Origin of the sequence: Pseudomonas sichuanensis, assembly GCF_003231305.1 — a bacterium.
In the GTDB taxonomy this organism is placed as follows: domain Bacteria; phylum Pseudomonadota; class Gammaproteobacteria; order Pseudomonadales; family Pseudomonadaceae; genus Aquipseudomonas; species Aquipseudomonas sichuanensis.
On the sequence record NZ_QKVM01000042.1, the window covers coordinates 1 to 57671 of the forward strand.

Here is a 57671-nt window from a genome sequence, read left to right on the forward strand (position 1 = left end):
CTACTACCTGGAGCTATACCCATGCTGGGTTGCCAAGCGAGCGTGTCGATGCAGCGGGGTACACGTTGCGCTACCACTGGGACAAGCTAGGTCGATTGGTATGCCTGGACAACCAGAACGGAAGTAGAGCGACATTCTGCTATGACCTGGTCGGACGCTTGTCGCAGGAAACCGGTTTCGACGGTTTGGCAAAGCACTATCGGTATGACGTGCATACCGGGCGGCTGGCGTTCACGCAGGTTGGCCAGCGTCGCGTAACCATGCGTTTCGATCGCATGGGGCGACTGATCGAACGTACTGCCAGCCTGGGTGAACAGGTGGAATCGGAGCATTATGCCTACAACGGCAATGGCCAACTGCTCCAGGCCCGCAATGCCGTCAGCATGTTGCAATGGTTCCATGACGAAGCCGGCAACATGGTCTGCGAGCACCAGCACTATCTGGGTATCGGCACACCCATGGTTGCCGTCTGGCAGCATGAATACGATGCGTTGAACCAGCGTGTGGCAACCATCCGGCCCGATGGCCATAAGGTCAGTTGGTTGACTTACGGCAGCGGCCATGTTGGCGGCATGACGCTCGATCATCACGAAATGCTCGCCTTCGAGCGTGACGACTTGCACCGCGAAATTGTCCGTCACCAAGGCAACAAACTTATGCACAAGCAGCAGTGGACTCCGCGGGGAAGGCCGCAAGAGCAATTGATTGGCGGAGTCGATGGCGAATCTGTCCTGCTCAAACGGGAGTATCAATACGACCCGGTCGGCCAACTGACCGGTATTCGCGATACGCGTCGTGGGCAATTGGCTTATCAATACGACCCGCTTGGCCGGCTGCTGCAGGCCACCAGCTGTCTAGGCGTTGAAACTTTCGCGTTCGATCCCGCGGGTAACCTCATTGACGAAGCCCAACAACTCAATCGCCCCCTGGAAGAAAAGGCCAGGCATGGGAAGCTGATGGACAACCGCTTGCGCGAATACGGCGGTGTCCATTTCAAATACGACGAGCGCGGCAACCTGATTCACCGGCTGCAAGAGGGCAAGCATGCTCATCTGACCTGGGACTTGTTCGATCGCCTGACGCATTACAACGATGACAAGCTCAAGGTCGACTACAGCTATGACGCGCTGGGGCGCAGGTTGCACAAGCATTCCGTTGCCCATTACTGGGATAGGCCTGAAGCCGGTACTGGCTGGAACCAGATGCAGCGAGCCAAACGACAGCGCGAGTTGAAATGCGGCTTCACGCTGTTCGGCTGGGATGGCAACGCGCTTGCCTGGGAGAGTTCCCCGCCACGTGACGACAGTGATACCGGCAGGACGGTGCACTACCTATATCTGCCAGGCAGTTTTGTGCCGGTGGCCCAAGCGGTGCGCAATGGTCCGGTTCGCCTGCACAAGCAACCAGACTGGAATGGACGTGAATATGATTTTGACCAAGATCCCCTGTGGCACACCGAGGTGAAGCCTCAAACGTTCGACAGCATCTACTGGTACCAATGTGATCATTTGGGCACACCGATGGAGCTGACGGATGAGGAAGGCCGTGTGGTGTGGGCGGCACGCTACACGGCTTGGGGAGATCTTATCGATTTGCAAGATGCTCTAGATGCTATTGGCGCAGTGAGGAACTCGATACGCTTCCAGGGGCAATATCAAGATCACGAGACAGGGCTGCATTACAACCGGTTCCGCTATTACGATCCGAGGAGTGCTCGTTACGTATCGGAGGATCCGATCGGATTTGTTGGCGGGCTCAACGCATATTCGTACGTGAATGGCAACCCTTTGGCTGCGACTGACGCTATGGGCTTAAAGCCATGGGATTGGAATGGCAAAGGAGATACGAGTGCTTGTATGTATTACGATATTCGGGCCTGCGAAACGAAAGGCAATTTGAGTAGTTACTATGAAACTGCCGGCAATATCTGTCGCGGTGAGCGCTTGGATGTTAATGTTGTGCTATGGGGCGGCATGATAAATGCCTGGACTTGGGGGTATACTGCTTCGTCCGAGGCCGAGATATCAAATAATATAAGGAGTGGCTTGATAAAAAGTGATCAGATTGAAGTTGCGATCCATGGAGCAAATGGTGTTACTGGGAATGCAATTGATGCTTATCATGATAAAGCCTTTAGTGAGGCAGGACTGCTCACTCGGTTTTATGGGGGGAATATATGGTTTCAAGGTATATATCCCAATCCTGTTCCTTATGATTCTGACGGTAAGTTCAAGTATGATCCGCGACGATTGATGTCTGATGCTAGTGATTCAGAGTCGCCAGGCTGTGCTAAGAAATAATTTTTTAGGGATCTTTGCCAAGGTGGTTTGTTGTGTTGAAGGTGTTAAGGTTTTTTCTTGCGATTCCGCCGATTCTGGTTTATGTGCTTTTCTGTTATTTAGCGACACGGGGAGGAGAGCTCACTCTGCTTCAGATATTAAGGCATGTGATTCTCGTTTCCGGGCTCGTGCCTCTCTGCTCGTGGCTACTGGTGATTTTCAAGAGCACTTCAGCTACGATTGTAAAATCGTTTATTTTTGCCGTTTTGATAACGATTTATCATATTTTTCTTTTTGCGGTCTCCGCGCATCGCGATGGACTTCATTATTGGGGGGTGCAGTTTTTTGAGTTTGCAGGGTTTTATGCCTTGATTAGAGTTGTTAATGGGGTGAGGGTTTTTAGTGGTAGTAGATCCGAAGGTAGTTGAACGCTCCGAAAAGGCAGGCGGGTGGCTACGAAACTACATCTTTTATCTAGTATTTGTACGAAAAGTTTTGTGGGAACGGGCTTGCCCCGCGATGGAGTGCGAATAAGGATGATTGATCAGGGGCGCAATTGTTAGAGCACACCACATGGCAGTTCGAGCAAGTCACTCCCACTCCGATCGCATCGACCTCAAACCATGCGCAATCCCTGCTTTGCCAGCAATCCCCCTCACTTGCTCACCAGCAACTCCGGCCCCAGGTAATCGTTGATCTGGTCGATATCGTCATCCCCCAGGCTACCCACCGACGAGGCCAGGCGCAGGCGCGACATCAAGTAGCGCAACTTGGCCTCGAACAGGTCGTGCCTGGCCACGAACAGCAGCTCCTCGGCATTGAGCACATCCGAGTTGGTGCTGATGCCCCCCTCCTTGAAGCCCTTGCGGGTCGACAGCAACGAGCGCTCGTTGGATACCACGGCCTTCTCCAGCGCGCGGATGCGCAGGGCGCCGCTCTGCACGCCGCGAAACTCGCGGGTGGTGCCGGTGATGACTTCCTGGCGGGTGGCGTCGAGTTCGTCCTGGGCCTTGGCGCTGTTGGCGCTGGCCTGGCGGCTGAGGGCGCTGACACCGCCGCCGCTGTACAACGGGATGTTGATTTCCAGGCCGATCGAGCTGTAGTGGTTGCGCTGGTTAAGCTCCGACAGCGACTGGCTTTCGCCGGCGGTATAGCCTGCGACGAAGTCCAGGGTCGGCCAATGGCCGGCCTTGGCCCGTTTCACTTCTTCTTCGGCGATCGCCTGGCTGTGGCGGCGTGCATGGATCAGCGGGCTGTCGGCCTGGGCCTTGACCAGCCAATCCTGCAAGTTGCCGGGCAGCAGCGGTGGGGTGGCGAAGCCCGGTTGCAGGGTGGTCAGCGATTCAGGGGTTTCACCGATGTACTCGGCGAGCTGGCGGCGGGCGTTGACCAGGTTGTCCTGTGCCTCGATCAGCTCGGCCTCTGCAAGGTCGCGGCGCGCGGCCGACTCGTCGATGTCGGTGATGGTGCCGTCGCCCAGTTCCATGCGCCGTTTCGCCGAGGCCAGTTGCTCGTCGAAGGCGCTCAGCTTGGCGTGGGCCAGGGTGATGGTCTCGCTGGCCAGCAGCACGTTGAAGTAACTCTCGGCCAGGCGTACCGCAGCGTCCTGGCTCTTGGCATCGAACACCGCCACGCTGTAGTCGGCACGTTGCTGGCCCTGGCGGTACTCGGCCATCTTCTGCTTGTTGAACAGCGGCTGGCGCAAGCGCAGGTTGGCGCCGGTGGAGTCGTAGTCGAGGTCGTTGTTGATGCCGTTCTGGCGCTGGTTGCCGTTGACCTTGCTGGTGTAGGCCGAGGCGTTGATCTGCGGCAGCAGGCCTGCTCGGCCGATGGCACGGTTTTCCATGCCTGCCTCTTGTTCATGCACGGCGGCGCGGTACACCGGGCCCTGGTACTGCAGCAGGTCCCAGGCTTGCTTGAGGTCCATGGCGCCGGCGGGCAGGGCCAGGCCCAGCAGGCACAGGCACAGGCAATGACGGTTCATATCATTGCTCCTTGAAGGCGCTGTCGACGCGTTCGATCATCGGCTTGAGCAGGTAGCTCAGCAGGTTGCGTTCGCCAGTCTTGATGGTGACGCTGGCCGGCATGCCGGGGCGGATATGGTTGCTGCCCAGCAGGGCCATGCCGGCCTGGGTCACCTCCACCTGGGCCAGGTAGAACGGCTGCTTGCTTTCTTCGTCCAGCAGCCGGTCGGCCGAGACGGTCTTGACCCGCCCGGGGATGTTGGGGGTCTGGGCGTGGTTGAACGCCGGGAAGGACAGGTCCACCGCAAGCCCCGGGACCATCTTGTCGATGGCCTGCACCGGGATCATCGCGTCCACCTGCAGCGGCTCGTCGAGCGGTACCACCTCCATGATCTTGGCGCCGGGCTGGATGATCCCGCCGACCGTGGCGATGCTCAGGGCCTGGACCATGCCGTCGATCGGCGAGCGGATCACCGTGTGCGCCACTTCATAATCCAGCGCGCGCAGGCGGTCGGCCAGGGTGGTGCTTTCCTTGGCGGTGTCGGTCAGCTGCGATTGCACCTCTTTGCGGTAGTCGTGCTGGCGCTGCAGGATGCGCAGGCGGATTTCGCTGGTCTGGCTGCGCACCCGGGCGATGTTGTTGAGGTTCTCGGCCTGGCCGGCGGACAGGTCGGCATGGCTGCGTTCCAGTTCCAGCAGGCGGTTGCGCGGCACGAAGCCTTCGGCGGCGAGGGTGCGGGTACCGTGCAGTTCCTGGTCGAGGAAGCCGATCTGCGAGGCGCGCGCGCCATACACCTGCTGCAGGCCCTTGAGCTGCACCGCCGAGGCCGAGAGGTTTTCTTCGAGGATGTCGATCTCGCCGGCCAGGCCCGCGCGGCGGGTATCGAGCAGGTGTTCCTGCAAGTCCATCGCGGCCAGCAGGCGGTGGTCGCCGGCGAAGCGGGCCAGCAGGTCGGGGTCGTAGGTCACTGTGTCCTCGCCGTCACGCTCGGCCTCCAGGCGGTTCTCCACGGTCTTGCTGACGATGTACTGGGCGCTGACCGCGCCTTGTTCGGCCACGGCGCGCAAGGCATCCAGGCGCACCACTTCCTGGCCTTTCTTCACCAGGTCGCCTTCGCGCACCAGAATCGCTTCGACGGTGCCGCCGGTCAGGTGCTGTACCGCCTTGCGGTTGCTGGTGACCTTGACCGTGCCGGTGGCCACCACGCCGGCATCCAGCGGCGCCAACCACGACCACATCAAGAAGCCGCCGAAGCCGGCGAGCATCAGCCACAGGCCGCAGCGGGCAGGGCGAGTGACGTTCAGGTCGATGCCGTGGTCGGTGGCGTTAGCGGTGGTTTCTGTGGGCATGTTCATCTGCATGATCTGTCACTCCCGAGCCTTGACCGCGGCCAGTGGGGTGGGTGCCGCCGTGCCCGCCGGCATCACGCTGGCCTTGCGCAGCGCGGCGAACACTTCGTCGCGGCTGCCGAGCATCTGCACGGTGCCGTCGCGCAGCATCAGCACCTTGTCGACGGCGCACAGCACATTGGGCCGGTGCGAAACCAGGATCACCGTCGCACCCCGGGCCTTGAGCTCGGCCATGGCGTCCACCAGGGCCTTTTCGCCGAGGTCGTCGAGGTTGGCGTTGGGCTCGTCCAGCACGATCAGGCTGGGTTCGCCATACAGCGCGCGGGCCAGGGCGATGCGTTGCTTCTGGCCACCGGACAGCGGGCTGCCGTCGTTGCCCAGGCGGGTGTCGTAGCCCTGGGGCAGGCGCAGGATCATCTCGTGCACGCCGCTGATTTTGGCGGCGCGGATCACCGCATCACTGTCCACCTCGCCAAACCGCGCGATGTTGTCGGCGATGCTGCCTTCGAACAGCTCCACGTCCTGGGGCAGGTAGCCGAGCCAGGGGCCCAGCTCGGCCTTGTTCCAGGTGAACAGGTCGGCGCCGTCCAGGCGCACCTTGCCAGCCTGGGTAGGCCATACGCCGACCAGCAGGCGGGCGAGGGTGGACTTACCCGAGGCGGACGGGCCGATGATGCCGAGGCTTTCGCCCGGCGCAAGGCTGAAGCTCACCCCGCGCAGGATGGTGTTGCCGGTGCCGGGGGCGCCGGCAAACACGTTCTCCACCGCGAGCATGCCCTGCGGGCGCTGCAGCGACATGCTCGGCGGCCGCCGTGGGTAGTCGTGCAACAGCGCGTTGAGCCGGCCCCAGGCCAGGCGGCAAGCGAGCAGTTGCTTCCACGAGGCAATCACCTGTTCCACCGGGGCCAGGGCGCGGCCGGTGAGGATCGAGCAGGCGATCATCATCCCCGGGGTGATCTTGCCTTCGATCGCCAGCAACGCGCCGCTGCCGAGGATCAGCGACTGCAGGGTGATGCGTACGAAGCGCCCGGTGCTGCTGATCAGCGCGGCGCGGTCGGAGGCCAGGGTCTGCATCTGCAGGATGCGCAGGTGGCCCTTGAACCAGCGCTGGCTGATGGCCGGCAGCATGCCCATGGCCTCGATCACCTCGGCGTTGCGCAGGTTGTTGTTGGCGTAGTTGGCCGACGACAGCGCCGCCTGGTTGGCTTCGGCCAGCGGCTGGTGGGTGGCCTTTTCGGTGAGCCAGGCCAGGCCTACCAGGATCATCGAGCCGATCAGCGTGACCAGCCCCAGCAGCGGGTGGATCAGGTAGGCGACCAGCAGGTAGATCGGCGTCCAGGGGGCATCGAAGAAGGCGAACAGGCCATTGCCGGTGAGGAACTGACGCAGTTGCGCCAGGTCCTGCAGGGCCTGGCCGGGGCTGCCGCCGGCGCGGCTGAGGTTGCGCTCGAAGGCGGCGCTGAAGGTGCGCCGGTTGAGGGCCATGTCCAGGCAGTTGCCCACCCGGATCAGCACCCGGGTGCGCAGCATCTCCAGGGTGGACATCAGCAGGAACAGGCCCACCACCAGCACCGTCAGCATGGCCAGGGTGGTGACGTTGCGGCTCACCAGTGCGCGGTCGTAGACCTGCAGCATGTACACGGCAGGTGTCAACATCATGACGTTTATCACCCCGCTGAACCCTGCGAGCGAATAGAAACTGCGTCGCATTTGAAACAGTGCCTCGGCGAGCTCGGAGCGGGTGGATGTGTGCTTGGGCATGAGGCCTCCCTCCAGAAAACCGGGTGCTCTTGCGGCAGCCCAGGTAGCAGTAGGTGTGGAAGCTGATTGGCACGCAGGCTGGTCGCTCTTTTGGCGGGTAATCCGAACACGCTGCAGTGCCCCACAAGCAGGAGCGTAGGTTGTGAGAAATATTTTGTAATACGTTTTTGCTCTATAGATTCCTCACAAATCTCATTAAAAACAGCCAGTTGAGAACGATTAGCGGGATCAAATCTTTTTTATCGACGTAATATTGACAATTTTTTTGCCTACAACTTTAGTCTTAGTCAGTTCGTCGGAACTTTGCCCGAGGCCCTGTTGTCGCCTCGGCCCCGCGAGCCCCCGCTGACATTCCTGTGGGAGCAGAACATGACCAGCCCTCTGTTCTTGTACCGAGTGAATGGGCTCTACAGGACGTTATCCCCCACCTCTCGTAGTCACGGCCCACCCAGGGCCTGGGGCCGTCGCGCCTGAGTGCCCGACGAACCTGAACCTGCGCGAACTCCAGGCACGTAGCCCGCCCGGCGGGTAACGGTTTTGCGCGCCCCGTATCGCGAAAAGAAAACGCTGCAAACCGTGCACGCCTACGAATGGGCGCGACGGGCGCCTGCGCCCCGCGTTCGCCCCCCATACCGATCGAGGTCAACCGAAAATGGCCAATTTCAGCAAGTCCGACCTGGAGTTCATCCTCAAGCAAATCTTCATCGCCGAAGCCCATGCCAACGGCGCCAGCCTTATCGAGCTGCTGCCCAACAGCCAGGTGCCGTTCGGCCTGCGCACCGTCGACGGCAGCTACAACAACCTGGTGGCCGGGCAGAGCGAGTTCGGCGCCGCCGACAATTCGTTCCTGCGCCTGCTCGATGCCCAGTACCGCGCGGCCTACGCCGCCAGCGGCACGGTGGTCGACTCGCAGCCGCGCACCATCAGCAACCTGATCGTCGACCAGACCGCGCACAACCCGGCGGCGGTCGAGGCCAATGGCGGCGCCGCACCGGTGATCAGCCCCGGCGTGGACGGCGTGTTCGGCACCGCCGACGACAAAGAAGTGTTCTTCATCCCCAACGAGTCGCCGGATGCCGGCCTGACCGCCGGCTTCAACTCCTGGATGACGTTCTTCGGCCAGTTCTTCGACCACGGCCTGGACCTGGTTACCAAGACCAGCAGCGCCATCGTGTTCATTCCGCTGCAGCCGGACGACCCGTTGTATGTGCCGGGCGGGCAGACCAACTTCATGGTGCTGCCGCGCGCGGTGCACACCGCCGGCGCCGATGGCGTGCTTGGCACCGCCGACGATGGCCAGCTCAACACCACCTCGCCGTTCGTCGACCAGAGCCAGACCTACAGCTCGCACCCCTCGCACCAGGTGTTCCTGCGCGAATACACCCTCGATGCCGGCGGCGACCCGGTGGCCACCGGCCGCTTGATCACCAACCGCGCCCTGGGCGCCGACGGCAAGTTCGGCACCGCCGACGATGGCAGTGGCGAGAACGGCGGCATGGCCACCTGGGCGGTGGTCAAGGCCCAGGCCCGCGACATCCTCGGCATCGACCTGACCGACGCCAACGTGCACAACGTGCCGCTGTTGGCCACCGATGCCTATGGCAACTTCATCAAGGGCCCCAACGGCATGCCGCAGGTGGTGATCCGTATCGGCAATGGTGCCGACGGCATCGCGGGGACCGCCGATGACCTGACCCAACTGGTCGAGGGCAACCGCGCCGCGCCGATCAGCCTGGCCAACGCGGTGAGCACCGGCCATGGCTTCCTCGATGACATCGCCCACAATGCCGAGCCGGTCTCGGTCGGTGGCGTGCTGCAGGCCGACGCCGACAACAGCATCGGCAACTCCCAGCCCCCAGGCCCGGGCGGCAGCAACCTGACCTACGACAACGAACTGCTCGACGCCCACTACATCGCCGGCGATGGCCGTGCCAACGAGAACATCGGCCTGACCGCCGTGCACCATGTGTTCCACTCTGAGCACAACCGCCTGGTGCAGCAGTCGAAGGACACCATCCTCGCCTCGGGTGACCTGGCCTTCCTCAACCAATGGCTGGTGGACGATGTGGCCGCACTGCCGACCACACCCGCCCAGGTCGCCGCCCTGGTATGGGATGGCGAGCGGTTGTTCCAGGCCGCCAAGTTCGGCACCGAGATGCAGTACCAGCACCTGGTGTTCGAGGAGTTCGCCCGCACCATCCAGCCGCAGGTGGACGAGTTCCTCGCCCCCAACGGTTACGACACCTCGATCAACCCGGCGATCCTCGCCGAGTTCGCCCACGTGGTGTACCGCTTCGGCCACTCGATGCTGACCGAGACCGTTGACCGCTTCGACCCCGCGTTCAACCCGGTGCTCAGCGACCCGAACAACCCCGACCAGCAACTGGGCCTGATTGCCGCCTTCCTCAATCCGCTGGCCTTCGCCGGCAGCGGCGCTACCGCCGACGAAGCGGCCGGGGCGATCATCCGCGGCGTGACCCGCCAGTTGGGCAACGAGATCGACGAATTCGTCACCGAGGCACTGCGCAACAACCTCCTGGGCTTGCCGCTGGACCTGCCGGCGCTGAACCTGGCCCGTGGCCGTGACACCGGCATCCCCAGCCTCAACCAGGCGCGCCGCGAGTTCTACCATTCCACCGGCGACAGCCAGCTCAAGCCGTACATCAGCTGGGTCGACTTCGCCGAGCACCTCAAACATCCGGCCTCGCTGGTCAACTTCATCGCCGCCTACGGCAGCCACAGCAGCATCACCTCGGCGACCACGCTGGAAGACAAACGCGCCGCTGCCCTGGCGCTGGTGTTCGGCGGCAGTGGGGCACCGGGCGACCGCCTGGACTTCCTCAACGGCACCGGGGCCTGGGCCAATGTCACCCTGGCCGGCAAGGACGGCGTGATGAACACCGCCGACGACGTCAGTGGCGTGACCATCACCGGCGTCGACAGCATCGACTTCTGGGTCGGCGGCCTGGCCGAGCAGAAAATGCCCTTCGGCGGCATGCTCGGCTCAAGCTTCAACTTCGTCTTCGAAACCCAGCTCGAAGCGCTGCAGAACGGCGACCGCTTCTATTACCTGTCGCGCACCGCGGGCCTCAACTTCGGCACTGAGCTTGAGAACAACTCGTTCGCCAAGTTGATCATGCTCAACACCGATGTCACCCACCTGTCCAACACGGTGTTCCTAACCCCGACCTTCACCCTTGAGGTCAACCAGGCCAACCAGTACACAGGCCTGGGCGCAGACGGCCGTGCCGACCCCACCGGCGGGCTGATGATCAATGGCGTCGAGATCGTGCCGCTGGTGATCCGCGACAACCCCGACACCGTGGGCGGCGACAGCAACTTCCTGCACTACACCGGTGAGGACCATGTGGTGCTCGGCGGCACCGCGGGCGACGACATCATCATTTCCGGCGACGGCGATGACACTCTGTATGGCGACGGCGGCAACGACCGCCTCGAAGGCGGTGCCGGCAACGATGCGGTGCTGGGTGGCGCGGGCGACGACATCATCACCGACTCGTTCGGCGACAACCGCCTGGAAGGCAATGCCGGCAACGACGTGATCATCGCCGGCAGCATGCTGGCCGCCGGCAACCTGATACTCGGCGGCGACGGCCAGGACTTCATCGTCACCACCGAAGACATCACCACCACCTTCGGCGGCCAGGGCGACGACTTCATCCTCGGTGCCAAGACCAACCTGCCGCCCACCGGCAACGAAGGCGACGACTGGATCGAGAAGGGCACCCAGGACGGCGCGCCGGGCGACAACTTCGCACCGCTGCTCACCGATGACGTGGTCGGCAACGACATCTTCGTCGGCGGTGGCGGCTTCGATGAAATGATCGGCGAGGGCGGCGACGACATCTTCGTCGGCAGCGATGCCCAGGACAAGATGGACGGCATGTCCGGTTTCGACTGGATCACCTACAAGAACGACCAGGTGGGCGTCACCGCCGACCTGAGCCTGGCCGCGCTGGCCCAGCCCCATGGCAACGCGCCGAACCAGAACGCCGGGGTGTTCAACCCGGTCGGCGCCTCGCCGGCCTCGATCCTCGACCGCTTCGCCGAAGTGGAGGGGTTGTCCGGCTCGAAGTTCGCCGACGTGCTCAAGGGCGACGACGTGGATGCGGTGACCATCCTCAACCACGGCGGCGCCACCGGCAGTGCATTGACCAACGTCCAGCTGATCCGCGGGCTGCAGCAGTTCCTGGCCGATGCCGGGCTGCCGACCACAGGCTTTGCCACCGGCAACATCATCCTTGGCGGTAACGGCAGCGACCTGATCGAAGGCCGTGGCGGCGATGACCTGATCGACGGCGACAAGTGGATCAACGTGCGCATCGCAGTGTATGCCCCGGGCGACGTCAACCACACCGGCCCCGAGATCGCCAGCTTCGACAGCATGGTCGGCATGATCCCGTTCATGCTCGACCGTACCTACAACCCCGGCCAGCTCAAGGCGGTGCGCGAGATCCTGCCCGGCACCTCCACCGATGGCGCGGCCTTCGACACGGCGATCTTCTCCGGGCTGCAGAGCGAGTACCAGGTCACCCGGAACGACCGTGGCACCGCCGACACGGCGGATGACGTGTGGACCGTGGCCGACAGCGTGGCCGGCCGCGACGGCACCGACACCCTGCTGCACATCGAGCGCCTGCAGTTCGCCGACGGCCAGCGCGTGCTGGTGCCGGGGGCGAATGCGCAACCGACCGGCAGCCCGACCATCAGCGACGGCAACGGCGGCGCGATCACCGTGGGCGACACCCTCACCGTGAGCGTGGCCGGGGTGCGCGATGCCAACAACGTCGGCGCCGGCAACCCGCTGGGCACTCTGGCCAACAGCTCGGTCTCGTACTACTGGCAGTTCGAGGCCGACCCGGGCAGTGGCGTGTTCCAGGACATCATCCTGCTGCCGGCCGGCGACCTGGCGTTCCAGAGCGCCGACGGCACGGCGTTCAAGGTCTCGCCGGACCTTGCCGGCCTATCGCTGCGGGTCAAGGCGATCTACCAGGATGGCCACGGCACCACCGAAATCCTGTTCTCCCAGCCCACCACCGTGGTGGAGCCCGGCGCGCCGGTGGTGCCCACGGCGCCAACCCCGGTGGTGGATGCCACCGACGGCGGCGCCGGCCTGCACATGGTGCGCTCGGACCTCAACTTCATCCTCGCGCAGATCAAGATCGCCGAAGCCGACGCGGCCGGGCAGGACATCCTCTCGCTGATCCCCAACATCCGCGCGCCGCTGGGCCTGCGTGCGGTCGATGGCTCGAACAACAACCTGATGAACCTCAACGGCAACAACCACACCGAATACGGTGCCGCCGACAACGTGTTCCCACGCCTGAGCGACCCGGTGTTCAATTCGGCCGAAGGCGCCCCGGCCGGCTTCTTCGGCCCAGGTTCGCCGGCCAGCCCGGCGACCTCGTACCAGCAGACCAGCGGCAACGTGTTCGACTCGCAGCCGCGCACCATCAGCAACCTGATCGTCGACCAGACCTCGAATAACCCGGCCGCCTATGCCACCGCCTATGACCCCGGTGCCAACGGCCACCTCGACTTCGGCGCGCCAGGCAGTGATGACGTGCTCAAGGATGGCGTGCGCATCGTTGCCAGCCCTGGCATGGACGGCCAGTTCGGCACCGTTGATGACCACGACGTGTATCTGTTCGAGAACACCGCGCCGGATGCCGGCTTGTCCGCGCCGTTCAACGCCTGGATGACCTTCTTCGGGCAGTTCTTCGACCACGGCCTGGACCTGGTGACCAAGGGCGGCTCGGGCACCATCTTCATCCCCCTGCAAGCGGACGACCCGCTGTACGTGCCGGGCGGGCATTCCAACTTCATGGTGCTGACCCGCGCCACCAACCTGCCCGGCGCCGACGGCGTGCTGGGCACCGCCGACGATGTCCACGAGCACACCAACACTACCACGCCGTTCGTCGACCAGAACCAGACCTACAGCTCGCACCCGTCGCATCAGGTATTCCTGCGCGGCTACCAGCTGACCGATGATGGCCCGATCGCCACCGGCCGCTTGATCACCAACCGTGACCTGGGCGCCGACGGCAAGTACGGCACCGGCGACGACAGCGAGATCGGCGGCATGGCCACCTGGAAAGTGGTCAAGGCCCAGGCCAACGATGTGTTGGGCATCCACCTCACCGACGCCGACGTGGACAACGTGCCGCTGCTGGCCACCGACGCCTACGGCAACTTCATCAAGGGGCCCAACGGCTACCCGATGGTGGTGATGAAGGGGGCTGACGGCCTGGGCGGCACCGCCGATGACGTGCTGGTCGAAGGCAACCCGCTGGCGCCGATCGACCTGAGCAATGCCGTGCGCACCGGCCATCAGTTCCTTGCCGACATCGCCCACAACGCCGTGCCGGTGTTCAGCGGCGGCGTGCTGGCGCCGGATGCCGGCGATGCGATTGGCAACGCCGTGCCGTTCAACCCGCAGACCGGTGCCAACACCGCCTACGACAACGAGCTGCTCGACGCCCACTACATCGCCGGTGACGGCCGGGTAAACGAGAACATCGGCCTGACCGCCGTGCATGCGATCTTCCATGCCGAGCACAACCGGCTGGTGGCGCAGACCAAGGACACGGTGCTCGACTCCCACGATGTGGCCTTCCTCAACGAGTGGCTGCTCGACCCGGTGGCGGCGTTGCCGGTCACCCAGGCCGAGATCGACGCGCTGGTGTGGAACGGCGAGCGGCTGTTCCAGGCCGCCAAGTTCGGCACCGAGATGCAGTACCAGCACCTGGTGTTCGAGGAGTTCGCCCGCACCATCCAGCCGCGGGTCGACCTGTTCTTCGCCCCGACCCAGGTGTATGACGTCGACCTCGATGCCTCGATCGTCGCCGAGTTCGCGCACACCGTATACCGCTTCGGCCACTCGATGCTGACCGAAACGGTCGACCGCTTCGACATCGACTTCAAGGTGATCGGCGACCCGGCCAGCGCCAACCCCGACCAGCAGATGGGCCTGATCGCGGCGTTCCTCAACCCGTTGGCCTATGCCGCCAGTGGCGTGACCCCCGAGGAGGCGACCAGCGCCATCGTGCGCGGGGTGACCCGCCAGGCCGGCAACGAGATCGACGAGTTCGTCACCGAGGCGCTGCGCAACAACCTGCTGGGCCTGCCGCTGGACCTGCCGGCGATCAACATCGCCCGCGGCCGCGATGTCGGTATCCCGTCGCTCAACGCCCTGCGCCGCGACATCTATGGCCAGACCGGTGACACCCAGCTCAAGCCATACACCAGTTGGGTCGACCTGGTGCAGCACCTCAAGCACCCGGAATCGCTGATCAACTTCATCGCCGCCTACGGCACCCACTCCAGCATCACCGCAGCGACCACCCTCGAGGGCAAGCGTGACGCCGCCCTGGCCCTGGTGTTCGGTGGCAGCGGTGCGCCCAGCGACCGCCTGGACTTCCTCAACGGCAGTGGTGCCTGGGCCAACGTGACCAAGGCCGGCAAGGATGGCGTGCTGGGCACCGCCGACGACCTCAAGGGGGTGACGATCACCGGGGTGGATGCCATCGACCTGTGGATCGGCGGCCTGGCCGAAGCGAAGACACCGTTCGGTGGCATGCTCGGCAGCACCTTCAACTTCGTGTTCGAGAACCAGCTGGAGAAACTGCAGGACGGTGACCGCTTCTATTACCTGGAGCGCACCGCCGGCCTGTCGATGAACGCGGAGCTGGAAAGCAACTCGTTCGCCAAGCTGATCATGGCCAACACCTCGGCCACCCACCTGCCGGGCCTGGTGTTCTCCGACCCTGGCTTCTACCTGGAAGTGGACCGCTCCAAGCAGTACAACGACGGCCTGGGCAACGCCGACCCGCTGGACGACAACGGCCATCAGGTGGTGTTCCGTGACAACCCGCTGACCGCTGGCCCCGACGGCAACTACATCCGCTACACCGGTGACGAGCACATCGTGCTCGGTGGCACCAACGGCGATGACATCCTCATCGCCAGCGAGGACGACGACACGGTGTGGGGCGATGCCGGCAACGACCGGATCGACGGTGGCGACGGCAACGACCAACTGCGCGGTGGCGCCGGCGACGACATCATCAGCGACACCGGCGGCGACGATAACATCCAGGGCGGCGACGGCAACGATGTGCTGCACGGCGGCAACGGCATCAACCTGATCATCGGCGGCTTCGGCAGCGACTTCATCGTCACCGGCGAGGATGCCAGCGAAGCCATCGGCGGCCAGGGCAACGACTTCATCCTGGGCAGCAAGGCCAACGAGCAGGACATGGGCAACGAAGGCGACGACTGGATCGAGAAGGGCACCTCGGACGGTGCGCCCGGCGACAACTTCGACCCGCTCGGCAACGACCCGATCATCGGCAACGACGTGTTTATCGGCGGCAACGAGAACGACAAGTTCAACGGTGAAGGCGGCGACGACATCATGGTCGGCAGCCTCGGCTTCGGTGACCGCTACATCGGCGGTTCGGGTTATGACTGGGCGACCTTCAAGGACCTGGCCCAGGGCGTTTCCATCGACTACAGCGACCGCTTCTTCGATGTGCCGCTGGTGCCGGGCTCGGGCGCTTCGGCGCTGGTGCGCTTCGACATCATGGAAGGCCTGTCGGGCTCGGCCCATGGCGACTTCCTGCGCGGCGACAACGAGGATGCCACCTCGCTGCCCACCGCCGGGGCCACCGGCAGCGTGCTGACCAACATCGGCCTGATCAACGGCCTGGTCGACCTGCTGGCGGCCGGCGCGACCTTCTTCGATGGCGGCAACATCATCCTCGGCGGCAGCGGCAGTGACCTGATCGAAGGGCGCGGCGGCGACGACATCCTCGACGGGGACAAGTGGCTGAACGTACGCATCAGCGTGCGCGCCAACCACGACGGAACCGGCCCGGAAATCGCCACCTTCGACAGCATGGAGCCGATGGTGCCGCTGATGCTCAACGGCACCTACAACCCCGGGCAGCTGGTGATCGTGCGGGAGATCCTCAGTGGCGACAACAGCTACGACACCGCGGTGTTCAGCGGCATCGCCACCGACTACCGCATCAGCATCGAGGGCGACACGGTCATCATCACCGATACCGTAGTGGGCCGTGATGGCGTGGACCGCCTGACCGGCATCGAACGCCTGCAGTTTGCCGACCGCGCCCAGGCCTCGGGCGTGGGGACCGCCGTCAACAATGGCCCTGCGGGCCACCTGGCGATCCTCGACGACGCCAGCGGCGCGCGGGCCGATGCCCCGGTGGCCGGCCAGTTGCTGCGGGTGAGCAACCGTGGCGTGCACGACGCCGACAACGTCGGCGCAGGCAACGCCAGCGGCGCGGTGACCGGGCCTGTGGCCTACTACTGGCAGGTCGAGACCATCCCTGGCACCGGCGTCTATGAAGACATCACCTTTGTCGCCGCCGGTGAAGTGTCGCGGGCGACCGGCAGCACCTACCGGGTGGCGGACGATGTGGCGGGGCTGAACATCCGCGTGCGGGCGGTGTACCAGGACGCCAAGGGCACGCTGGAAATCGTCGACTCCTCGGCCAACAGCGCCCCCAGCGCAGGGCCGAGCGTGACCGGGCTGGCGGCGCAGAACCAGGTGCTCACCGCAAACCTTGCGGCCATCGTCGACGCCGATGGCCTGAGCAACCCGCAGTTCAGCGTGCAGTGGCAGTCGAACGTGGGCGTGGGCTGGGTGAACATCGCCGGTGCCATCGGCACCAGCTTCACCCTTGGCCAGGCCCAGGTCGGCCAGCAGATACGCGTGCTGGTGCACTACATCGATGACTTCGGCGTGGCCGAGGTGGCCACCTCCGACCCGACGCTGCCGGTGCTCAACGTCAACGACGCGCCAACCGGCGCGGTGCTGATCAGCGACACCACACCGGACCAGGGCCAGACCCTGACCGCGCTGACCGGCAGCATCGCCGACCTCGACGGCCTGGGCGCCTTCAGCTTCCAGTGGCAGCAGGGGCTGGGCGGCAACTTCAACGACATCGCCGGCGCCACGACGGCCAGCTTCACCCCGGGCCTGGCCCAGGGCAATCAGCAACTGCGGGTGATCGTGCGCTACACCGACGGCTTCGGCAAACAGGAGGTGGTGACCTCGGCGGCCACGGCGGCGGTGGCGGTGATACCGGGTATCGTGCTGCAAGGCACCAACGCGGCCAACACCCTCAATGGCACGGTGGGCAACGATGTGCTGCTGGGCCTGGGCGGTAACGACACGCTCAATGGCTTGGCCGGGTTCGACCAGCTGTTCGGCGGCGTCGGTAACGACACGCTCAACGGCGGCGACGGTGACGACGTGCTCAACGGCGAGGACGGCAACGATGTCCTCAACGGCGGGCTGGGCGCCGACACCCTGAACGGCGGTGCCGGCAATGACACCTTCGTGGTCGACAACCTCGGCGACACGGTCATCGAAGCGGCCGGCGGCGGTGTCGACCTGGTGCAGACCAGCCTGGCCAGCTACGTGCTCGGCAACGAGGTCGAGAACCTGACCTACACCGGCAGCGCCAACTTCTCCGGTACCGGCAACGGGCTGGCCAACACCATCACCGGCGGGAGCGGCAACGACACGCTCAATGGCGGTGCGGGTGATGACCGGCTGGTGGGCGGCGCCGGCAACGATACCTACGTGATCGATGCCGGCAACGATGTGGTGGTCGAGGCCGCAGGCGGTGGTATCGATACCGTGCGCACCTCGCTGGCCAGCTATGCGCTGACCGCCAACGTCGAGAACCTGACCTACACCGGTGTGGGCAACTTCACAGGCTTGGGCAACGACCTCGGCAACGTCATCACCGGCGGTGCCGGCAACGACACCCTCAATGGTGCCGGTGGCGACGATACTCTCAACGGCAATGCCGGCAACGACACGCTCAATGGCGACGCCGGCAACGACCAGTTGTTCGGTGGCCTTGGCAACGACACCCTCGACGGCGGTGGCAACAATGACACCCTCGATGGCGGTGCCGGCGACGATGTGCTAAACGGCGGCAATGGCGATGACACCTTGCTGGGCGGGGTGGGCAACGACAACCTCGATGGCGGCATGGGTGTCGACCGGCTGGAGGGCGGTGACGGCAACGACACCGTGCTCGGTGGTGGCGGCAACGACACCTTGCTGGGCGGGGCCGGCGATGACTTCATCGATGGCGGCGCGGGCAACGACACGGTCACCGGCGGGGCCGGCAACGACTCGCTGGTGGCGCTCGACGGCAACGATGTCTTCGTGTTCGCCGCAGGCTTCGGCACCGACCAGGTGTTCGGCTTCGATGCTGCCCCGGCAGGCGGCCAGGACCGGCTGGACATCTCGGCGATGAACATCACGGCGGCGACTTTTGCCGCCAACGTGACCATCGCCGATGTGGGGGCCGATACCCTGGTCAGCTTCGCCGGTGCCACCGACACCATTCGCCTGGTGGGGGTAGGGGATGCGACCAGCGTGACGGCGGCGGATTTTCTGCTGACCTGAGGCGTGACGCAGGCTCGAGGTAAAGTATGTGAAACGTGAAGGGGGGCAGGGATGCCCGCCCTTTTGTTTTGATCGGCGGGAAATCCACCGCTTTGTGTGCCCGGTGCTTCTCCCCCGTGCCTTGAAGGACTAGTACCCTGTCTTGGAAATACGTTCCCCTTTGGCGAGTGGCAACGCCGGCCGGGCGCCCAGGCCGCCACCAAAAGTGATGCGAGGCAGGGCACTAGCGCTCAGTAGAGCGACGCAGCACTCCGGAGAGTGTGAGAATCAGCATCGAGGTCATATAGGCGCCACCTATTGCGTACAGTGCTCGGAAGACACGCCAGAAGAGCGGCCCCATGCCATCGGCCGAACTGATGGTGCACTTGGACGCCTGGTTCAGATCAACCAGTGGCAGCATGACGTCCAGCGCGTACAGGCTGGGTTCTACCTGATCGGCACAGGGCACTTCGTCAGTCATGGCAGCTGACGTAGGCATCTTGAAGGTCATCGGCTTGTCACCTGTTGCAGTACTTACCACTGACATCGTCACGGGCTGACTATCGACTACCAATACTGGGTGGATCGGGAGCGGCAATTGACCAACGAGCAGCGCGGAACCCCCAGCGCCAACGGGGGGCAGGCGCAATGCGCCGTAGTTGGCCACATCGAATGCCATGGTACCGACCAACCAATACAAGATTACGGCACAGATACCTCGCTTGCTGAACAGCCCGTAGCGAAAGGGTATCTGCACGCTGATCAGGGTGCACCAGCGGGGCAACCAGTGCTGGCGTGCGTTCTCACAATGCAGGCGTCGCTCCAAGACCGTCCGTGCCGCTTCGGGGTCACCGCTGCGAGCCAGCACATGAACCAGTTGCTCATAGGGAGTCACACTGAAGTCCACGTCTCTTGTGACTCGTTCCAACCATTCAAAACGCTGGATGCCATGGCCGGCACCAACCGTAGCACTGCGCACTTTATCGTTGGCAGCGAACAGTCGATTGGTCCTACCCAGCAATCCACTGCTGCCTTCGGCGAGATTCTGATAGGCGAAGCCGCGCAGGTCTACCGTAAGCCCTGGACCCCAGCCTTTCCCACGATTGTCATCCAAAGAGCCACAACGGCATCCACGAAGGTCTATCTCTACGCGAACTTCATCGAGCACCGCGACCTGCTCCTTGCGGTTCTCGGTCAACTCAGCACGGATGCGATCTACTATCGCAGTGCGCGCATCGGTATCGCTCTCGGGCTGCCAGTTCGTGTCACACACTACTTTGTGCGGGGTATGGTGCACGGGGAGGGTACCAGTTGGCTGCTCTGAAGGGGCTTCCTCCATGCGTGCCAGCCAATAGCGTCGGTAAGGTCTGACGTACTGCACACCCTCAGGTTCCAGGCGTGCAACCGATACTTCGCTGTCCATCTCCACCATGCCGGAGCTGGCGATCCTGAAGACGGCAATAAACAGTTGGTCGCCGTACATCACGACAGCCTGACAGACCCAGAAGTCCCCTTCTCGTTGCGCCTGAGGCCGAACTGGAGCAGTGGCAAGCAGATTGTCGTCGCGCTCTAGATAATGAAGCCAATCGGAGTCTTGCACTGAGTCGACGATGATGAAAGCACCTTCCTCTCCCCATACGTATCCGCAGAAGAAACGAAGGTAGTCGAGTGCCTGTTCGCCAGTGTCCAGGCGTAGTACCGGTTTGTCTGCCTTCGTTGCATTCACCATGTGTATGGGTTGTGACTGACCGTTCAGATAGACGGTACGGCCATCCGCCAGCAGCAGGAAGGCATGGCAGTCGACCTCGATCGGGGATTCGATTCCCGCCAATTGGTCGTCACTGGGTACATGGAGTTCGACGACCTGCGCACCTTCATAAAAACTCGTTGCATGACGCAGTATCAGGTTTCTTCCTGGGACATCGAGCGTATCGAGGACTGTGTTGAGCCAGGGAGGCGTCGCGCCTACTTCCTCCAGTACGCCGGTCTCAGGCACGCGTACGAGCTCTTCGACCTTCAGGTCGCCTTCGATCTGTGTATCGTTGAAATCAATGCTCGGTTTAGTCTGTCCTGTGGGGCGTCGGCGCACGTGAAGCCGGATTTCTTTAAGCAGAACGGCGCCTTCCACACGCCCTCCCACCAGCGAGAGCGGGCCAAAAATATGTTTTGGCAGCGCTACGTCGCCTCGTACACGGGTGCCATCTAGTTTTGCCGAGCTGACGGAGCATTCCTTGGCTTGCAGGTGGCCGGCAATGACGGCCATCGTCATGCTGATATCCCGAATCTTGCCTTCGATGATGAGATCTTGATCCACGCACAGGCTCATGGCGTAAACCTGTATGCCCGGCACCTCGCCGATAGATACGATCTTCGCATTGGCCACCAGTTTTGCGGCCGAAATGTTGATGCTGTGAGCAGCCCGAAAAAAGGAAAGCCCCTGAATCCGAATTTCTGGGGCGACTATGCGAATGGCGCTGTACTCATCGCCGCCAAACTGCCCCTTCACGTTGCAACTCCACGCGAAAATCTCTTCGAAATCGCCCTTCAGCCAAAGGTTGCCATCCACCTGCAAGTCTCTCAGATCTACCGACGGCCTGGCATCTTTGGTCGTGGTTGTCGAGAGCTGCAGATCACTGCCGATATGCATCGTTTTCAGAGAACAGTTCATGCTCGACTGCTCGACGAACAACTCTCCGCGCACGCAGCCCCCATCACACAGCAGTGGCGCTGTATTCGGCCCAGCGTGCAACTGTATGTACAGGCTATTGCCGATCTGGATGCTTCTGAAATCGACATTGTTGCCCTGCATGATTGTTGGCCACGGCGCTCCTGACGACGGCAGGTTTGTGCGGGAAGTCCACTCAATCATGAACACCGAGCCGGCTACTTGGGCCAGGCAGGCACGGATCACCGAAGTCGAGTCTCCGTCGGTGGGGCCGAAGAATCGGCCACCACTGAGGTCGAGTGATCCGCCAATCTTCATTCCATACAAATCGATTGTGCCTTCGCAAACAAAAGGCAAGATGTCGCGCTCCCGCTGGTGCGGTTGCAGTAGCATATTGCCATTTATTTCGCTGGATTGTGCCCACAGTGCCAGGCCATTGGCGTTGGTGTTCTGACCACACATCAGTGAGGCGCCGCGCAGATCTACGCGGCCATGAAGCTGACGTGGCAAGCTCATACCGCCAAACACGCTCAGGCCATCGTTGCCAATCAGATCGCCCTGGACAACCATGCCGCGCAAGTCGCAGGCGAACTCCACTTGTGCTGAAGGTGGCTGTTCGTTGGCTCGTTCAAGCCGCAGGGTGGCGCTTGCCAGCTTGATTGACCCCTCTACACGTGCGCCGCAGGCACGCAACCAACAGGCTTGACCTTCACCGCCACTCGAGTGCAGCCCGCTGAGATCCAGGTCGCCACTTATGAGTGCATTGTCCAGTGCCAACATCGTCAGCTGGCAGTCGATAAAGGCCACGCGGGCAAAACGGGCATGTCTCAAATCAACCGAAGGTTCTGCTTGCGAGTCAGGCGTAAGGCAAGACTCACCAAAATCAAAGAAGCAGTTTTCGAAAACCAGGGCGGCAGGCATACCGTTGTCGCGGCTGGCACTGGCATCCGCCAGTTGCAACTGACCAAGGATCCTGGCACCGCGCACGTGCAAGCCAAGCAGCAGCGTCTCGGACAGGGCATTACCATCCGCGTCGGCCTGTCCCAGGATCAATCGACGGATCAACGCGGCGCGGATTTGCGGTGGCGTATCCCCAGGGTTCTGGCGCGTGCTGAAATCGGCCTTGATGCCTGCTTTGCAGCAGTCCAGCAACCACTGCTCGTCGTTAGTCAACACTTGGCTATTCAAGAAGGGCATCCTTCCTGACCGCCAGGCCATGACAGCTGAAAATAGCCTTGGTCAGGGTGGTATTTGCGGTATACCTCCAGCGCATTCAGCACTCTTTGGAGGGCATAGGCCTGCATACCACGCGGACTATTAATGGTGACTATAGTCAAAACGCGCGGCTACCGGAGCCTCGCATTTCTCTACTAGCTGGTGCAGGTGTCGAGCATGTCAGCGGTATAGGTGCCGCCGTGAACCGCATCCAGCTGCACTTCAGGCAAACGCTGCCTCGATGAATGCCTCCAACGCCTGCGCCTCGATGATCTCGATGGAAAAATGCCCAAAGCGCTTGGGCAGCCAGATGATTCGCGCCCCGGCCGGCGATTGCAGGTCGCTGCGTGCCAGCGGCTGGCCATTTTCGTTCTCTGGCTGCACGCCGTTGGCCAGTAACTGGTCATAGGCCACTTCGATGTCCGGCGTCGAGTAGCAATGGCGGTAGATCATGCCTTCGCCGTGCTCGTCCAGCAGCACCTTGAGGTTGCCCGCCAGCGGTTGCACCAGCATGAACCGCTCCTGGCCCATGCGGGCGATGGCGTAGCGTACGTGCAGGCCGCCGCGTTCCCACACCTGGGTGGTGGAGATCTCGGCGCCGAGGATCTGCTGGTAGTAGGCGCAGGCCGGCTCGAGCTGGTTGACCAGTACATCCACGTGGCTGAACGTGAGTTGCATCGTGACACTCCCCTGGCTGAGGGGGTGGAGCATAACCCAGCCTGTGCGCTCAATGGCGGACCAGATACGCGCCCATTGGCACGCGGCCTTTGAGCTTCTTGCATTTCACCGGCGCGGGTTGATGGCCTGGCGGCCGGTCGGGAAACCAGATGCGGCATTTGCCGGGTGGTGGGCGTAAACCTCGCGGTATCTCGTTCGGCTCGCTACCCAGAGCGGCAACGGGCTGCAGCGGTGGCGCGGATGGCCTCGCGGCGATGGCGTCCTGCACGGGAACCGACACCGCCCTGGTTGGCACCACGCCTGTGCGCTGGGCGGTCTGTGCCGCTGCGATCAATTGCAGGTTGCGGTTGCGCAACGCCTGGTTGGCGCCTACCCGCAGGTTGGAGCGGGCCGCCAGGGTTTCGGCCTGCTGGAACTGGCCCTGTTGAAGACGCAATACCCCGAGGTAGTGCAGGGTGGCAGGATTGTTCGGCTGGATGTGCAGGGCACGCTCCAGGGTTGCTGCCGCCTGATCCGGATGGCCATCGGCGTACTGCTGCGAGGCGGTTTCGATCAGTTGGGTTGAGGCGTTGTTGCTTCTGGCGGTGGCGGAGCGGTCGCTGGCCAGGGGGTAGGGCGATGTTGTTGCACTGAGCAATAGCAGCAAGGTCGACAGCGTGCGGGGGCTTGGCATCAGGGATGGTCTAAACAAGGGGCAGGCTGCCGGTTGGGGTAGGGACTGGGCAGGCAGACTGGGCTGTCTGACCGGTTGGATACAGAGACGTTATCGACAGTGCGGGAAGGATGAAGTTCGGGTTTGCAAGGGTCGTTCAGGTGGGTTTGCGATTGGCTGCTTTCGACTGTGAATGGGCGATAGCACAGGCTTAATCGAGAGCATTGTTCCTGTGAGCCAATCAGCGTCTTTCGGTCCGAAATGAGGTAGGGTGCTTGAGTCAGCAGGCTTAAACCCCACCCATTAGGACGTGGATCAAATAAATGTCAGTAGACCCTTTCCGTATACCTACAGACGCCGATATCGCAGAAGCTGAACGCGTACTCAAGTTTCGCTTTCCAGATCAATATGTCCGCTTCTTGAAGGAAGGTAGTAACGTCGAAAATGCCGTGCTGGATGCTGCGTTGATAGTGAGAGGCTGTAGCTACTTAGATATATTCGAAATCTCAGCGTTTGCTTGGGACCACGCAGGTGTACCACGTGATTGGCTACCTTTCATTGAAGACAATGGTGATTACTTTCTAATTTCAGAATCTGGCGCTGTTCGATACTGGTCGCACAACGGAAGCACAGATGAGCATTGGCCTTCATTCTCTGCATGGTTTCAACAAGTCTGCATAGAATGCCGGTAGCAATGAAATTTCGCTGTGTCTTGTTTTTATCCCTTGCTGCCCTGGGCGAAAGGCAGCTTTGGGTCGAAGGCAGCCCGTGACGAGTGTCTACCTCCGACCCGAAGCAGTCATTCACGCGCTGCTATTGGCTGGGTGTGGTCAGCCGCCTTTCCGGTAAGTCCGTCCACCTTCGTCTCGGCAGCTGTCCTGCACAGCGCACAGATCCTTCAGTCATCAAAACACACGTGCAACACTGCTGTGATTGAGCAGGCCCAGCGCGACCAGACACTGAAGCTGCTCCTTTAAAGCCGCCTGCTCCGCTTTCGATGTGAATGGATCTATGATCTGGTATTGGCGATCACACCAGTGCGTTATCTCCGACAACCAATACGTCTGCCTTGCAGGCTCGTTACCTAAAGACTTCAGCAAATACGCTACCTGCTGCCATACCGCTAACAGCTGAAGTAGTTTTTGACGACGTATGTCTGAAAGCTCGTGCCATTGATCATCCAGTCTGGCGCCCACGCCCACACTTATCGCAGCCCAGGGCAGATCGCCCAAACGGGCGATCAATACATTGAATACCTTGTCAGACGTATCATTCAGCGCGTCGAGTAGGTCACATGAACGCCACTCACCCGGTAAACACATGGCCGAAATCCGAACGGATGGATAGCCAGACGCTAGTGCCGCCCTCAACCAAGCTTCAGGGAGTTTGACACTGAGATCCCTGGCTAGACCCAACACACCCAGCCAATCTGCCTTGCGGTTTGGTATTTGCTGTGTCAGTTGCTCTGCCAGCACACCCGATGCATCAACCCCATATCGGGGAGCTGCCCAGAGGGCCAAATTGCGTACCGCAGCAGAGCCATTGAGCAATGCTTGTTGCAATAGAGGCTTCGGGTCCTCAAGAACAGGTAACAGTGCCCGCATTATTCGTGTACGGACTCTGGCAATCGATCGGGGAAGAGCGTCGAGTAGCAGGGCGTGGGCTGGTGTCGTCGCCAACGCTTCGCACGCATCGACAGCAGCCAGACGAACATTCAATTCACGATGGGACAGAGCCTCCCGCAGAAGGGGCTCCGGAGAATCGCTGGCATCCAAAAGCAACGCGAACAAATAGCATGCCGCTTTACTTTGTTGCGCCAGAAAGCTGGCATGGACTTCACTGCGCACATCGGGCATTTGCAGCAACGCTTGCACCTTGGCCAAGGTGACCTCGTGATCGCCCCGTCGGCGCACGGCAAGTGCCATCAGCGGGCCCAATGCAAATAATAGGGAGCTGACATGCTCACGCTTCAGATACGCTTGCATACCGATTTCGGCCAGATGGCGAACTTGAGGAACCCAGTCATTGAGTCGCTCGATCAGCGCCAGTAAGGCTTCGGGAGAAGGGCTGTTTGATAACTCTCTGACTGCCACTTCACGAACGAAACCGTTGGGATGCTGGCTAAGATCTGACCATGCGCCGCTTCCTGCGGTGCTCGCAATCAGTTCCAACGCGTGGTTACGCTGCTGATCAGCCCAAGAGGAGCTACTAAGCGGCTTGGCTTTGATCCAATTCAGCCAACTGAGAGCGCTCATTGACACAACCCTTCCATGAATATCGGCTAATGATTTTAGATATTGTGCAGTGGTACTGGAAGGCTATTAGCTCGACCTAAAATCTACAGATCTACTATTTTCTGCGTCCAGGTGAAGCCAAGCGATCTTGGTATGACTCGGCGACCACAGTCGTCGGCGGCTCTGAAGTATGGTGAGATGACCACATCTGGCCGATAGCAGTTCGCGAAGGGTAGCTAGGGGTCGAAAGCGGTCAATCACAACCGGCAGCTTTCGACCCAACGCGGACACCCGCAGCCGTGCTGCAGCCCATAGCAGGGCTTAGTTCCCCATCACTTCACCCAGCGCCTGCTCAAGGGTGCTGACCGTGCGCTCGATATTATTCAGTTTCTCGAGCCCGAACAGCCCGATACGGAAGGTCTGGAAGTCGGCCGGTTCGTCACATTGCAACGGCACGCCGGCAGCGATCTGCAGGCCGCGCGCGGCAAATTTTTTACCGCTCTTGATGTCGGCATCATCGGTGTAGCTCACCACTACGCCCGGGGCCTGGAACCCGGCAGCGGCCACGCTTTTGATGCCTTTGCCGGTCAACATGGCGCGCACCCGGTCGCCCAGGGCCTGCTGTTGGTCGCGGAGCTTGTCGAAACCGCAGGCTTGCATCTCGTTCATCACGTCGTTGAATTTCGCCAGTGCATCGCTGGGCATGGTCGCATGGTAGGCATGCCCGCCCTGTTCGTAGGCCTGCATGATCTGCAGCCACTTTTTCAGGTCGCAGGCAAAGCTGCTGCTTTGCGTGTGCTCGATGCGCTCGAGGGCCAAAGCACTGAACATCACCAGGGCGCAGCAAGGGGAGGCGCTCCAGCCTTTCTGCGGTGCGCTGATCAGCAGGTCGACGGCGCACTTGTGCATATCGACCCAGAGCGTGCCCGAGGCGATGCAGTCCAGCACGAACAGGCCGCCCACCGCATGCACGGCGTCGCCGACTGCGCGCAGATAATCGTCGGGCAGGATGATCCCGGATGAGGTTTCAACGTGGGGGGCGAAGACAATCTGCGGCCTGTGCGCCTCGATGGCCGCCAGCACTTCGTTCAGCGGCGGGGGCGCGTAGGCTGCCTGGCGGTCGGTGTCGAGCGGTCGGGCTTTGAGCACCGTGGTGGCCGCCGGGATGTTGCCCATCTCGAGGATCTGGCTCCAGCGATAACTGAACCAGCCGTTGCGGATCACCAGGCATTGCTGGCCGGTGGCAAACTGTCGCGCTACCGATTCCATGCCGAAGGTACCGCTGCCCGGCACTACCGCAACTGCCTGGGCGTTGTAGACCTGTTTCAGGGTCTTGGAGATGTTCCTCATCACCCCTTGAAATGTCTGCGACATGTGATTGAGCGAGCGGTCGGTGTAGACCACCGAGTACTCGACCAGCCCCTCAGGATCAATACTGGGATAAAGCTTCGACATACGGTGACTCCTTTACCAGAGATGTCATTGGTATGGACCCTGTACCAAGCCCTGGCAAATGACAAGATTGATTAGTGCTGGACGTTCAAGTTAGCAGCCTCGCAGCTCAGATTCCTGTGGGGGCGCGAATCACCAGGCTGTCTTTCTTGTAGCTAGGTGATTGCTCCAGAAAAGCCGTGATCAGCGACGCAACTTGCTTCTGAATAGCATCCCGTACACGACCGTTCTCGCCATCCCGGCAAATGATGCCATCCCCCGGTACCTCTGCCTCGAGCACTGACTGCGCGCCTGGTTTGCAGATCGACATGAAGGTGAAATGGCTGGCGTCGCTGATCTCGACGTAACGACTGGACGCCGCAGGCAGGCGTTTGGCCAGGTTGGCCGACTCCAGTTCAGCGGGAAGTTCGCGCGACGGTACGCCCGCTGCGATCACCAGAGCGGGTATCGGCAGGGCGGCCAGGCTTCGATCGGTCAGCCCCCGCGAAAGGCCCAGGTCCAGCGTGACCACGGCGGTGACGCGTTGGTCGCGCCAATCGGCGCCCAACGCAGCCTTGGACTCTGTGGAGCCTGCAGGTTTCATCTTTGCGTAAACGGTGCAACTGGCTAACTCTGGATGGGTGTTGCAGTCCTGTTCGAAGCGCTCTGGGTCGAAGCGCGCCCCGGCGATCTCCAGGGCGGTCCAGCCGCCGAGCGAGTGGCCCACGGCTGCAATTCGGCCATCGGCGACCGCACCGAATTTTTCAGGTTGAGCGATGACCCCATCAATGCTCCGACCCAGATCAAGAGGGCGCTGCCATAACTGTGCCGCTGCTTGCGGGCTGCGGTCATGGGTCGTGCTGCCAGGGTGATTGACTGCGGCGACGATATAGCCTTTGCGAGCCAGGGCACTGGCCAGCCAGACCTGATTGCGCCAGTTGCCCTGGTAGCCATGGGACAACACCACCAACGGATGTTTACCGGCAGCAGGTGGCGCGTCAGGTATGGCAGACGCACCGACAAACACCGGATTGTCGCCGATCAGTTGCGTGGCGGCTATGGCTTTGCTCGGGTACCAGACCACCATCTCCAGTGCACGGTCATTGTGCGGATCCGTCAGCGTGGAGGCGCGAAAGCCGACGGAGTTGCCGTCGGCCCATACGCTGGTTGTCAGGCAGGCCAGCAACAGTGCGGCGAATGTTGTTTTCAATGTCGTCTCTTCCTTGATCAGACGCGTGCATGGCACTTGAATCCGCCACAGAGCGTATCCACCCTCCACGGGCGTCGTAGCTGATGCGGTGGTCCTCGAAGGTGGACATTAAAGCCCGGATTCGAACCACGTCCAGGCAATATGCGCTAACCCTTTCAGGCGGGCTGGGCCGCCAGGCTGTTGCTGACATTACGCCCCAGCACCAGCACCGTGACGAACCCGCAGCCCACCAGGGCCGTGGCCAGGCTCAACAGCACAGAGCTGCCCAACTGGTCGACGATCCGCCCGCCAAAGAACGAGCCCAGCGCGATGATCACCTGGAACATGGCGACGAACAGCGGCATGCCCCGTTCGACATCCTTGGGCGCCACCACGAACATCCAGATGCTGGCGCAGGCCGGGAAGGCGCCGAAGGCGAAGCCCCAGAGTGCGATCAGCATTGCCGCGCCGGTCATGCCGGTGGCGAAGTAGGGGAACAGCGCGGTGCTGATGGCGATCATCAGTGCCACCAGCATCAGCGTGTGGCGCACGCTGCGGTTGGCGGCGAAACCGGCGAACAGGTTGCCCAGCACTCCGGCCACGCCATAGAGCAGCAGCAACGAGCCAATGGTCGGCCCATCGAAGCCGGCACTCTGTTTGAAGAACGGCGCGACATAGGTGTACGCGGCAAAGTGCGCCAGGCCGATCAGCAGTACCGCGATCAAGCCCACCCGTGCCTGTGGGTTGATGAACAGGGCCGGTAGGTCGCTGATGCGGATGGCCCGGTCCGGGTTGAGCCGCGGCAGCAGGAAGATCTGCGCCAGCAGCACCGGTACGCCCACCAGTGCGGTGGCCAGGAAAGTCATGCGCCAGCCCATCAGGCCGCTCAGCCAGGTGCCGACGGGCACGCCCAGCACGGTGGCCAGGGTCACACCGACCATGATGATCGAAGTGGCCTGGGCCACGCCCACGCCCTTGGGCGCAAGGCGGCCGCTGAGGGCAATGGCGGTGGCCCAGAAACCACCGATGCTGATGCCCAGCAGTACACGGCCGAACAGCAGCAGGCCGAAGTCGCTGGCGTAGGCCACGACGGCGTTGGCGATGATCATGACCAGGGTCAGGCCGATCAGCAGGTAGCGGCGGTCCAGGGCGCCAATGCCCACCGACAGCAAGGGGGCGGCGAGGGCGGCCATGATGCCGGGAAGGGTCACCATCAGGCCGGCCTGGCCGGCGCTGATGCCCAGGTCGCTGGCGACATCGTTGAGTACACCCACCGGGAGAAACTCGCTGGTCACCAGGGCGAAGGCGCCCACGGCGACCGAAAGAATCGCCAGCCATTGCTGGCTGACGCTCTGTTGATCATGTTCGGGAAGGCCCTGAGGGGCCTGGCTGGCGCTTGGCATGGTGCTGGGTTCCAAGGAGAAGGTCGCCTGAAGGCAGGCGCGGGGAGCGGGAGGCAATTGGGAGGCGATTATAAGAGCCGGTTTTGCCACGCCGACAGACGGGGCCTTCGATAGTAATCATCAGTGCAATCGATAAGACACGCCGGGACGCCGTACGCGGCTGTGCAATGAGTTGTTATGCTGCCGGCTTCATCGGCAACGACAAGGACGTTTGAAGATGACCGCAACCCTGCGTCAGGCTTCGCCTGGTGATATCGAGTTGCTGTTCGATATCCGCACCAGCGTGCAACAGAATCACCTCTCCCGTGAACAACTGCATGCCATGGGCATCACGGCGGCCACACTCGCCGACGCCATCGGCAGTGGCCCCTGCGCCTGGATTGCCGAATGGCATCAGGAGCCTGCCGGGTTTGTCATGGTCGATCACGAAGAAGGGGAGGTATTCGCCCTGTTCGTACGCCCGCAGCATCAAGGCAAAGGCTTGGGGCGCTTGCTGTTGCAGCGGGCGGAACAAGCGCTGTTCCAGCGCCACGAGCGGATTCACCTGACCACCGACGGCAATGAAGTCATTCGGGCCAATGGCTTCTACCGTCGGTTAGGGTGGGCCTGCGTCGAGGCGGTCGATGATCGGGATGTGCGCTATGAGAAGCGTCGCGTGGAGGGCAGAGCGGGAATGGAAATTCGCCTGACGACGACGCAGGATTGGCGGCGCTTGAAGCAGGTGCGGCTTGCCGCGCTTCTGGATAGCCCAACAGCCTTTGGCGTGAGTTACCAGACTGCCGCCCGCCACAGCGATGAACAGTGGCAGCAACGAGCCTCATCGACGGGCACGGCGTTCTGGGTGGCCGTCCTTGGCGAGGCGCCGCTGGGGATGGTCGGGGCTGCGGTCAGTGACGTCGGGCGCTTCAACCTGATTGGCATGTGGATCGACCCTGCGGCACGGGGCAGTGGCGCTGCGGCCCGCCTGGTCGAGGCGGTCAAGGCCCGTGCCCTGGAACGTGGTCATGACCGTGTCTTTCTCGATGTCGCGCCGGAGAATGCCCGGGCGGTGGGGTTCTATTTGAGGCAGGGCTTTGTCTTCCTCGACGAATGGGAAGCGCTGGAGAGTCATCCGCAGATCAAGGTGCAGACAATGGTCTGGATTGCCGGGTGATGATGCAGGGCTCTGCCTCGGTGAGCGCAAAGCTCGACTTGGTCATACGGCGTACTGCGCGACCCCATGGCCGAACGACCAGTTCTCCTTGCGCACCTCGACCAGGTTGATGAACACATCCTCCATGCGCACCCCCGCCTGCTGGTTGAGCCCTTCGGCGATGGCCAGGTACAGCGCCTGCTTCTGCTCGACGGTGCGCCCTTCGCTGAGGGTGATCTGGATGAACACCTGGCCGTCCGTGCGCTGGATGCCCAGGTATTGCGGGTCATTCACCAGGCGGTCATGGTCATGCTCGGTCAGGACCTGGAAGTTGTCATGCTCGGGGACATTGATGGTGCGCTTCATGCTGGCATAAACGACCTCGCCGATTTTGCGCACATGGTTGCGGTCGGGGTGTCTTTTGATATCGATGCGGACCAGAGGCATGGTGGGCTCCTTGCGGGGGATTATTGAAGAGCGAGGGCCACCAGCGCGAGAGAGGGCGGCGCTAAGGCCCTCAGTCGGTGGGATAAATGTTCCAGGAAACGCTGTATTCAAGCGGGGCGGTAGCAGTCTTGTCTTTTTTCCTCGAACTGAGTGACAAGCTCGCTTCGCTGTAGCCGGTCAGGTTTTCGAACGTCAGGCGGCGCTGGGGAGGCTCGGGTTTTTCATCCGAGGTGATCTTGACGCCCTTGGCGTCACACAGCTTCTTGAAGTCACCGGCAGTGGCCTCGTACACCTTGATTGCTTCTTCAAGACTGTCGCCCGAGTAGAGCGTGACGACAGCGAATGGGTTGGTTGCCTGCTGGTACAGAGTGACATCCGTAGCCCCAGGGACGGCGATCGTCGAATGCACCACGTTGTCGATCAGCCCCGGGTTTACGGGGGCTGCCGCGATGGCTGCGAAGTTTTTCTTCGCGGCCATGCCGATACGTACCAATGCCGAAGCCATCTGTTCGGGCGCACTCGAACCTAGATTGTTCCAATTGTTATTGCAGTTTGGCATGGCCACTTTATTGCCAAGATAGCTGGCGGATACCAGTGCATTTTTGTCGAAGGGAATCTCCCAGGAAAAGCCGGAACGCTGGTTCGGGTCGTAGGAGGCGAACGTATAGGTCCCTGAAAGGACGCCTTTCGAACGGGGGGGAATCTCTACCGAACTGTAAGCGGCGTCCGATATGACGTAGTCCTCATAACGGTCGTCTGCACCTTTGGGGTAGCTGCCGGAGAGCACAATCAAGTTGATGGCCACGGTGTACGGTGCCGTATTGGTAATGGTGTAGTTGTACTTCTTGTGGATGCGAAAGTTCTCATCGGTTTCTATGGTGTCATCGTTCACGTCCATCCTGGTGTTCATCGCGATTGCGTTGACCGCCGTCTGTGTCGTACGGGTGATCGCGTTGCAAAGTGTCATGCTCCAGACCCGTTCATCGCTGATATCGTTCGGCCCCAGCAGTTTCTGTACGGCGGCGCGTGCCTGTTCGGCGCGTTCGCCCTGTTGATCGGTGGCGGTAATCCAGGTGTGCATGGCACGTATCAGGCCGAACTGCACGGCCAGTGAGCGTTCGCGCTTGTCGAGGTGCCCGGACAAGGTCTTCGAGGCAACATCCTGCTGTTCGGCATGGGCGCCAAGCTGTTTGAACAGACGCGCCGTCGCCAGCAGCTCTTTTCCACCCGCGCCGGTCTTGTCAGACAGCGAGACCCCCATGATCTGGGTTTCAAGCGTCGCCGTGGCCGCCAGCATGTCTGCCTGGCATTCAAAGGCCTTGCGGGACGGGTCGGCAGGGGAAACGTCGGGGATGTCGTGGCTTTGCGCAACATGAACCAGTTCGTGGAGCATCACGAAGCGCAGTGCGGGCTGGACCTGGTTTTCTGCCAGGTCGCGGGTGAAGTGTGCAAGGAAGTCCTTGCCGACCAGGATGTTGCCATCGACCCCCGTGGCTATCTGGTTGCCCTCGACCTTTTGCAGTGACGTCGCCGGGATGTGCCAGCGCTGCTCGGCCAGCTGTTTCATTTCGTCGAAGACAGCATCGAGGGTCTCGCTGCGCGCGCTGGTCGATACCGCCAGTGCACAGAGCAGGCAAATGCACTGGACGAGCGCGAATGTTCTTTCACGGCGCATGGCTCAACCTCTCCCCAGGGCGTGTCGGCGCGGCCAGGCCATAGGCAATGGAGATGACGGCGCAGGCCAGGGAGCACCAGATGACCAGGAATATGACGACCAGGGAAACAAAGCGGGCGATCAGCGCGGTGGGGGCGTACATGCGCTCGGTCACCCCGGCGTAGTCGGCCAGCAGCTCGGAGCATGTGGGTGTCTGCGACGCGTCGAATGTTGCCAGGTAGCTCAACAGGTCCGCTGTCGGTGACAGGCCGATCACCAGGCGTACTTCCTGGGTGTATTGGCAGGTCCAGAGTGAGCGCAGGATCATGAACGAGAAGAAGGCCAGCAGGAACAGCGCGCCACTGACAAGCGCCAGGCGTGTCCAGAACGACCTGGCTTTGCGCTCGCTCGCCCGGTAGGCGAACAGGGTGATGAACCCGGTGATCAGGGCGACCAGTACATTGGCGCAGGCCAGCACCGTGCTGTCGAGGTCGGAGACCGATGAGAGCTTTATGGCGAAGCTGAAGTTCGCACAGAAGGTAATGGCAATCCAGGTCGACAGGGCCAGGATCGGCTTCCAAAGCGCTTTTACATCCGGCGGCGAGGGGTCAGAAGTTCGAGACATCTATTCTCACCTCCTCGGTGGGTTTGGACGACAGGCCGATCAGGAGGTCTCGGCTAAGCAGGAGTGTTTTCCCCTTGTACAGTTGCAGCCGATAGCGCCCGGGCGGCATGGGCAGGGTCGCCTGGTTGGTTTCCGAGGCAAAAGGGAAGCGCGCATGGCTTTTCTGCGTGGCGTCGCGAAAGGGGTTGCAGGTCACTGTGTAACCCGGCTCGTCTTTGTCGCCGCGAATGGTGACGACGCTAACCGTTACCAGCATCGGCCTGTCGAAGGGGGAGAAGCCGGAGGTGCTGAACAGGAACTGGCGTTTCAGCTCGGCGTCCTGTCGGACCGCGCTCATGACTTCAATGGCGTCTTTGCGGTCGTGGGCACCAAGCGCACGGGAAAGCTGCTCGCGATAGGCCTCTATCGATGCATTGAACGCTGTGGGAAGGGGGGCCTCACGGCCATTGAACTCTTTGACGATCGCGTCAAAGGCGCTTGAGGTCTTGTCGATTTCGGCCTGAAGCGCTTCGTTGTCCGCGCTGTTCTGGTCTGACAATTGAGCCAGCAAGGGATATAGCGAAGCGAACGCTTCTGTGCCGAAACTGGAAGCGTGGCCAATAGGGATGCAGAGAAATGCATAGAGCACTGCCATGGCAAACGAACGGGCTATGCCGCTTCGTGTTGGTGTGTGTCCTGTAGGCACTTTTACTCCTCCACTGGTCAGGGAGCAGTCATGCGTCTTCTCAGCGTAGGCGAGCCGGTCTTGCCGTCAACTGGCGCCCGTGGGCTATCCCCGCTGCAGGCAACAGGCTGTCGGCTTGGGGCTGGGCAGGTGGCAGGCCGGCACAACTGGCGTATCATCCGCGGCCGCAACCGGAGCACCCCATGGCCAAAGACATCGACAACCCCTGCGTCTCGCTGTGCCAGCTCAACAGCGAGCTGTGCGTGAGCTGCGGCCGCACCCGCGAAGAAATCCGCAAATGGCGCGGCATGAAGCGCCCGGAAAAGATGGCGACGGTGCAGCGCGCCGCCACCCGCATGAAGGCCATCGTCAAGAAGAACGCCAAACGCCAGGCGAACGAATAGCGCCGTGTTCAGAAGCTTTCCAGGCCCGCCTCGATGCCGGCCTGCTGTGCCAGTTCGATCATGCTGTCGACCTGGTCGGCCGCGACGATGCAACCCACGTATTCGTCGCCGCCGGTGTCCAGCTGCAGGAAGCGTTTGCCCTGGCCCGCCAGCCAATGGTCAAAGCCGCTCAGCACCTGGGCCATGGTCTGTGTGCCGTCGTGTTCATAGGCATAGCGTTCGGTCACACCGCTGGCCTTGACCAGGTAGGGGGCCAGGTACTCGAAACTGTCGAAACCGTTCCAGTCCACGGCCAGCAGCGCCTGCTGTTCAAGCGGCAAGGCCTTGTCCGGGGCCAGCAAGGCCAGGCTCAACGCGCTGGCCGGCTCTTCGCCCTGGCCGTAGATGCGCAGCACCCGCCTGACCAGCCGAGCGCGCTCCTGCTCGGGCAGGTGCGCCAGCAGGGCTTGGGTGAAGGCCTTGAGACCTGGGCGGTAGGGGTGCAGCTCGCGCATGATCGCGGCGTCGCTGAGCGTCGGCTCATCCGGTGGCGGTTGGGTGAAGCGGCCGCCGAACAAACGGTCGAAAAGTCCCATTCTGTGTCCTGTACGCTCCATTGACGGGCTAAGCAGAGCATAGCCTTCGGAACAATCGTTGCTGTGCTGTCCATCCTTATTCGGCAGGCAGCACATCCGAAAGCATCAACCAAGGTGCTTTGCAGTTCAGGTGGGTGTGTTGCTGCTTGCTTGGCACGAAAGGCGTGTCCAGGGTGCCCAGCGCGACCGATATCCAGTCGCTGAACGGGCCCTGGCTGCGCGACCAGAACAGGCTTGTGCCGCAGTGAGTGCAGAACTGGCGCAGCACGTCAGCGGAGGAGGGGTAGGCTTTGAGCGCCTCGGCACCGCAGTGCAGACGCAATGCACTGCGCGGCACGCTGGCGTAGGTGGCGAAGGCCGCGCCATGGCCTTTGCGGCACTGGCTGCAATGGCAATGGGTCACCGCTTTGGGCCGGGCGAGCAGCTCGTAGCGGATCGCCGCGCACAGGCAACTGCCCTGGTAGGTTTCGCTCATTGCGGGTTCCCGATCAGTGCCTGGTTGACCGTCATCCAGCCATTGACCGCCGCTTCCCCGGCCTCGGCGAACACCTGCTCCAGCAGCTTCACCTGCTCGCGGCGCAGGGCCTGCTCCAGGCGCGCGCCTTCTTCGGTCAGTTGCAGCAGGCGCATGCGTTTGTCGGCCTCGGACGCCAGGCTGTCCACCAAGCGCATTTCCATCAGCTGGCGCAGCGGCATGTTCAACGCCTGCTTGCTCACCCCGAGCACGGCCAGCAGCTCCTTGACGCTCAGGTTCGGGTAACGGGCGATGAAGAACACGATCCGCTGGTGCACCCGGCCCAGGCCCCGGCGTTCGAGCATTTCGTCAGCCTTGGCGGTGAACGCCTGGTAGCCGAAGAAGAACGCCTCCATGGCTTGTTGCTGTGAAGTTGGGTTCTTAAGGTCAAGCATGTTGACTTATCCGTGAGAGGCGTCGTAATTTCGGTCAAGCAGTTTGACTTATTTCCCCCACGCCTCGCTACCGGTGATCCCATGGCTTTTTCTGAACGTGTCACGCGCCTCAAGAGTTCCCTGATCCGTGAAATCCTCGCCGCGGCCCAGCGCCCGGAGGTGATGTCGTTCGCCGGCGGCCTGCCGGCTGAGGCCATGCTGCCCAAGGTGGCGTGGGATGAAATGCCGGTCGCCATGGGCCAGTACGGCATGAGCGAGGGCGAGCCGGCCCTGCGCGAGGCCTTGGCGGCCGAGGCGCGGGCGCTGGGCATCGATTGCCAGGCCAGCCAGGTGCTGGTGGTCAGCGGCTCGCAGCAGGCGCTGGACCTGGCAGCCAAGCTGTACCTGGACAAGGGCACCGAAGTACTGCTGGAAGCCCCGACCTACCTGGCCGCGCTGCAGATATTCCAGCTGTTCGGCGCCGATTGCCTGGCCGTGCCGATGGAAGCCGACGGGCCGGACCTGGCCGCCTTGCGCCAGCGCCTGCAACAGCACCGCCCGGCGTTCATCTACCTGATCCCGACCTTCCAGAACCCGTCCGGCCTGCGCTACAGCGAGGCCAAGCGCGACGCCGTGGCGGCCTTGCTGGACGAGTTCGGCGTTACCCTGATCGAAGACGAGCCTTACCGTGAATTGAGCTTCGACGGTGCCTGCGCCACACCCATCGTCAGCCGCCTGCGCAAGGCCAGTTGGATCTATACCGGCACCGTGTCGAAAACCCTGCTGCCGGGGTTGCGGGTCGGCTACCTGATCGCCAGCCCTGATCTGTTCCCGTACCTGCTGCGGCTCAAGCAGGCCGCCGACCTGCACACCAACCGCGTCGGCCAGTGGCAGGTGCTGCAGTGGTTGGGCAGTGAACAGCATCAGCAGCACCTGGCGACCCTGCGTGACTACTACCGCGAGCGCCGCGATGCGTTCCAGGCGGCGCTGCAAACGCACTTCGCCGACCTTGCCGACTGGCAGCAGCCCGAGGGCGGGCTGTTCTTCTGGCTGACCCTCAAGCAGCCACTGGACACCCGGACCTTGCTGGCGGCCGCACTGGCGGTGGATGTGGCATTCATGCCGGGCGAGCCGTTCTTCCCAGCGCCGGACCGGCATCATGGGCATTTGCGGCTGAACTTCAGCCATGTGGCGCCGGGGCAGTTGGAGGAAGGATTGCGGCGCTTGGCGCAGGTGGTGCGCGAGGGGCAGCGGGCGAGGGCGGCGTGAATCTTTGCCGACGCTATCGCGGGGCAAGCCCGCTCCCACAGGACCGTGCGCGTCAACGTGGGAGCGGCGGTGCGCCGATGCGACTTGCCCCGCGATAGGACTTTGAACTTGCCATCAGGCATTTCTCGACCATCCTTCTTCCTGGCGCCCCCCACGCTGCCCAAGGAGATTCACGGATGTTCAAGCATCGCTTCGTCCCCGCCATGCTGCTGGGCGCATTGGCCCTGGCCCTCACGGCCTGCAGCAGCATCGACGCCCGCACCACTGAATACGTCGGTGCGCCGCACCCGGCGCCGACCCTGCCCGGCAACGTGGAGATCCTGCGCAGCGAGCCGACCCGGCCCCATGTGCGCTTGGGCGAGATCGTGGTCGATGCCGGTACCGATGGGTCGGCTTCGGTGAGTGAAATCGAGCAGAAGTTGCGCAGCGAAGCCGCAGGCATTGGCGGCGATGCCGTGGTGGTGGTGTACGACCGCATCCAGCCGGTAGCGGCTTATGTCAGCGGGCCGTTGTGGGACCGCGATATCCGTTCCATCGAGGGGCGCAAGTTGAAGGGCATCGTCATTCGCTATAACCGCTGAATCGGGAGTGCCGCCCATGCGCAGGTTGTGGCGAAAGTACCTCGAACTGCTGGAAGCCGACCTGAGCACCAAGGTTTTCGACAACTTCAAGAACTTGCTGGTGTGCGCGCTGCTGTTTGCGGCGGGGACCGAGGCTATTCATGGCAATCAGCAGGTTTTGCTGGGGCTGTGGGTTTCCAGTTTTACCGGGTGGGGGTTGATCCTGGTGTCGGCATTGCTGTTGCTGCTCAATGTCAGCGATACCTTGCATCGGTTGGCCAAGTTGCCTTATCACACGGTGTTGCAGGTGATCTTGTGTGTGCTTTATCTGGTGCTGGCTTCGCGGGTGGTTGAGATTGTGTGGAGTTTTCGGGCGGAGTAAGTCTTGAGTCTGGCGCAGCGTCATCAGCGCGCACCTCTGAATCGAGGTGAACCAACAAGGCGGACCAGGTGATGGCACAGGAAAGACTGGCCCGAAACAGATGTAGGAGCGGCCTTGCGCCGCGATGCGCCGCGCGGGCGGCGCTCGATCTCATAGGCGTTGCAAAATTACCGGCGGACACCTGGGGGCCCTCACCCAATATTCCGACATGCACTTGGTAGCCATTACCGGGTCATCATTAATCAGGCCCAGCGCTGTGATGCTCGGTCGCCCGCCGTGGGATCGCATGCGGGCCTCCATGTGCAAGCCGACAGATTTGCAGCGTTCTCAAGATCGAGCGCCGCCCGCGCGGCGCATCGCGGGACAAGCCCGCTCCCACATTTGTTTCGGGCCAGTCTTTCCTGTGCCATCACCTGGTCCGCCTTGTTGGTACGACGCGGAATCGCGGTGCGCGCTGACGGCCCCGTGTCCTACATGAATGAATCGGATTTTCCCTCTTCCGCGTAGGTCCTTTCCGAAGCATGCTTCCAAGGCTTTTGCACCATCGAACTGAGGTCTAGTCTCGCCACGCCGCTGCAAATTCAGCGGCCGGGTCTGCAAGCCCGTGCGGGACAACTAGATCAGCAACACCATCAGTCTTCGGCTTCTGGCACCTGACTGTGCTTTATGGTGGCTGCGTGCGGGTGACCTTCGGGTCAGCCGGGCTTTCTCTAGTTGCCCCGGTCTTGCAGGCCCGTACGTAGCCACCACCTATTCACCTGCAAGTGATCGGTGGCGGTCCGATAAGCACAACTAGAGACTGACGCCATGCTCAAAATCGTTCCCGACCCACCCCATTCCCCCGATACCCCTCAATACCTCGAAGACACCCTGGTCGAAGCCATGGAGCACGCCCTGTGCGGCCTGGCCGTGGCCCATCAGTCCATCACCTACCTGCCCCGATCACCCGCCACCATCATGCTGATGACCGTGATGCACGAACTCGAAGCCCTGCGCACCCTGATGGAATGTGCGCTGGCTCAGTTGCAGCGCAGGGCACAGCCCGGCGAGCACACGCTCCACTGAGCGCCTGAGTTCCCCCCCAATCGAGGCTGTCACATGAAAAACGACTTACCCGAAAGCATCGGCAAACTCGGCTACACCGTCGGCTCGGCCACCTGCATCGCGGGCGTGGGCGAGGGCACGCGGCTGTTTCGCGTAGAGCCCGGCAACTGCGCCGACCACGCCCTGGACCAGGCCTCCGAACTGCTCGACAGCGTCCGCCGGGCGTCGTTCATCGGCGTGATGGAAAACGACCCGGTGCTGGTCTGGGCCGGGTATTTTCTCGGCGATCTGGCCAAGGCCCTGATGGATGACGCACACATGGGCATGCGCAAGCACGATTGACCAGGCATGGGGCGGTGCAGATCCTTCGCCGCCCTGTATCAGAACAATGACTCAGTAGTTGTACGGTGCGTCCTCTCAAATGTTGAAGATGTACTCCACCGCCTGGCTGTTTGCGGCGACGCCATGATAGAACGCCGATTCCCAGGCATTGAGCGAACGCTTCTGCGTGGCCTCGTACTCCGCCAACCAGAGCAAACTTTCGTGTACGGCCTGCACACTCGAGCGGTTGTGCAGCAATTTGCGCTTCTCGCTTGCCAGCACGCCCCACATGCCGTCGAAGAACGCCGGTGCACCCGCTGGTGTGATCACGTTATCCACGTGCCATTGCACGGTTGCGAGCTGTGTACCGGTCAGGTTGATGGCGACCGGTGTGAATTCGGGCGCGCGCAAGTCTCCGGTGATGTTCACCGAAAGTATCCGGTCCGTGGTGAACAGGTCGAAGTAAGGGTGCACGGGGCGTTCGTCAGGCTGGTGTCCCTTGACTAGCACACCCCGGTTGTTGTTGCAGCGATCACAGGCGGGGATCAGGTTCTTGGAGAAGAAGGCGAACTCTGTATAGGTAGATTGCGGCAGATAGTGATCCAGGGTGCCGAGCGCCGATCTTCCACACATAGGGCAAGCGCCTTCGATACTATTCCTCAGCGCGTTGATGGGATCGAGCACGATCGGAGGTGCTGCGTAGAGCGCTTCGAGGTTGTGCTTGATGGGGGCGAAGGAGGGGTCCTCCTGCACGTTCCACGGATTGCCCTCGTGTCGCAAGTATGTCTTGTAGCGGTTGAGGATATCCTGCCGTCGCGTCTCGACCCTCACCGCGTGAGGGGAGCGTGAATAGATCAGGTTGTTGAGCAATGTGTCATCGTCGAAGTGGGGAGGATCAATCTTGCGCATCGTTGCCTTCCATCTTGCGCCGCAGTGACAGCATCGCTTCGACACTCAGCTCCGAGGCGAAGCGCTCGAGCACTTCCTCGAAGGAGTTCACTTGACCCCGGGCCAGGTCCAGCAAGTCTTCGTACAGGTGGTTGGGCAAATCGTCGCCAAACACTTCATTGGAAATGGAGGCGACATTCGCACCGAGTGTCTGCATGCGTGGCTTGACGACGGCAGTGGTGCCGTTCATGGGCCGCATCACATGCACCTGAGCCCGCTGGACCTCGCGCACGACAAAGGGCGAATGGGTCGCGACCAGGGCGATCGAGCGAGTGCCGCAGAGGATCTTGTTCAGGCTGCGCATGAAGCGCGATATGAGGTTCGGGTGCAGGAAGTTCTCCGGCTCATCGATGACGAACAGCGAACCCGGCCCGGCATTGGCCAATGCCGTGAGGATGAACCGCAGGAAGGATTGTTGCCCGAGGCTCAGGGGCCGAATGTTGTCTTGCCCGTCACGGAACATCAGGGGCGCTCCCGCGTAGACCATGCTTGCGTTGTGCAGCCTTTGCGCCTCGCTGCCTTGCGCCCATTGCTCGAACCGCACATTGCGCATGTGTTCCTGGGTCAGGTGCTCAGTGGGTTGCGCGATGACCGGGATGAACAGCTGCAGGCCGCGAAATGCGTCCTTGAGGATCTCGGCGAAGTGATCGAGTAGCGCGCCCTGGTTGTCATGCCCGCGCGCCACGTCCACCAGCAGGCTGGTCAGTGGTGCCTCCTTGGGTTTGCTCGGCGTGGCCGGATTGAACCTGAAAACCCTGGCGGTGGCACTGCCTTGCGCCGAAGAGGGTGCGAAATCCCGGGTCGAGGCGGTGTGGATGAACGCCAGCACCTGGTTGATCTCGGGCTTGTCGTGGATCACGCCCACCTTGCTTGCCTTGTCGACCATGGCCTTGGCGATCTTGGCCAGGGCCGAGGTCTTGCCGCACCCATTCTCGCCAATGATCACCGCGATGCGCCCGCGCAGCAGGTTCTCCCGGTCGAACTCGAAGTTGAACGTCGCCTTTGGGCCCTTACCCAGGAGCTCGACCGCAAACGCCGAACAAGCGTCCGTGTCGTTGTCACGCTGGCCGCGCAACATGCGTTCGCCCTTGCGAAAGGCAAAGTAGCACTCGCTGGAGCGGATCATGGCGTGGGTGAACACCGGGTCCTTCTTGAAATCGGGCCACGGGGTGTACGAGGCACCGGGCTGCAGGGCGATATCCTGCAGCGCCGAAAGCAGAGCGCGGCCTCGTTCCACGCCGAACATACGGCGAATGAGGCCGTAGGACTTCGCATCGCTGAGCAGCGTCCTGAAGGGTTTGCCCAGCTGGTCGGCGAAGTAGGCGGTGCAACTGCCTTCAAGCAAGGTTTGTATGAAGGCGAAGGTACTGGCTTCACCCTGCACCGCACACCGCGCGGCGAACCAGTTGATGGGCATGCCGGATACCGGTAGACCGATTCGGCAGAGGATGTAGTGGCCGAAATCGTCATACTTGGACTCCAGGGGAAGAATGTAGGCATCCGCTTCCGTGTGTTCGGCAACTTGCGCGTCAAGGACGAAGGCCACCTTGGGCATTGGTTTCTTTGCTGCGGGGGCTGCTGATGCAGGTGGGGCGCGACGCTTCATAGCCGTCCTTGGACTTGAGTGATGGGGGCGTTTTTCGACAGGGGCTTGCCCCGACGAGGGTGTAGGCAATCGAATATTGGCGGCGCAGTACCCGGCATGGTAGCGAACTGATTGCACTTGAGCCAGGCATCGGACCGACTGGCCAAGCCTCGATTCGAACGGGGCAAGGCCGTGCGAAAGGCTGGGGACTATGACCATGCTGCGCAGGTGTCTGCAGTGGTAGCATCCGCGCGGACTGGCCGATGACTGCCGACGTATCGGATAACAGGAACGTTTTCAAAGGGGCAAATTGCATGGATTGGGTTAGCTTCCCCCCAGGGGTGAAGGAACGCTACGAGACGCTTTCAGGCATCGATGGCAACTTGAAGATCGCATGCCTGGAGCAGATGAATACCGGGGCCCTTGCGGTCGACCCACTCAGGGACAGCGAGTCGTATGGGGTCTTTGCCAGTCAGTTCAACGCCACGATGCTGGCCGCCCATGCGTTCGAGAACATGTTCGAGCTCGAGGGGCGACGTTGGACCGAGCGGGGCTACGATGACTTCGAAATCACCATGCCGGAGTTTTATTTCTGTCATCCCAGCTTGGATGCCAATGCTTCTAAATCGGTAGCCCAATTTCCCGAAATTCGTAATGTTGTCGATGCAACGAAGGCGCGCCTGCATTATTCCAAGGATGCATCTTTCATGTTGGGGGAGCTGCACAAGCTGGAGTTCATTTCGGTGTTCTCCTATCTCGAAGCTTATGTGGAGAGTCTGTTGGTCGAGTTTCTTGGCCTGAGCAAGAATGGTGCGGCCAGCAAAGTGCGTAAGGAAAGTCTGCCCAAGCTGCTCAAAGACACCCTCAATTCCATCGACCCCGCAATCGTGCATGCGGTGGAACTCTTTGACGCGCAAGTGTTCAGGTTCCTGGCTTTTTGCACGATGTTGCGGAATCTGCACAGCCATAGCCTCGGCGTCATGACCCAGTATCGTTTCGACGAGGCGCTGGAGGAGGGATATATCGGGCATGACAGCTACGCCGAAACCGGTAAGCCCGTCACCAGCTACGCTCGGCTGGCGTTTGGTTACACCGATTACGTGTTTGAGGTGGGGCGCCGGGTGAATCTGAGTGTTATCGGCCAGCCATTCCGGCTGCTGGTGCGGGAGGTTGTCACGGTCGTTGAGTTCTTCCTGAAGGATTTGAAGGCTGCCCAGAGGGACCAATGAACATTTCCGGTTGATCCCCAGATGCGAGCCGGATGAGCCGCTAGCCGGGCTTGTCGCCTATTTTCCTCAGATGTGCTGGTCACCCGGAACAACACTTTTCAAGCAAAATCCCGGATAATGCTCCTCAATTCGCATTCCGCTGTCCCGCCCCGCTTCCTGGTACCCCCTCGCATGGAAATCAAGGTCAATTTTCTCGACAACCTCCGTCTCGAAGCCAAGTTCGACGACTTCACGGTGATCGCCGACCAGCCGATCCGCTACAAAGGCGATGGCTCGGCCCCGGGGCCGTTCGACTACTTCCTGGCGTCCTCGGCGCTGTGCGCGGCGTACTTCGTCAAGCTGTACTGCCAGACCCGCGACATCCCCACCGAGAACATCCGCCTGTCGCAGAACAACATCGTCGACCCGGAGAACCGCTACAACCAGATCTTCAAGATCCAGGTCGAGCTGCCCGAAGACATCAGCGAAAAGGACCGCCAGGGCATCCTGCGCTCCATCGACCGCTGCACCGTGAAGAAAGTGGTGCAGACTGGCCCCGAGTTCATCATCGAACAGGTCGACAACCTCGACGCCGACGCCCAGGCATTGCTGATGCCGGTGTCGGACAGCACCACCTACATCCCCGGCAAGGACCTGCCGCTGGAGCAGACCATCGCCAACATGTCGGCGATCCTCGCCAACCTGGGGATGAAGATCGAGATCGCCTCGTGGCGCAACATCGTGCCCAACGTGTGGTCGCTGCACGTGCGCGACGCGCAGTCGCCGATGTGCTTCACCAACGGCAAGGGGGCCACCAAGGAAGCCGCGCTGGCCTCGGCGCTGGGCGAGTTCATCGAGCGCCTGAACTGCAACTTCTTCTACAACGACCAGTTCTGGGGCGAGGACATCGCCAACGCGCCGTTCGTGCATTACCCCAACGAGCAGTGGTTCAAGCCCGGGCCCAAGGACGCGCTGCCAGAAGAAATTCTCGACCAGCACTGCCTGGCGATCTTCAACCCCGACGGCGAGCTGCGCGGCTCGCATCTGTACGACACCAACTCGGGCAACAAGGAGCGCGGCATCTGCTCGCTGCCGTTCGTGCGCCAGTCCGACGGCGAGACCGTGTACTTCCCGTCCAACCTGATCGAAAACCTGTACCTGAGCAACGGCATGAGCGCCGGCAACACCCTGGCCGAAGCCCAGGTGCAGTGCCTGTCGGAGATCTTCGAACGGGCGGTCAAGCGCGAGATCCTCGAAGACGAGCTGTGCCTGCCGGACGTGCCGCAGGAGGTGCTGGCCAAGTACCCGGGCATCGTCGCCGGTATCCAGGGGCTGGAAGAGCAGGGCTTCCCGGTGCTGGTCAAGGACGCCTCGCTGGGCGGTGAATTCCCGGTGATGTGCGTGACCCTGATGAACCCGCGCACCGGCGGCGTGTTCGCCTCGTTCGGCGCCCACCCAAGCTTCGAGGTTGCGCTGGAGCGCAGTCTCACCGAACTGCTGCAGGGCCGCAGCTTCGAAGGCCTGAACGACCTGCCGCAGCCGACCTTCGACAGCCTGGCACTGACCGAACCGAACAACTTCGTCGAGCACTTCATCGACTCCAGCGGCGTGGTGTCGTGGCGCTTCTTCGGCGCCAAGCCCGACTACGAATTCGTCGAGTGGGACTTCAGCGGCCATGGCGAGGACTCCAACGTACAAGAGGCCGACACCTTGTTCGGCATCCTCCAGGACATGGGCAAGCAAGTGTACATGGCCGTGTACGACGACCTCGGCGCCACCGCCTGCCGCATCCTGGTGCCGGGCTACTCGGAGATCTACCCGGTCGAGGACCTGATCTGGGATAACACCAACCGTGCGTTGGGTTTCCGTGCCGACATCCTCAACCTGCACAGCCTCGACAACCGCTCGCTGAAGCTGCTGCTCAAGCGCCTGGACAATGCCGAGGTGGATGATTACACCACCATCACCACGCTGATCGGCGTGGAGTTCGACGACAACACGGTGTGGGGCCAACTGACCATCCTCGAGCTGAAGCTGCTGATCCAGCTGGCGGTGCAGCGCTTCGAAGAGGCCAAGGAACTGGTGGAAATGTTCCTGCAGTTCAACGACAACACCGTTGAGCGCGGGTTGTTCTACCAGGCGTTGAACGTGGTGCTGGAGGTGGTGCTGGACGACGAGCTGGAGATGGAAGATTACGAGCACAACTTGCGTCGCATGTTCGGCAACGAGCGCATGGACGCGGTGCTGGGCTCGGTGGATGGCAGCGTGCGTTTCCACGGCCTGACCCCGACCAGCATGAAGCTCGAAGGCCTGGACCGCCACCTGCGCTTGGTGGAGAGCTACAAGAAGCTGCATGCGGCGCGGGCGAAGGCGGCGGGGTTGCAGGGCTGATCAGCGAAAGCTGGCGCGATTGCCGGGTTTGGTCTTAGCTGTCCCGGGGCCGGCGGCTCATGCGCCGGCATCCCGAAGGACAGACCAGGACCAAGGAGGTCATGTTGAAAGGCAAACTGCTGGCGGCATCGCTGCTGCTGTGGATGTGCTCGATGACGGCGTACGCCGATTGCGCGGTGCTCGGGCCGCAACCGGACCCTTGCGCGGGGCCTGTGCTCGGCCCCACCGAGTGCGTCTGCCCCTGAGGCAAACAAGGAATGTTCGAAAGATGACCAGGAGGTCGAAAATGAAGAAGGTGCTGTTGGCTGTGCTGTTTTCCCTAGGTTTCTCGCTGACCGCCCAGGCCTCGTGCCCGGTGTTCGGGCCGGGTAAGGATCCGTGCGCAGGGCCGGTATTCGGGCCGTCTACCTGCCAATGCCCGTGAGTTTTGCATTGTAGGAATGGGGCTGCTTCGCAGCCCTTTTCTGTTGCTTGAGGTCACTTGATGAGCGCGTTACTAAAGTGCCACCTCCAGGCGGCCTTCTCCTGAGCGGATGGTCCAATAATCCGCTTTTAGAACAGGCCGGAGCAACGCCCCGCCGAGAGTGCCGCATCGGTATTCCCTAAACTTTTATAAACTTCACGATAGCCTTTCCTGGTCGGCCCCTCCATGCATCTCATCCTTCATTGAACCATCTTGCGTTCCCATGAAACGCCACCATAGCTCCTGCTATTCAGCCTTGGCAAAACTTGGGATCAGTCAACGCTTCGTGAGGTAAAAGCCCAAATGTGGAAAAAGAACATTGCCGCAGTAAGGAGAATCACAAACCAGAAACCGAAATCAGTTATAGAGTTATAGGGGAATCGGATAAGTCCCTCTCCGCTCATCATTTCAATATAAACGCCCCCCATGCAACCATTGAAGAATAACGAGCCTGAAAATTGCAAAAATCTATCCAGGTTCTTGAAAGCAAATCTATTAAGCAGCAAGCTGATTGCGATATCGCATATTGCAAAAAGCCCCAGAAGCAGCAGCTTCATTCTTTGTACTCATCCACCCATTGCTTAATGGTCAGGCCAGATGTGGGAAGCTCGACTGCAAGCCCTCCCTTACCTAGCTGTCTTATTTTTCGCTCTTTGTCAGCATCCATATATCGATATAGCCGCCATGCATCTCGCCTTGGAACCTTTCGCCACAGCGCCCGCCCCGACAGGAAAAGATCCGCCGTGTAGTACGCGAGATTGCCATCCTGCTCGCTATACCCCAGGCTCTTGGCTGCATCCTGATAGAGCTCCCTCACAGGCCCGACCACATCGGTTCGACCTTCGTAGAGACCCCGGGCATTTTCATAAAGGTTGTTACCTCCATGCATGATCAATGGCGCCCCGTGAATCACGCATGTGGAACCAAGACTCCCTATGCAGCCCCCTAACCCCTCAGCAAATTGCGAGGCGCCGCCAGCCATGCCTACCAACTGGGTAAATATCCGCGACGCCTGCGAGTAAAGACTCTTCTTCTCGGCCTGAATCCGCTCGAGCCCTTGCTCCGGGGTGATGCGTCGCTCGTACACATCATCCATCACACGCCGCGCGTAATAAGCCAACTCCCGATTGAATTGCATCCGCAACCGCCGATCGCTCAGGTGTTTAGCACTGACCCCACAGCCATAGCTGATCAACCGAGACGCTGCCGCATTCACCTCCCAATACGCCTCATCCAGCCGCTCACCATATTCCTCGCGCTGGCTCATAGCTGCTCACCCCAGCTGGCGTACCCGGTAGTACCGGCGGCGTGATGAATCCAACTGATGGTCCGATAGCTGATAAGCAGCCGTTCCTCGGCGTCCTGATCGGTCAAGAGCACCGCATGGGGCACATCCATTTCCTGGCTGACGATCACCGCGCCTTCCAGCCTCACCGAGAAGTACTTCTCCCGATGGCCTGCCGGATGAATGCGATACAGCTGGATATCGCAGTCGAGCACTTCCCGGCTGTCCACGGCCTGGGCCAGCAAGGGCGTGGACTTGTCGATGAGCTTGGTGACCACGACCGGGTGGTGGGTGCCGCGCTGGGTGTTGTCCGTGTTGGAAATACCGTGGCTGAACGACATCACCGTGATCTCGTCCTGGTGCGCGACCTGGCACCTGTTGCCGATGGACGCCTGGGTATTGCAGCCTGACGAAATCAGACCTTGCCGCTTGCCGGTGATGCTCATGTATCCGTTGAAAGCCATGGGCTGCACTCCTTGTAGAGAAAGGATCGCAGCCTACGAAAACACTCAGGGCGTGTATGCCGGACGCGTCTGAATTATCCGGCCTTCGCAGAACGCTTTGTTTACTGAACCTGATTGCTACGAGTGATTGGCCGTGACTGAACAAGCGTTTCGCGGCACAAGGCCGCTCCTACAAGGGGGCGCTCATCTGGGCAAGGGCTATGTCGCTCTCCGCCACCGCGCACGTCGCATTCAGACAAGCACACGTCTTTGCCAATCTGCTCCCGCCACCGCCAAAGCCGAATAATTGATCCATCGGTCAACCCTGCGCCACGGGCTGGCTGGCGCGACACCTACGAGTAAGCAGCCTCGTCTCACAATTCCAACGCTGCGGCGCCCCGTGCCCCGGACCACCGGCAGGCATCCATAACTAGAAAACCGAACAACCCCCAACGTGCGCCTTGCCGTCGACGGCCTTGGTGCGCGCGTGCTTGTGAGACTTGACTGCCATGATCGCTACCACCGTTTCTGCCGCCGATTCGTCGGGCGGCCACCGCAATGCGTTGCTCGTCGCCCATATCGCCGCCGTGCTGTTCGGCCTTACCGGCATCCTTGGCGCACTGATCGAGGCCGATGCCAGCCTGATCACCTTCGGCCGCGCCACCTTCGCCTTCATCGCCCTGGGCTTTGTCGCCGGGCTCAAGGGCACGCGCCTGCTCGATGCGCTGAAGTGGCGCAACCTGCCGGTGCTGGCCGTGACCGGTGGCTTGCTCGCCGCCCACTGGCTGACCTTCTTCGTGGCGGTCAAGGTCGGTGGCGTGGCCGTGGCCACGCTTGGCTTCGCCAGCTTCCCGGCGTTCATCGCGCTGATCGACGTGAGCGTGTTCCGCGAGCGCATCGGTGCGGTCGAAACCCTGTTGCTGCTGATGGTCACGGCCGGCCTGGTGCTGGTGGTGCCCTCGTTCGACCTGCTCGACAGCGGCACCGTCGGCCTGCTGTGGGGCTTGGCCTCGGGCCTGGCGTTCGCCCTGCTGGCGGTGGCCAACCGCCGTCGCCCGGCGGGCATGAACGCCCTGCAGGTGTCGTTCTGGCAGAACCTGGTGGTGGCGATCGTCGTCGCACCGCTTGCCTTCAGCCACCTGGCCACCAGCAGCCTGAGCGCCTCGGACTGGATCAACCTGGCGCTGCTGGGGGTGTTCTGCACCGGGCTTTCGCAGTTCCTGTTCGTCAAGAGCCTGGACGGGCTCCAGGCGCGCACGGCGGGCATGATCATCGCCCTGGAGCCGGTGTACGCCATCGCCTGTGCCTGGTGGCTGTTCGGCGAGCAGCCGTCGCTGCGCATGGCGGCGGGCGCGGCGCTGATCGTGCTGGCCACGGTGTTCTGCGCCTGGCGCAAGGCTCCGACCCACTGAGCCGGCAACACCCTCTACCTGTCCGGGCACGCATGGTTTATGGTGCCAGGCTGCAATCTGGAGGGTAACCACATGGACATCGACAAACTGCACGGCCGCCTGGAGTTCCTGCGCCAGGCGGAGCAGCTCAAAAGCGTGCTCAGAAGCGCACACACTTCGTCCGGGCGGGCCGAGAGCACCGCCGAGCACACCTGGCGCCTGTGCCTGATGGCCATGACCTTTGCCGACGAACTGGCCGGCCTGGACCTGCTCAAGGTGCTCAGGATGTGCGTCATCCATGACCTGGGCGAAGCCATCCATGGTGATATCCCGGCCGTCAGCAAGGATGCGTTCCCCGACAAGAGCGAGCAGGAACGCACCGACCTGAAGACGCTGCTGTCCAGCCTGGACGCGCCGCTGCAGGCCGAGCTGCTGGCGCTGTGGGAAGACTACGAAGCCGCGGCCTCGCCAGAAGCCCAGGCGGTGAAGGCCCTGGACAAACTCGAAACCCTGCTGCAGCACAACCAGGGCCGCAACCCGCCGGATTTCGACTACGCCTTCAACCTGAGCTACGGCAAGCGCTACACGGCGGCCACCCCGCTGTTCGCGGCGCTGCGCCAGCTGATCGACGCCGACACCCGCAGCAACCTGCAGTTGAACCTCAACATTCGTGGCGAGCAGCCCGACGATATTGACGCCATCAGCCGGCTGACCGAGGCGGCCTTCGCCAACGCTGAACATAGCAGCCACACCGAGCAGTTCATCGTCACGGCGCTGCGCAAGGCCGGGCAGCTCACGGTGTCGCTGGTCGCCGAGGAGGGTGGGGCGCTGGTCGGCCATATCGCCATTTCCCCGGTGACGATCACATCCGGCGCCAGCGGTTGGTTCGGCCTGGGGCCGATTTCCGTTGCGCCGTCGCGCCAGGGCCAGGGTATTGGTACGACGTTGATGCAGGCCGCGTTGGCCGAGCTGCGGCGCCTGGGTGGTCAGGGCTGTGTGGTGCTGGGTGATCCGGCCTACTACGGGCGTTTCGGCTTCAAGGCCGAGCCGGCGCTGGCGCTGCCCGGTGTGCCGGCGGAGTACTTCCAGGCCCTCGCCCTGGCCGGGCCGGTACCCAGTGGCCAGGTGAGCTATCACCCGGCGTTCGAAGCACAGGCCTGAGCGCGCCTTCGCGAACGGTCATCCTGTAGGAGCGGCCTTGTGCCGCGAAAGGGCCGCAAAGCGGCCCCGGCAATCGTGCATGTGACATAGACCGTCGGGGCTGCTTCGCAGCCCTTTCGCGGCACAAGGCCGCTCCTACACAGAACATGAAATGCCTGCGAAAGGCCGCATAGCGGTCAGTTGCTTCCCATGGCCGATTGCCGCAACCACTCGATCAGCACCTGCAACCGCCGTGGCATCGGCTCGTGGGGCGGGTGCACCAGGTAATAGCCGCAGCGGTCTGCCGCGACGAAGTCGCCAAACGGCAATATCAGCTCGCCGTTGGCGATACGTGCCTTGACCAACTGTTCACGGCCAATGGCGATGCCCACATGGTTCACCGCAGCCAGGGTGCACAGGTCGGAGCGGTCGAAGGTGAGGAAGCGCTCCGGCAGCGGCACATCCAGCGCCATGCGCTGCAACCACGAGCGCCACTCGGCATCGTGCGCCGCGTTGTCCCAGGCCGCGACATCGTGCAGCAAGGTACAGGCGCCCAACCCCTGGATGCCGCCCTGCAGCCCATGCCGCCGGGCGTATTCAGGGGAACACACCGGCGCGATCCGCTCCGTCATCAGCGGCGTGCTGACCAACCCCGGGTAATGCCCGTCCGAATAGCACAGCACCAGGTCGACCTTGCGGGTGCGGTAGTCGATGCTCTCGTTGCCGACGCGGATGTCCAGCTGGATATCCGGGTACTGCATGGTGAACTCGGCCAGCCGCGGCACCAGCCAGCACTGCGCCACCGATGGCCGCACATACAAAGTCAATTGCCCGGCCACCTGGCCATGGGCGCGGTCGCGTACGGCTTCAGACAGCGCATCCATGGTGCGCTGCATGATCTGGAACACGCGCTCGCCGTCCTCGGTCAGCGTGACCTTGCGCGGCAAACGGTGGAACAGCTTGAGCGCCAGCTGCTGCTCCAGCCGGCCGATTCGGTGGCTCACTGCGCTGGCGGTCAGGCACAGCTCGTCGGCCGCCCGGGCAAAACTCAGGTGCCGGGCCGCCACCAGGAAGGTGTGCAGGTTGGCCAGGTGCGCGCCGTTGAGTTTCGGCGCGAGCGGGTGAGCGGGGGCGGGCATGGGCGCTCCTCTTCAGCTTCGCGCTTTGGCGAGGTAGGCGGCATATTCGTCGGCAGGCACCATGCTGCCGCCAGTGCCCCAGACCAGGTGCGTGGCCTTGGCCATGCGCGCAGGTGTCAGGCCGTTGCGCTCCAGGTAATCCGCCGCGCCCAGCACCTGCAGCAGGCCCGGCACGCCGGCCAGCGCCGAGGGCTCCAGGCGCGCCTGCTCAAGGTCGTGGGCCAGGGCCAGCAGGCGATACAGTTCTTCATCGGTGACGGTGTAGTAGCCATCGATCAGCCGCTGCATGGCCTTGCCGACGAACCCGGAAGGCCGGCCCACCGCCAGGCCATCGGCGGCGGTGAGGTTGTCGATGCCGAAGTCCTGCACGCTGACCGCGTCGTGCAGCCCGGTGTACACCCCCAGCAGCATGCACGGCGAATGGGTCGGTTCGGCGAACAGGCAATGCACATGGTCACCGAATACCAGCTTCAAGCCGAAGGCCACGCCGCCAGGCCCGCCGCCCACGCCGCAGGGCAGGTAGACGAACAGCGGGTGTTCGGCATCCACGCGGATCCCCGCTTGTGCGAACTGCCTGGCCAGGCGCTCGGCGGCCACAGCGTAGCCGAGGAACAGGTGCGGCGAGTTCTCGTCGTCGACGAAGTAGCAGGCCGGGTCAGCGTCGGCCTGTTGCCGCCCTTGCTCCACCGCCACGCTGTAGTCCGAGGCGTATTCGATCACCGTCACGCCATGGCTGCGCAGCTTGTCCTTCTTCCACTGACGCGCATCGGCCGACATATGCACGGTCGCCTGGAAGCCCAGCCTGGCGCTCATGATGCCGATGGACAGGCCCAGGTTGCCGGTGGAGCCGACGGCCACCTTGAACTGCCCGAAGAACGCCCGCGCTTGGTCGCTGGCCAGCGCCCGGTAGTCGCTGTCCAGGGTGATCAGCCCGGCACCCAGCGCCAGGTCCTCGGCATGCTTGAGCACTTCGTGGATACCGCCGCGAGCCTTGATCGAGCCGGAGATCGGCAGCTCGCTGTCGGCCTTGAGCCACAATTGGCCGCTGGGCGGCAGGCCGGCCTCCTGCAGCAGGGCGCGCTGCAGGTTGGGCAGCGGGCGGATCGGCGACTCGATGATGCCTCCGTTGGCCGCCGTGTCCGGGAACACCGTGGCCAGGTAGGGCGCGAAGCGCGCGAGCCGGGCGCTGGCGGCGGCAACGTCGCTGGCGTCCAGGCCGACATCGTTCAGCGCCTGGGCGGCAGGGGCGATGCCGGGGTTGAACCAGCGGGTCGGCTGCAAGGCCACCAGCTCGCGGATCAGGGGGTGGCTCTGGCACCAGGCTTCAAGCGTTTTTCCGAGAATCATGGGTACTTCCTGGGTTGTTCAGTGAGGTCAGACGAAACGGGCAAGCAGCAAGGTCGCCAGCAACGCCACGCAGGAGGCGAGCACGGTGGCTGCGGTGAATTTTTTCAGGGCCTCGGCGAGGGACAGCCCCAGGTATTCCTTGACGATCCAGAAGGCCGAGTCGGTGACGTGGGTCCAGCCAATGGCCCCGGCACCGATGGCCACCACCATGATCGCGCGATCGTATTCCGGCGACTGCCCCAGCATCGGCAGCACCATCCCGGCGGTGCTGATCATGGCTACGGTAGCCGAGCCGACGGCAAAGTGCATGAGCCCCGCCACCAGCCAGGCCAGGATGATCGGGTTGAGCTGGGCCTGGCCCAGCAAATCGGCCAGCACCTTGCCGATGCCGCTGCCGACCAGCATGTCGTTGAAGGCACCGCCCGCGCCGATGATCAGCAGGATGCCCGCCAGTGGCGTGAAGCTGCGCTGGGTCAGGGCCAGCAGCTGGGCCATGCTCTTGCCACGGCGCAGGCCCAGTTGCCAGTAGGCCCACAGCACCGAGAGGGCAATGGCCACCAGCGGGTTGCCGATGAAGCTGACCCATTCGCGCAGTGCCGAGCCTTGCGCCAGGTGGGCGGCGATGAAGGTCTTGCCGACCATGACCACCAGCGGCAGCAGCACCACGCTGAGGGTGGTCGCGAAGCCTGGCATGGGCCCGGCTTCAGCGTCGGTCTGGCTGCAGCTGTCGAGGAACTGCCGCTGGGCCGGGGAGGGCGCGCGGTCACAGGTCAGGCGTACCCACAACGGCCCGGCGATGATGGCGGTGGGGATGCCGACGATCAGGCCATACAGGATCACCCTGCCGATGTCTGCGCCCAGCAGCCCGGTGATCGCCGTCGCGGCCGGGTGCGGCGGCAGCATGCAGTGCACCACCATCAACGACAGCGCCAGCGGTACGCCCAGGTAGAGCATGCTCACCCGGGTCTGCCGGGCCACCACGTACAAAAGCGGCACCAGCAGCACGAAGCCGACTTCGAAGAACACCGGGATGCCGGCGATGAAACCGATCAGCATCATCGCCCAGTGCGCGTGGCGTTCACCGCACCAGCCCAGCAGAGTGGTGGCGATGCGCCGGGCGCCGCCGGATTCTTCCAGCAGCTTGCCGAGGATGCTGCCCAGGCCAATGATGCCGGCCAGAAAACCCAGGGTGCTGCCCATGCCTTTTTCGAAGGCGCCGATGATCGCCGTGGGTTGCATGCCGGTGCCCAGCCCGACCACCAGGCTGGCGGCCAGCAAGGCGAGGAAGGGGTGTATGCGCAAGCGGCTGATCATCACCACGATCAGTACGATCGACAGGCCCAGCACGAGCAATGAGGAAGTGGGGGACATTGTTGTTGTTCTCTCCGTCGCGGTCTCGCGTCCGTGCGAGGTGTCGTTGTTTTCGCGAATTAGAGAGCAGCGCCACGGGGCCGGACAAACGATCGATCGTCAGGCCATGCATGACCGGGCGTCATGTGTCAGCGGCGCTCAGGCCACCGCCTTGCGCAGCGGCACTTCACGCAGCAGCCAGCTCAGCGCAAAGGCCAGGCAGGTGACCAGGCAGGCCACCAGGAACACCCCATGCATGGCCCCGGAGAAGGCGGCGAGGTAGGCCTGTTGCAGGGGCGCGGCCAGGGCATGCACCTGTTCGGGTGACAGGCTGGTCGGCGCCGGGGTATCGGCCGGGAACGTCTGCGCCAGGCGTTCGAGCAGCGCATGGGAGAACAGGGCGCCGAACACCGATACGCCGATGGCGCCGCCGATCGAGCGGAACAGGGTCGCCCCCGAAGTGGCCACGCCCATGTGCCGCGGCTCGACGCTGTTCTGCACGGCCAGTACCAGCACTTGCATGACCATTCCAAGGCCCGCGCCGAGCAAGCCCATGTACAGGTTCATCACCGCCATCGGCGTGTGCTCGTCGAGCCGGCTGAGCAGGGCCAGGGCAATCGCCTGCAGCAAGGTGCCAAGGATCGGGAACATCCGGTAGCGCCCCCAGCGGCTGATCAGCCGCCCGGTGATGGCCGACACCACCAGCAGCCCGCCCATCAGCGGCAGCATCTGCAGCCCGGCACTGGTCGGCGTGGCGTTCTTCACCACCTGCAGGTACAGCGGCAGGAAGGTCACCGAGCCGAACAGCGACATGCCGACGATGAAGCCGATCAGCCCGGCCAGGGCGAAGGTGCGGTGACCGAACAGGTGCAGCGGCATGATCGGCTCGGCGGCCCGGCGCTGCTCGTGGATGAAGCCCACCAGGCCGATCAGCGCGAACAGCGACAGGCACAGGATATCGAGGGAACCCCACGCCAGCAGGTTGCCGCCAAGGCTGGTGATCAGCACCACACAGGCCAGGGTCAGGGTGAGGAAGCACGCGCCAACGTAGTCGATCACGTGCTTCACCCGCGCCACGTGCGGGCGGAACACACTGCCGATCACCAGCAGCGCCAGCAGGCCCAGAGGCAGGTTGATGTAGAAGATCCAGCGCCACGACAGCTGCTCGACCAGAAAACCACCGATCAGCGGCCCGACCACCGTGGCCAGGCCGAACACGCCGCCGAACAGGCCCTGGTAGCGACCACGCTCGGCCGGCGGAATCACATCGCCGATGGCGGCCATCGCTACCACCATCAGCCCGCCACCACCGAGCCCCTGCAAGGCGCGCAGCAGCACCAGCTCGGTCATGTCCTGGGCCATGCCGCACAGTGCCGAGCCCACCAGGAACAGCACGATGGCCACCTGCAACACGCGCTTGCGGCCATACAGGTCGCCGAACTTTCCGTACAGCGGCACCACCACGGTGGAGGCCAGCAGGTAGGCGGTGACCACCCAGGACAACCAGCGCAGCCCGCCCAGTTCGCTGACGATGGTGGGCAGGGCGGTGGAGACGATGGTCTGGTCCAGTGCGGCGAGGAACATCACCAGCAGCAGGGCGCCGAGCAGCAAGGGGATCGGCGGGTGGGCATCGCGTTCGAGTGCAGTGGATGGGGTTGTCATGGGTTGGCCTGGGCGAGGGGAGATTGGCCGGCGTCCCGCAGGCCGGCGAGGGCGAAGCGGTACAGCTGCTCGCAGACTTGCGCGGGGGGCATGCCGAGGATTTCCTGCACGGCCCCGGAGCCGCCACGCGGGCCGATCAGCAGCATCGCCCAGGGGGCGGTGACGCAGAGGATGCAGCGGGTCAGGGCGGGGTCGTCGAGGGCGAGGCCGCTGATCTCGCTGAACAGCCCCTTGAGCAGCATGAGCTTTTGCGGCGCCGTGCCCTGCAAGGCCTGGCCATGGCTGCTGGGGGTGAGCAGTTCGGCGGCAAGCACTCGCAGGTGCCAGGCGCCTCGGCCTGAGCTGGCCTTGTGCACGACCTGTTCGATCAGTGCGCGCAGTTTGTCCGTGGCCGGCTGAGGTGCCTGGAGGATGCGTTGCAGGTTGCTGATATCGAGGAAGCGCCGGCGCGCTTCGTCGAGCACCGCCAGGTACAGGCCGTTGCGGCTGCCGAAGTGGTAGTTGATCGAGGCCAGGTCGACCTCGGCCTTGGCGGCCACCGCCTTGTTGCTGGACTCGGCGAAACCCTGGGCGGCAAACAGCTCGCCAGCGGCTTCGAGAATGCGCGTGCGGGTGGCTTCACCGTCCTTGCGCGGTTCGCGGGGGGTTGTGGCCATGGTCGGGCTCCGAGGGTGGGTCGTGGCCGGAGCTTGCGCGGGTCTAAATTTAAATTCAATTTAAATTTATTTCAGGGTGACGAGAGGTCGCTGCCCGGGGGCCTTGCAGGGTGCAGGCGGGCCTATCCTGTCAGTCGGCACTTCAATCGAGTGGAGGTGGAGCATGCGAACAGTCACATGGAGCTGCCTGCTGTTGCTGCTGGCGGCATCGGCCCAGGCCCAGACCGTCACGCCGCTCAAGGGCCAGAGCAGCCAGCAGATGCAGCAGGACATGGCCGATTGCAACAGCGTCGCCAGCAGTTCGGCGCCTGGCAGTGCGCATGTCGGTGGCCGGGTCAAAGGTGCTGCCGCCGGGGCGGTGGCGGGCGCTGCGGGTGCCCAGGTGCGCGGCAACCAGCACGACGAGGTATACGACCGCA

At 62.5% G+C, this 57671-nt stretch carries 45 protein-coding genes and 2 pseudogenes (1 of these 47 running past the window's edge); 20 read left to right on the forward strand and 27 right to left on the reverse strand.

Annotated features, from left to right (window positions below; genetic code table 11):
- The coding region (locus DM373_RS20020; RefSeq protein ID WP_167409848.1) for an RHS repeat-associated core domain-containing protein at positions 1-2300 on the forward strand (2300 nt) is incomplete at its 5' end.
- A gap of 32 nt (positions 2301-2332) precedes the next feature.
- On the forward strand, positions 2333-2707 hold the full coding sequence (locus DM373_RS28805; RefSeq protein ID WP_157966861.1) for a hypothetical protein: 375 nt from the start codon (positions 2333-2335) through the stop codon (positions 2705-2707).
- A gap of 227 nt (positions 2708-2934) precedes the next feature.
- On the opposite strand, the gene DM373_RS20025 is transcribed toward DM373_RS28805, so the two are convergent.
- The 3 genes from DM373_RS20025 to DM373_RS20035 are packed head-to-tail and all read right to left on the reverse strand — an operon-like array spanning position 2935 to position 7354.
- Positions 2935-4263: a TolC family outer membrane protein gene (locus tag DM373_RS20025; protein ID WP_110995214.1), complete on the reverse strand. Its 1329-nt coding sequence runs from the start codon at positions 4261-4263 to the stop codon at positions 2935-2937.
- Position 4264: 1 nt separating this feature from the next.
- The gene (locus tag DM373_RS20030) at positions 4265-5599 is read right to left on the reverse strand and encodes an HlyD family type I secretion periplasmic adaptor subunit (protein WP_244215100.1); all 1335 of its coding nucleotides are present in this window, start codon (positions 5597-5599) and stop codon (positions 4265-4267) included.
- 12 nt (positions 5600-5611) lie between these two features.
- Positions 5612-7354, reverse strand: a complete 1743-nt coding sequence (locus tag DM373_RS20035) for a type I secretion system permease/ATPase (protein ID WP_110995216.1) — start codon at positions 7352-7354, stop codon at positions 5612-5614.
- Between the two features lie 652 nt (positions 7355-8006).
- Between DM373_RS20035 and DM373_RS20040 the strand changes: the two genes are divergently transcribed.
- Positions 8007-18833 (forward strand): peroxidase family protein, encoded by a 10827-nt coding sequence (locus DM373_RS20040; protein WP_110995217.1) that lies wholly within the window; start codon positions 8007-8009, stop codon positions 18831-18833.
- Between the two features lie 223 nt (positions 18834-19056).
- On the opposite strand, the gene DM373_RS20045 is transcribed toward DM373_RS20040, so the two are convergent.
- The 3 genes from DM373_RS20045 to DM373_RS20055 form a co-directional block, all read right to left on the reverse strand.
- The gene (locus DM373_RS20045; RefSeq protein ID WP_157966862.1) at positions 19057-22665 is read right to left on the reverse strand and encodes a hypothetical protein; all 3609 of its coding nucleotides are present in this window, start codon (positions 22663-22665) and stop codon (positions 19057-19059) included.
- Between the two features lie 249 nt (positions 22666-22914).
- Entirely contained in the window at positions 22915-23370 is a 456-nt protein-coding gene (locus DM373_RS20050) for a VOC family protein (RefSeq protein WP_110995219.1), read from the reverse strand.
- 49 nt (positions 23371-23419) lie between these two features.
- Positions 23420-24043 (reverse strand): tetratricopeptide repeat protein, encoded by a 624-nt coding sequence (locus DM373_RS20055; RefSeq protein ID WP_110995220.1) that lies wholly within the window; start codon positions 24041-24043, stop codon positions 23420-23422.
- 302 nt (positions 24044-24345) lie between these two features.
- Here DM373_RS20055 and DM373_RS20060 point away from each other — a divergent pair, with 302 nt between their 5' ends.
- Entirely contained in the window at positions 24346-24714 is a 369-nt protein-coding gene (locus tag DM373_RS20060) for an SMI1/KNR4 family protein (RefSeq protein WP_110995221.1), read from the forward strand.
- 213 nt (positions 24715-24927) lie between these two features.
- On the opposite strand, the gene DM373_RS20065 is transcribed toward DM373_RS20060, so the two are convergent.
- The 4 genes from DM373_RS20065 to DM373_RS20080 form a co-directional block, all read right to left on the reverse strand.
- Entirely contained in the window at positions 24928-26277 is a 1350-nt protein-coding gene (locus DM373_RS20065; protein WP_110995222.1) for a HEAT repeat domain-containing protein, read from the reverse strand.
- Between the two features lie 300 nt (positions 26278-26577).
- Positions 26578-27711, reverse strand: a complete 1134-nt coding sequence (locus DM373_RS20070; protein WP_110995223.1) for an aminotransferase class V-fold PLP-dependent enzyme — start codon at positions 27709-27711, stop codon at positions 26578-26580.
- A gap of 106 nt (positions 27712-27817) precedes the next feature.
- Entirely contained in the window at positions 27818-28897 is a 1080-nt protein-coding gene (locus DM373_RS20075) for an alpha/beta hydrolase family protein (protein ID WP_110995224.1), read from the reverse strand.
- Positions 28898-29052: 155 nt separating this feature from the next.
- Positions 29053-30279, reverse strand: a complete 1227-nt coding sequence (locus DM373_RS20080; RefSeq protein ID WP_110995225.1) for an MFS transporter — start codon at positions 30277-30279, stop codon at positions 29053-29055.
- Between the two features lie 217 nt (positions 30280-30496).
- Here DM373_RS20080 and DM373_RS20085 point away from each other — a divergent pair.
- Positions 30497-30934 (forward strand): annotated as a pseudogene (locus tag DM373_RS20085) (GNAT family N-acetyltransferase); the annotation flags it as partial.
- 18 nt (positions 30935-30952) lie between these two features.
- On the forward strand, positions 30953-31432 hold the full coding sequence (locus DM373_RS20090; protein ID WP_208642812.1) for a GNAT family N-acetyltransferase: 480 nt from the start codon (positions 30953-30955) through the stop codon (positions 31430-31432).
- 42 nt (positions 31433-31474) lie between these two features.
- Here DM373_RS20090 and DM373_RS20095 read toward each other — a convergent pair whose 3' ends face one another.
- From DM373_RS20095 to DM373_RS20110, 4 genes are all read right to left on the reverse strand, one after another.
- On the reverse strand, positions 31475-31858 hold the full coding sequence (locus DM373_RS20095) for a tautomerase family protein (protein WP_110995226.1): 384 nt from the start codon (positions 31856-31858) through the stop codon (positions 31475-31477).
- A 70-nt stretch (positions 31859-31928) separates the two neighbouring features.
- Entirely contained in the window at positions 31929-33533 is a 1605-nt protein-coding gene (locus tag DM373_RS20100) for a hypothetical protein (protein WP_110995227.1), read from the reverse strand.
- On the reverse strand, positions 33523-34137 hold the full coding sequence (locus DM373_RS20105; protein ID WP_110995228.1) for a hypothetical protein: 615 nt from the start codon (positions 34135-34137) through the stop codon (positions 33523-33525). Before DM373_RS20105 ends, DM373_RS20100 begins: the two co-directional genes overlap by 11 nt.
- A complete protein-coding gene (locus tag DM373_RS20110) occupies positions 34121-34771 on the reverse strand; it encodes a hypothetical protein (protein WP_110995229.1) in 651 nt (216 codons plus the stop codon). The genes DM373_RS20105 and DM373_RS20110 overlap by 17 nt, the downstream gene beginning before the upstream one ends.
- A gap of 233 nt (positions 34772-35004) precedes the next feature.
- Here DM373_RS20110 and DM373_RS20115 point away from each other — a divergent pair, with 233 nt between their 5' ends.
- Positions 35005-35205, forward strand: a complete 201-nt coding sequence (locus DM373_RS20115) for a DUF1289 domain-containing protein (RefSeq protein WP_110995230.1) — start codon at positions 35005-35007, stop codon at positions 35203-35205.
- 8 nt (positions 35206-35213) lie between these two features.
- On the opposite strand, the gene DM373_RS20120 is transcribed toward DM373_RS20115, so the two are convergent.
- The 3 genes from DM373_RS20120 to DM373_RS20130 form a co-directional block, all read right to left on the reverse strand.
- On the reverse strand, positions 35214-35780 hold the full coding sequence (locus DM373_RS20120; protein WP_110995231.1) for a DUF6630 family protein: 567 nt from the start codon (positions 35778-35780) through the stop codon (positions 35214-35216).
- Positions 35781-35856: 76 nt separating this feature from the next.
- Positions 35857-36255: a GFA family protein gene (locus DM373_RS20125; RefSeq protein WP_110995232.1), complete on the reverse strand. Its 399-nt coding sequence runs from the start codon at positions 36253-36255 to the stop codon at positions 35857-35859.
- Positions 36252-36689 carry a MarR family transcriptional regulator gene (locus DM373_RS20130; protein ID WP_110995233.1) on the reverse strand — a complete coding sequence of 146 codons (438 nt, stop codon included), beginning with the start codon at positions 36687-36689 and terminating at the stop codon, positions 36252-36254. The genes DM373_RS20125 and DM373_RS20130 overlap by 4 nt, the downstream gene beginning before the upstream one ends.
- Positions 36690-36770: 81 nt before the next feature.
- Here DM373_RS20130 and DM373_RS20135 point away from each other — a divergent pair, with 81 nt between their 5' ends.
- The 5 genes from DM373_RS20135 (at position 36771) to DM373_RS20155 (ending at position 40265) form a co-directional block, all read left to right on the forward strand.
- Positions 36771-37937: an aminotransferase-like domain-containing protein gene (locus DM373_RS20135; protein WP_110995234.1), complete on the forward strand. Its 1167-nt coding sequence runs from the start codon at positions 36771-36773 to the stop codon at positions 37935-37937.
- Between the two features lie 176 nt (positions 37938-38113).
- Positions 38114-38518: a hypothetical protein gene (locus tag DM373_RS20140; RefSeq protein WP_110995235.1), complete on the forward strand. Its 405-nt coding sequence runs from the start codon at positions 38114-38116 to the stop codon at positions 38516-38518.
- A 16-nt stretch (positions 38519-38534) separates the two neighbouring features.
- Positions 38535-38879 (forward strand): hypothetical protein, encoded by a 345-nt coding sequence (locus DM373_RS20145; RefSeq protein WP_110995236.1) that lies wholly within the window; start codon positions 38535-38537, stop codon positions 38877-38879.
- Positions 38880-39686: 807 nt separating this feature from the next.
- On the forward strand, positions 39687-39944 hold the full coding sequence (locus DM373_RS20150; protein WP_110995237.1) for a hypothetical protein: 258 nt from the start codon (positions 39687-39689) through the stop codon (positions 39942-39944).
- Positions 39945-39977: 33 nt separating this feature from the next.
- Entirely contained in the window at positions 39978-40265 is a 288-nt protein-coding gene (locus tag DM373_RS20155) for a DUF3077 domain-containing protein (RefSeq protein WP_110995238.1), read from the forward strand.
- A 75-nt stretch (positions 40266-40340) separates the two neighbouring features.
- Here DM373_RS20155 and DM373_RS20160 read toward each other — a convergent pair whose 3' ends face one another.
- Together DM373_RS20160 and DM373_RS20165 are read right to left on the reverse strand one after the other, a co-directional pair.
- Complete coding sequence (locus DM373_RS20160; RefSeq protein ID WP_110995239.1) at positions 40341-41153, reverse strand: HNH endonuclease; 813 nt, start codon at positions 41151-41153, stop codon at positions 40341-40343.
- Positions 41140-42747, reverse strand: a complete 1608-nt coding sequence (locus tag DM373_RS20165) for an AAA family ATPase (RefSeq protein WP_157966863.1) — start codon at positions 42745-42747, stop codon at positions 41140-41142. The genes DM373_RS20160 and DM373_RS20165 overlap by 14 nt, the downstream gene beginning before the upstream one ends.
- Positions 42748-43040: 293 nt before the next feature.
- Between DM373_RS20165 and DM373_RS20170 the strand changes: the two genes are divergently transcribed.
- From DM373_RS20170 to DM373_RS28965, 4 genes are all read left to right on the forward strand, one after another.
- Positions 43041-44006, forward strand: coding sequence for a hypothetical protein (locus DM373_RS20170; protein WP_157966864.1), 966 nt, complete (start codon positions 43041-43043; stop codon positions 44004-44006).
- A 171-nt stretch (positions 44007-44177) separates the two neighbouring features.
- On the forward strand, positions 44178-46376 hold the full coding sequence (locus DM373_RS20175) for an OsmC domain/YcaO domain-containing protein (RefSeq protein ID WP_110995242.1): 2199 nt from the start codon (positions 44178-44180) through the stop codon (positions 46374-46376).
- A gap of 104 nt (positions 46377-46480) precedes the next feature.
- Complete coding sequence (locus DM373_RS20180) at positions 46481-46621, forward strand: PA0050 family protein (protein WP_110995256.1); 141 nt, start codon at positions 46481-46483, stop codon at positions 46619-46621.
- Between the two features lie 41 nt (positions 46622-46662).
- Entirely contained in the window at positions 46663-46800 is a 138-nt protein-coding gene (locus DM373_RS28965; protein ID WP_167409849.1) for a PA0050 family protein, read from the forward strand.
- A gap of 311 nt (positions 46801-47111) precedes the next feature.
- Here the strand turns inward: DM373_RS28965 and DM373_RS20185 are convergent, their stop codons facing one another.
- The 3 genes from DM373_RS20185 to DM373_RS20195 are packed head-to-tail and all read right to left on the reverse strand — an operon-like array spanning position 47112 to position 48588.
- On the reverse strand, positions 47112-47396 hold the full coding sequence (locus tag DM373_RS20185; protein WP_110995243.1) for a hypothetical protein: 285 nt from the start codon (positions 47394-47396) through the stop codon (positions 47112-47114).
- The gene (locus DM373_RS20190; protein ID WP_244215101.1) at positions 47393-48106 is read right to left on the reverse strand and encodes a DUF4225 domain-containing protein; all 714 of its coding nucleotides are present in this window, start codon (positions 48104-48106) and stop codon (positions 47393-47395) included. Before DM373_RS20190 ends, DM373_RS20185 begins: the two co-directional genes overlap by 4 nt.
- Positions 48103-48588 (reverse strand): Hcp family type VI secretion system effector, encoded by a 486-nt coding sequence (locus DM373_RS20195; protein WP_110995244.1) that lies wholly within the window; start codon positions 48586-48588, stop codon positions 48103-48105. Before DM373_RS20195 ends, DM373_RS20190 begins: the two co-directional genes overlap by 4 nt.
- Positions 48589-49076: 488 nt before the next feature.
- Here DM373_RS20195 and DM373_RS20200 point away from each other — a divergent pair, with 488 nt between their 5' ends.
- The 3 genes and pseudogenes from DM373_RS20200 (at position 49077) to DM373_RS29270 (ending at position 51119) form a co-directional block, all read left to right on the forward strand.
- Positions 49077-49979, forward strand: a complete 903-nt coding sequence (locus DM373_RS20200; protein ID WP_110995245.1) for a DMT family transporter — start codon at positions 49077-49079, stop codon at positions 49977-49979.
- A 72-nt stretch (positions 49980-50051) separates the two neighbouring features.
- A pseudogene (locus DM373_RS29265) lies at positions 50052-50609 on the forward strand (HD domain-containing protein); the annotation flags it as partial.
- A gap of 3 nt (positions 50610-50612) precedes the next feature.
- Positions 50613-51119 carry a GNAT family N-acetyltransferase gene (locus DM373_RS29270; RefSeq protein ID WP_244215102.1) on the forward strand — a complete coding sequence of 169 codons (507 nt, stop codon included), beginning with the start codon at positions 50613-50615 and terminating at the stop codon, positions 51117-51119.
- A 176-nt stretch (positions 51120-51295) separates the two neighbouring features.
- On the opposite strand, the gene dsdC is transcribed toward DM373_RS29270, so the two are convergent.
- From dsdC to DM373_RS20230, 5 genes are all read right to left on the reverse strand, one after another.
- Complete coding sequence (gene dsdC, locus DM373_RS20210) at positions 51296-52237, reverse strand: DNA-binding transcriptional regulator DsdC (protein ID WP_110995247.1); 942 nt, start codon at positions 52235-52237, stop codon at positions 51296-51298.
- 12 nt (positions 52238-52249) lie between these two features.
- Complete coding sequence (locus DM373_RS20215; RefSeq protein ID WP_110995248.1) at positions 52250-53584, reverse strand: D-serine ammonia-lyase; 1335 nt, start codon at positions 53582-53584, stop codon at positions 52250-52252.
- 27 nt (positions 53585-53611) lie between these two features.
- Positions 53612-54955, reverse strand: coding sequence for a GntT/GntP/DsdX family permease (locus tag DM373_RS20220; RefSeq protein WP_110995249.1), 1344 nt, complete (start codon positions 54953-54955; stop codon positions 53612-53614).
- A gap of 138 nt (positions 54956-55093) precedes the next feature.
- Entirely contained in the window at positions 55094-56596 is a 1503-nt protein-coding gene (locus DM373_RS20225; RefSeq protein ID WP_110995250.1) for an MDR family MFS transporter, read from the reverse strand.
- Entirely contained in the window at positions 56593-57252 is a 660-nt protein-coding gene (locus tag DM373_RS20230) for a TetR/AcrR family transcriptional regulator (RefSeq protein ID WP_110995251.1), read from the reverse strand. The genes DM373_RS20225 and DM373_RS20230 overlap by 4 nt, the downstream gene beginning before the upstream one ends.
- 163 nt (positions 57253-57415) lie before the next feature.
- On the opposite strand from DM373_RS20230, the gene DM373_RS20235 reads away from it, so the two are divergent.
- Positions 57416-57671 carry the 5' portion of a YMGG-like glycine zipper-containing protein gene (locus tag DM373_RS20235; RefSeq protein WP_110995252.1) on the forward strand. It continues 185 nt past the right edge of the window, so the window shows 256 of its 441 coding nt (coding positions 1-256); its start codon is at positions 57416-57418; its stop codon lies off the right edge, out of view.

Bases quoted from the DNA above. Each gene is read 5' to 3' on its own strand.
- DM373_RS20025 (WP_110995214.1), bottom strand. From the start codon at position 4,263: ATGAACCGTCATTGCCTGTGCCTGTGCCTGCTGGGCCTGGCCCTGCCC.
- DM373_RS20030 (WP_244215100.1), bottom strand. From the start codon at position 5,599: ATGAACATGCCCACAGAAACCACCGCTAACGCCACCGACCACGGCATC.
- DM373_RS20035 (WP_110995216.1), bottom strand. From the start codon at position 7,354: ATGCCCAAGCACACATCCACCCGCTCCGAGCTCGCCGAGGCACTGTTT.
- DM373_RS20040 (WP_110995217.1), top strand. From the start codon at position 8,007: ATGGCCAATTTCAGCAAGTCCGACCTGGAGTTCATCCTCAAGCAAATC.
- DM373_RS20050 (WP_110995219.1), bottom strand. From the start codon at position 23,370: ATGCAACTCACGTTCAGCCACGTGGATGTACTGGTCAACCAGCTCGAG.
- DM373_RS20055 (WP_110995220.1), bottom strand. From the start codon at position 24,043: ATGCCAAGCCCCCGCACGCTGTCGACCTTGCTGCTATTGCTCAGTGCA.
- DM373_RS20060 (WP_110995221.1), top strand. From the start codon at position 24,346: ATGTCAGTAGACCCTTTCCGTATACCTACAGACGCCGATATCGCAGAA.
- DM373_RS20065 (WP_110995222.1), bottom strand. From the start codon at position 26,277: ATGAGCGCTCTCAGTTGGCTGAATTGGATCAAAGCCAAGCCGCTTAGT.
- DM373_RS20070 (WP_110995223.1), bottom strand. From the start codon at position 27,711: ATGTCGAAGCTTTATCCCAGTATTGATCCTGAGGGGCTGGTCGAGTAC.
- DM373_RS20080 (WP_110995225.1), bottom strand. From the start codon at position 30,279: ATGCCAAGCGCCAGCCAGGCCCCTCAGGGCCTTCCCGAACATGATCAA.
- DM373_RS20090 (WP_208642812.1), top strand. From the start codon at position 30,953: ATGGAAATTCGCCTGACGACGACGCAGGATTGGCGGCGCTTGAAGCAG.
- DM373_RS20095 (WP_110995226.1), bottom strand. From the start codon at position 31,858: ATGCCTCTGGTCCGCATCGATATCAAAAGACACCCCGACCGCAACCAT.
- DM373_RS20100 (WP_110995227.1), bottom strand. From the start codon at position 33,533: ATGCGCCGTGAAAGAACATTCGCGCTCGTCCAGTGCATTTGCCTGCTC.
- DM373_RS20105 (WP_110995228.1), bottom strand. From the start codon at position 34,137: ATGTCTCGAACTTCTGACCCCTCGCCGCCGGATGTAAAAGCGCTTTGG.
- DM373_RS20110 (WP_110995229.1), bottom strand. From the start codon at position 34,771: ATGGCAGTGCTCTATGCATTTCTCTGCATCCCTATTGGCCACGCTTCC.
- DM373_RS20115 (WP_110995230.1), top strand. From the start codon at position 35,005: ATGGCCAAAGACATCGACAACCCCTGCGTCTCGCTGTGCCAGCTCAAC.
- DM373_RS20120 (WP_110995231.1), bottom strand. From the start codon at position 35,780: ATGGGACTTTTCGACCGTTTGTTCGGCGGCCGCTTCACCCAACCGCCA.
- DM373_RS20125 (WP_110995232.1), bottom strand. From the start codon at position 36,255: ATGAGCGAAACCTACCAGGGCAGTTGCCTGTGCGCGGCGATCCGCTAC.
- DM373_RS20130 (WP_110995233.1), bottom strand. From the start codon at position 36,689: ATGCTTGACCTTAAGAACCCAACTTCACAGCAACAAGCCATGGAGGCG.
- DM373_RS20135 (WP_110995234.1), top strand. From the start codon at position 36,771: ATGGCTTTTTCTGAACGTGTCACGCGCCTCAAGAGTTCCCTGATCCGT.
- DM373_RS20140 (WP_110995235.1), top strand. From the start codon at position 38,114: ATGTTCAAGCATCGCTTCGTCCCCGCCATGCTGCTGGGCGCATTGGCC.
- DM373_RS20145 (WP_110995236.1), top strand. From the start codon at position 38,535: ATGCGCAGGTTGTGGCGAAAGTACCTCGAACTGCTGGAAGCCGACCTG.
- DM373_RS20150 (WP_110995237.1), top strand. From the start codon at position 39,687: ATGCTCAAAATCGTTCCCGACCCACCCCATTCCCCCGATACCCCTCAA.
- DM373_RS20155 (WP_110995238.1), top strand. From the start codon at position 39,978: ATGAAAAACGACTTACCCGAAAGCATCGGCAAACTCGGCTACACCGTC.
- DM373_RS20160 (WP_110995239.1), bottom strand. From the start codon at position 41,153: ATGCGCAAGATTGATCCTCCCCACTTCGACGATGACACATTGCTCAAC.
- DM373_RS20165 (WP_157966863.1), bottom strand. From the start codon at position 42,747: ATGCCCAAGGTGGCCTTCGTCCTTGACGCGCAAGTTGCCGAACACACG.
- DM373_RS20170 (WP_157966864.1), top strand. From the start codon at position 43,041: ATGACTGCCGACGTATCGGATAACAGGAACGTTTTCAAAGGGGCAAAT.
- DM373_RS20175 (WP_110995242.1), top strand. From the start codon at position 44,178: ATGGAAATCAAGGTCAATTTTCTCGACAACCTCCGTCTCGAAGCCAAG.
- DM373_RS28965 (WP_167409849.1), top strand. From the start codon at position 46,663: ATGAAGAAGGTGCTGTTGGCTGTGCTGTTTTCCCTAGGTTTCTCGCTG.
- DM373_RS20185 (WP_110995243.1), bottom strand. From the start codon at position 47,396: ATGAAGCTGCTGCTTCTGGGGCTTTTTGCAATATGCGATATCGCAATC.
- DM373_RS20190 (WP_244215101.1), bottom strand. From the start codon at position 48,106: ATGAGCCAGCGCGAGGAATATGGTGAGCGGCTGGATGAGGCGTATTGG.
- DM373_RS20195 (WP_110995244.1), bottom strand. From the start codon at position 48,588: ATGGCTTTCAACGGATACATGAGCATCACCGGCAAGCGGCAAGGTCTG.
- DM373_RS20200 (WP_110995245.1), top strand. From the start codon at position 49,077: ATGATCGCTACCACCGTTTCTGCCGCCGATTCGTCGGGCGGCCACCGC.
- dsdC (WP_110995247.1), bottom strand. From the start codon at position 52,237: ATGCCCGCCCCCGCTCACCCGCTCGCGCCGAAACTCAACGGCGCGCAC.
- DM373_RS20215 (WP_110995248.1), bottom strand. From the start codon at position 53,584: ATGATTCTCGGAAAAACGCTTGAAGCCTGGTGCCAGAGCCACCCCCTG.
- DM373_RS20220 (WP_110995249.1), bottom strand. From the start codon at position 54,955: ATGTCCCCCACTTCCTCATTGCTCGTGCTGGGCCTGTCGATCGTACTG.
- DM373_RS20225 (WP_110995250.1), bottom strand. From the start codon at position 56,596: ATGACAACCCCATCCACTGCACTCGAACGCGATGCCCACCCGCCGATC.
- DM373_RS20230 (WP_110995251.1), bottom strand. From the start codon at position 57,252: ATGGCCACAACCCCCCGCGAACCGCGCAAGGACGGTGAAGCCACCCGC.